Below are 56,702 nucleotides of genomic sequence, written 5' to 3'. Positions count from 1 at the left end.
GACGGCGAAGCCGAGCCCGGCGATCGCCGCCAGACGCGCCGCATTGGGGCTGTCGACCTCGACACGGCCCTTGACCGTCACGGAGACACGCTCGCCTTCGATCAGAAACGGCCAATTGGTGCGGTAGGCGACATTCGAATCGATGATGCAGGGCTTGTTCGCCAGATCGTGCGGTCGATCCGGCTTGCCCCAGCGCTCCAGCACGTCCGGGCTGGCGACAATGGCGATGCGGAACGAGGCCAGCCGACGGGCGATCAGGCTTGAATCGGTCAGGGTCGAGATGCGGATCGCGACGTCGAAACCCTCATCGACCAGATCGACGAAGCGGTCTTCGAGATGGAGTTCGAGCGCGATTTCAGGCTCGCTGACGACGAATTCCATGATGGCGCGACCAAGCTCGCCATCGCCGAAGGTGCGCGGGGCGCTGACCTTCAGCCGGCCGCGCGGCGCGGCATGGGCATCGCCGACCGAAGATTGCAGGTCGTCGATCCGCTGCAAGATGTCAGAGGCGTCGCGGACATAGCCCTGGCCGACTTCGGTCAGGGACAGGGTCCGCGTCGTGCGGTTCAAAAGGCGCGCGCCGAGCTCGTCCTCCAGCTCGCGCACATATTTGGAAATGAGCGCCTTGGAGCGGCCCATTTTTCGCGCGGCAGCGGAGAAGCTGCCTGCCTCGACGACCTCGATGAAGGTCTTCATCCGGGTGAGCGTGTCCATGATCGTCAGCCGGCCATGATCTTGGCGGCCAGCTCGATCAGCGCGCGGTCGCGACCGGCAGGCGCAATCAGCGAGACGCCGAGCGGGCAACCATCGTGCTCGGCCAAGGGCAGGCTGATCTGCGGCAGGCCGGCGAGACCGGCGGTGCACAGCATGGAGAGCGCGCGGTTGCGGTAGGATTCAAGCTCTTCGCCACCCAGGCCGATGCGCGGCGCGACGCCGGGCGTTGTGGGGATGGCGAGCACGGTGTTGTCGCCGAGCAGGCCACGGACATGCGCCCGCACCTGGGCGCGACGGATGGCGGCGGCGTCATATTCCTCGCGGGTGACGTGGCTCGCCCATTCGAAGCGCTCGCGCACGCCGGGGCCGAAGCTCGGCTGGCGGCTCTCGATCCATTCGCCGTTCGCCTCCCAGGCTTCATAGGCCTGCATGGTGCGGAAGATCATGCGCCAGGCGGCGAGGCCATCGGGGGCGACGATGACGGCGCCGGCGGGCTGGAGATGCGCGGCGATACGGGGCGTTGCCGAGCGGACGGCGGCCTCTTCCAGTTCGCCCAGCAGCAGGGCGTGGATATCGTCGCCGACGAGGAACCGCGTCAGCGGGGTATCGGTCTCGTCCTCGCCGAGCAGCACGGCGCCGACGCGGGAAAAGGTGTCGATGTCGCGGGCGAACCAGCCGACCGTGTCAAAGCTCTCCGCCAACGGGGCGACGCGCGACATGTCGATGCGGTCCTGCGTCGGGCGCATGCCGATGAGACCGTTATAGGAAGCCGGCGCGCGTACGGATCCGCCGGTATCGCTGCCAAGCGCGAAATCGACCAGGCCGCCTGAAACGGCCGTTGCCGAGCCGGACGAAGACCCGCCCGGAATGCGGCCCGGGGCGCGGACATTGATCGGCGTGCCATAGTGGAAATTCTCGCCATTCATCGAATAGGCGAACTCGTCCGTATGAACCTTGCCCATGAAGCGAGCGCCGGCGTCGAGCAGGAGCTGCACGGCGGGCGCAGTCTCCGTCTTGTCGCCGCTTTCGGCGCGCTTCAGCGGATGGCCGACGCCGGTCGGGTAGCCCGCGACGTCATAAAGGTCCTTGATCGCCATGGTCAGGCCGGCGAGCGGCCCGGTAGGAGCCGAAGGCACTTCGACGGCGGGATAGTCGACGAAGGCATGGACCGGATCATTGGCGAGCAGCATGGGTTGTATCGATTTCCTGTGGGGTCATCGGGGCGACACCGGCGCGGCGTCGATGGCTGTTGAATTCATACCGCCTTCTTGGCTCTTTGCCAAAGAAGGCGGCGGCCGTTCGGCTCAGGCAGCGACCGCAGCCCCGTCTGAACGCGGATCGCTTGCGCCAAAAATCCGGCCGTCCTTGCGGCGGACGAGCGCGCCGGCATGGCCCATAGTGTCGGAATAGGTTTCGTCCAGCACCGACACCTCATGACCGGCCCGTTCGAGCGCGATCAGCAGATCCGGGTCGAAGCGGTTCTCGACGCGGAGATTGACGTGGTCGGAACCCCAGGTCTTGCCGAGCAGCCAGCGTGGCGCATCGATGGCCTCGCCAAGCTCCATGCCGAACAGCGCATGGCGCGTGAAGATCGCGCCCTGCGTCTGCGGCTGGCCCTCGCCGCCCATGGTGCCGTAGCTCATGATGCGGCCATCGTCGAAGCGCGCCAGCGCCGGGTTCAGCGTGTGGAACGGGCGGCGGCCGGGCTCCAGCGGATTGAGCGCGCGCGGATCGAGCGAGAAGCTGGCGCCGCGGTTCTGCCAGGTGATGCCGGTTGCCGGCAGCACGACGCCGGAGCCGAACTCCCAGAAGATCGACTGTATATAAGAGACGGAGAGCCCGCTTTCGTCGATGGCGCCAAGCCAGACGGTGTCGCCCTTTTTTGCCACCTGCGGCCAGGGAGCCGCGCGCTGCATGTCGATCGCGGCGACCTCGCGGGCGAGCACACGCGGCGACAGATGCATGGAGAGATCGCCGGCGAAAACCGGGTCGGTGACGTGCTTGTCGCGGATGAGGAAGGCGCGCTTGGTCGCCTCGATCAGGCCGTGGACATGCTCGAAGCTTTCGCCGCGCTTGACGCCGAGGCGTTCGAAAATCCCGAGGATCAACAGCGAGGCGACGCCCTGCGTCGGCGGCGGCGCATTATAGACGGTCACGTCCTGCAGCCGGACAGAGAGGGGAGCACGCAACCGCGCCTCGTGGGCCGCGAGATCCTCCCGCGTCACCGGGCACTGGAAGCGTTCCAGATCGCCAGCGATCTCGTTGGCGACGTCGCCCTTGTAGAAATCGGAGAATCCGGCGCGGCCGAGATGCTCCAGCGTGTCGGCGAGACGTTCCTGCCGGATGGTCGCGCCGATCTCGGGCGCCTTGCCGTCGATCAGGAACACATCCTTGAAGCCCGGCGCGGCGGCCAGGTCGCCCCGATGCTGTGCCGTAAGCCGGGCCTGCGAACGCGTCACCGAGATGCCGGACTTGGCATGCTCGACGGCATTGGCGACCAGCGTGTTGCGATCAAGCCGACCGCCAAGACTTTGCGACAATTCAAACGCGGTGTTCCAGCCGGAAATCGCGCCGGCGACGGTGAGCGCCGCATCGGGGCCGCGTGTCGGAACGGTGTCATAGCCCTTGGCGCGATAGGCCTTGATGGTCGCCAACGAGCCGGCGGCGCCGCAGGCTTCGAGATAGCGCGGCTCCTTGCCGGGCTCGCGGATCAGCCAGAAGCCGTCGCCGCCGATGCCGTTCATGTGCGGATAGACCACGGCGATGGTGGCGGCGGCGGCGATCACCGCCTCGATGGCGTTGCCGCCGGAGCGCAGGATCTCGGCGCCCGCTTCCGCGGCAGCCCTGTGGGGGGCCACAACCATGCCCTTTTCGCCGACGACCGTTTCGTTCACGCGCTGCTCTCCTGTTGCTCTTCCTGCATAGGCGAAAGCACCCGATGCCGGAAGCGCGAATCATGGGGGCCGGACCGGCCGTGTTAAGCTTGCTGTGTAGGCCGTTTTTGGCCCGAAAAGGGGCCTCGCAAGCCCCTGAGCCGACACAAAAATGTCGCGATTCCTTCATGTTCGGCCGCTGGGGGTGGTCGATGCGTGGATTTTGAGCTTTCGGTACAAAATCCGCTTGAATATTAACCGCGTTCAGCCTACCTACCTCCTTGCCCAATTATCGCACGTGCCTGTGGTTGCGTGCCGACCGGTGGGGCTTCGGACAAGAGGCCGAAGCGACGCCCAAGATCTTCCGTAAGGAGGGTCCCAGGAGTTCGGGAGAGATCCCGAGAAGGTCGGCAGCCGGAAAGCGAAACCGGTGAACTCCGTCTCCGCGGAGGACGCGACTTGAAGCAACGACGTAGCGGGCTTTTTTGGTCTCGGACGGCTCTCCATCGGCCGTTGTCACTGAAGAGGCACTACATCCTTGCCGGGCGTGCGGATCGGGTTCCCCCGTTCCAAGCGAAGGCAGCGCTCACGATAAACGCTCGTTTATCGCTGCGACTGCTACCCGCGAAAACAGCCGGCTAACCCCGGCAAAAACGGCTCGTCTTCAACGTTCCGATCGCGTCCATAGCGATTTGCGCGGCGATTTCGTTCCGGTTTCGTCTTCGCTCGTAACGCTTATTTGGCCTTGGCAGGCCAACGGGGAGATTCTCCATGACCGCTCGCATCATCGACTTCCTCAACACCCGACGTCCCGACGGCCCGTGCCTCGTTGTCGATCTTGATGTTATCCGGGAGAATTATCTCACCTTCGCGCATGCGTTGCCGGATACCCGCGTCTTCTACGCGGTGAAGGCAAACCCGGCTCCGGAAGTGCTGGCGCTGCTCGCCTCGCTCGGCTCGAATTTCGACTGCGCGTCGGTCGCCGAGATCGACATGGCGCTGGCCGCCGGCGCGACCCCGGACCGCATCTCCTTCGGCAACACGATCAAGAAAGAGCGCGACGTCGCCGCTGCCTTTGCTCGTGGCATCAACCTCTATGCGGTCGATTGCGAAGCCGAGGTCGACAAGGTCGCCCGTGCCGCTCCCGGCACCCGCGTGTTCTGCCGCATTCTCTGCGACGGCGCCGGCGCCGAATGGCCGCTTTCGCGCAAATTCGGCTGCGAGCCCCAGATGGCTGTCGGCGTGCTTGAGCATGCCCATCGTTCGGGCCTGCGCGCCTATGGCGTTTCGTTCCATGTCGGTTCGCAGCAGGCGAACACCGAAGCCTGGGACGGCGCGCTCGCCTCGGCCGCCGGCATCTTCCACACGCTCGCAGAGCGCGGCATCCAGCTGTCGATGGTCAATCTCGGCGGCGGCTTCCCGACCCGTTATCTCAAGGAGATTCCGGGCGTGGAGAACTATGCCTCGTCGATCGACCAGGCCCTGAAGCGCCATTTTGGCAATCAGATCCCCGAGACGATCATCGAGCCGGGTCGCGGCATGGTCGGCAATGCCGGCATCATCAAGACGGAAGTCGTGCTCATCTCGAAGAAGAGCGACGCGGCGGACGACCTGCGCTGGGTCTATCTCGACATCGGCAAGTTCGGCGGTCTCGCCGAGACGATGGACGAGTCGATCCGCTACCCGATCCGCACGGCGCATGATCACGACGAGAAGACGGCTTGCATCCTGGCCGGCCCGACCTGCGATTCGGCCGACGTTCTCTATGAGAAGACGCCGTATCACCTGCCGGTCTCGCTCTCGATCGGCGACGACGTGCTGATCGAAGGCACGGGCGCCTACACGACGACCTATTCGGCCGTTGCCTTCAACGGCTTCAAGCCGCTCGAATCCTTCGTGATCTGAAGGTCGCCATTTCATGACGCATATTGATGTGGAGGCGCCCGGCGAAGCCGGCGCCCGGGAAATGCTGCTTGACCGCGCGATGGGTCCGGATCGTCACCTGAAGACGTCCGAGCGCCTGCGCGAAAACCGCCTGCCGGCTTCCGGCCTGGCGCTGGTGGCGCGCGACGGTGACGAGATCATCGGCACCGTCCGCCTCTGGAACGTCTCGGCCGGCGGCCGCGACGCGCTGCTGCTCGGGCCGCTGGCGATTGCGCCGGAACGGCAGAGCGAAGGTCTCGGCGGCAAGCTGATGCGCGCCGCGCTGAACCGCGCCGCCATGTTCGGCCATGGCGCCGTGATCCTGGTCGGCGATGCCGATTACTATGCACGCTTCGGTTTTTCGGCCGCGGCAACGCAGAGCCTGATGATGCCGGGGCCGGTGGAGCGCAAGCGCTTCCTGGCGCTGGAACTCAAGGAAGGCGCGCTCGACGGCGCCGCCGGAAAGCTGGTCGCGACCGGCGACTGGTCGGTCCCGCCGCTCTCGACGCCGGACTTCCCCCGGACGGCAAATCCGTCCGGGCTCGACCTCGTCGACGCAACCCGCTAGGCTTAACGCTTCAAACAGGTCGTGGAATGGAAGGGATTCCCCCGTCCATCCACGACTTTTTGTTTGTCACGAAGGAAGGGTACGGTACCCCACTTGTTGATTTCGACTTTGAGGAGTGTCTCGCGATGACGAACTGGCCTGTTTATGGTCGCATCAATGGCCCTGTGGTCATTATCGGCTTCGGTTCGATCGGACGCGGATTTCTCCCGCTGCTGAAGCGCCATTTCGCCCTGGATAGACCCCAGATCACGATCATCGAGCCGAGCGACGAAAACGCTGGCCTGATGGCCACTTTTGGCGTCAAGCACGTGAAAGTGGCGCTGACGCGCGAGAACTACCGCGACGTCCTGACTCCGCTCCTGACGAGCGAAACCGGCCAGGGCTTCCTGGTCAACCTCTCCGTCGATACCTCGTCCCTCGATATCATGAAGCTCGCCCGCGAGATGGGCAGCCTCTACATCGATACCGTCATCGAGCCCTGGCCCGGCTTCTACTACGACCACAAGGCAGATCCCGCCTCGCGCTCCAATTATGCGCTGCGCGAAGAGCTTCTGGCCGAGAAGCGCGCCAACCCCGGCGGTCCGACTGCCGTTTCCTGTTCGGGCGCCAATCCGGGCATGGTGTCGTGGTTCGTCAAGCAGGCCCTGCTCGACATCGCCCGCGATCTCAACATCGAACATGACGAGCCGACGTCGCGGCGCGAATGGGCGGCGCTGATGCACGCAACGGGCGTCAAGGGCATCCATATCGCCGAGCGCGACACGCAGCGCGCCCGCGTTGCCAAGCAGCTCGACACCTTCGTCAACACCTGGTCGGTCGAGGGCTTCGTTTCCGAGGCGCTGCAGCCGGCCGAGCTTGGCTGGGGCACGCATGAGCGGTGGATTCCGGCCCACGCCCGCACCCACGATACGGGCAGCGGCGCGGCGATCTTCCTGCTCGGACCGGGCGCCGATACGCGCGTGCGTTCCTGGTGCCCGACGCCCGGCCCGCAGCTCGGTTTCCTCGTGACGCATAATGAGGCGATCTCGATCGCCGATCACTTCACGATGCGCGAGAACGGCGAAGTGATCTACCGGCCGACCTGCCACTACGCCTATCATCCGTCGAACGACGCCATGCTGTCGCTGCACGAGATGTTCGGCCGCGCCGGCAAGCGGCAGTCGAAGATCCACATCCTCAGCGAGGACGAGATTCTCGCCGGTCGCGACGAACTGGGCGTGCTGCTCTATGGCCACGCCAAGAACGCCTACTGGTATGGCTCGCGCCTGACCATCGACGAGGCGCGCGAGAACGCGCCTTACCAGAACGCTACCGGCATGCAGGTGACCTCGGCCGTCGTGGCCGGCATGTCCTGGGCGCTGGCCCATCCGGACCGCGGCATCGTCGAGGCAGACGAGATGGACTATCACCACTGCCTGAAGGTGCAGAAGCCCTATCTCGGCACCGTCGAGGGCATCTATACCGACTGGACGCCGCTCACCGATCGCCCGGGCTTCTTCCCGGAAGATATCGACGAGAGCGACCCCTGGCAGTTCCGCAACGTTCTGGTCCACAATCTGGGCTGATTTTCTGTCGGGTGCGCGGGATTAGCTGCTGCAGCGAGTCCCGCGCTCCACCGTCATCCCGGCGAAGGCCGGGATCCATACGTGCTGGAGCTTGTCCAGAAGGCTCGGCCAAGGCGTCGATAGCTAGCATCTATGTGCCCCGACCTTCGCCGGGGCGACGAGATCCGCGGCGCCAACGACCGCAGAACGATCAAGACCGGGCTTTGGCCCGGTCTTTTTTTATGCGCTTGCCAGGGGAAGGCGTGGCTCGGACGAAGGCACGCCTGCGAATTAGGCAGGGCCGGAAGAGCTCGGGCATGCGTCACGGTCATGCCTCGGCCGTTCTGGCGCCCCGCCGCCGCCCCAATCGGTACCAGAGTGCCGCAATCCAGCCATATCCCTTAATGCTGCACCGCAATATGACGGCAATATTAATGCTGCTCTGCGCTAAACGCATCGCTGGCATGAGATTTTACATAGTGCTCAATCGGGCAGCAGGAGCCTATATCAACGTCAACAAGAACGGCGACAGAGAAATCCGGCGCCGGTTCGACAGAAATCAGACCGAATTTAAAGGACATCCGAAAATGGCTATGAACCTCGTTGCTTCCTACAAGAATTGGCGCAAGTTCCGCGAGACCTACAACGAGCTCTCGCGTCTCAGCAGCCGCGAGCTTGCTGACCTCGGCATTCACCGCGGCGAAATCGAGCGCGTTGCCAAGCAGGCAGTTGGTTACTAATACCTTCGACACCTGATACGACTTCAAGAATATCGCAGGGATCATCCTCCCCCTCCCGACCCCTGCGATCGGCGCCGCGCTGACCTCCTCCCCGGCAACGCGCCACTTTAAAACGCCCGTCGACCTCCTCCCCGACGGGCGTTTCTCTTTAGACGCGATGCGGTTTTCCTCCCAAAACCATGCGTCAGACGCCGGCAGACGCGACCGTGTTTTGAGCCTCCCCCTTCGGCTCCCGGTCGCGCGCCGGCGTCATTTTTTTTGGGCCTTGCGCCCGATCCCAGATCCCTCGCCGCCGCAGCGGATTCCCGGCCTGCAACCGCTTGTTTAGAATGGTTTTGACTTACCTTCCGTAACGTCGTAACCGCGAGCAGGGGGCAATCGAACGGGATGAGTCGGCCCCTTTTCCGGAGGGGATTCGACATGCCAAGAATTAGCCAGATGTTCATCGGCACGGCCGTGATCTACGTGATCGTCGGCATGATCGGCGGCATCATCATGGGCGCCCAGCAGGACTTTACCCTTGCCCCCGCGCACGCCCATCTCAACCTGATCGGCTGGGTATCGCTGGCGCTGATGGGCTTTTACTACAACGCCAATCCCGCCAAGGCTGCCAGCCGGTTGGCGCTGATCCAGTTCTGGGTGTCGACGGTCGGCCTCTGGATCATGATCCCCGGCCTGGTGCTGACCTTGCGCGGCGCCCCTGCCGGCGAGCCGATCGTCATCCTCGGATCGCTGATCACGCTGATCGGCATGGTGCTGTTCGCGGCGTCGATCTTCCGCAAGGCACCCAGCCTGCGCTGAAGGGAGCAACACTCCGCCATCCCTTGGAGCTGCCCGCTCGCAAGTCGAAAAGCTCGACCGTCATCCTGAAGTGCCCGGCGCAGCCGGGCCTCGAAGGAGGGTCCAGGGAACGATTGGATCTGGCTGGCGAGGTCGGAATGCCCAGCTGGAGCCTCCTTCGAGGCTTCGCTGACGCGAAGCACCTCAGGATGATGGCGGAGGCGTTCCTTCAGGGAAAACTTTGGTGAGGCCATAAACCCTCACCCGCCGGCCTGCGGCCGTCGACCTCTCCCCTTAGGGAGAGGTGAGAACGCCAGTCTCGGAGCGAGCCTGCGGGCCTCAGCTGGCGAGGTCGATGACGCCGGCCTGGCCGCCCTCGGTGCCGAAGGCGAGGCGGATGCCCTTCTTGTCCCAGGCGAGCGCGCTGATCGGGCCGCCCTCGCCCGGCTTGCGCAGGATCGCCTCGTCGCTGTCGGCGAAGCGCACGGCGAGCACCATGCCGTCCTTGTAGCCGATCGCCACGACCTCTTCGGTCGGATGGCAGGCGACGAAGGTGACGATCTGGTCGCGCGTGCCGAGTTGCAGCGGCTGCTTGCCCATCGGGCCGTCCTTGAAGTGGAACGGCCACAGCACGGCCATTTCCGCGCCCGATGTCGCGAGGAAGCGGCCCTTGGCCGACCACGACATCGACTTCACCTTGCCCGGATAGCCCGACATCCGCATGTGGCCGCCCCCATCGGCGACGCGCCAGCCATGCAGCGAATTCTCCTGCATCGTCGTGATGACGTTCTTGCCATCGGGCGAGAAGGTCGCGCCGAGATGCGAGCCCTTCCATTCGAATTCGGTCGGCTTGGCGTCGGTGCCGATCCACCAGAGCGACACGCCATTGTAACGCGCGACGGCGAGGCGAAGCCCCTTCGGCGCGAAGGCGAGGCCGGCGGCGGTGCGCTCATGCTCCAGCACGCGCTCCTTGCCATTGGCGAAGCGCACGAAAACCTGGCGGCCGCTGGCATAGGCGATGACGCCATCCGGGCCGCAGGCGACCTGGTCGATCCACTTCTTTGGCTGCAGGGCGATTTCGTCGATCTTGCCACCGGCATCGATCGCGACAACGCGACCGTCATCGCCCGTGGTGATCAGCCGGTTGCCATCGAGCGTCCGGGCGGCGGCGAGCAGGCCGCCGGAATGGACGGCGTGCTTCTCGGCCGAAGCGCCATCGACCAGCGCGACATTGCCGTCGCCCAGGGCGAAGACGGGCTCAGGCCCCAGAAACTCGGCGGCGACGACAAAGGCGTCGAGAGGAAAGGACTGGATGGTGGGCAAGACAAGTTCTTCCAAGGGACGCTTTTATGGGCCGTCATCGTCGGCGAAACGTCATCCCCGCGAAAGCCGGGATGACGAGGCCGAATGGCGGCAGCGAGAGCCAAAGCTCAGGCGGCGATGACGCAGTCTTCAAACGCCTTGCGCAGCGCGGCTTCGTTCAGCTTGCGGCCGATGAAGACAAGGCGGCTTTCGCGCTTTTCACCCTCGGCCCAATCGCGCTGATGCGTGCCTTCGACGATCATGTGGACGCCCTGCAGCACATAGCGCTGCGGGTCCTTGTCCATCGCCAGGATGCCCTTCAGGCGCAGGATGTTCGGCCCCTCCGACTGGGTGATCTCCTGGATCCAGGGGAAGAACTTGTTCGGATCGAGAGTGCCGCCGCGCAGCGAAACGCTGAACACGGATTCGTCGTGGCGCGGATGGTGGTGATGATGGTCGTGGCCGTGATGATCATGACCGCAGTTCTCGTCATGGACGTGATCGTGGTCGTGATGATCGTGGCCGCAATTCTCGTCATGGACGTGATCATGGTCATGATCTTCGCCCTCGAGGAATTCCGGGTCGAGCGTCAGGATGCGCTCGAGATCGAAGGCGCCGCGATCCAGAACCTTGGAGAGGTCGATGGCGCAGCGCTCGGTCCGGTGGATCGTCGCATGCGGGTTGATCTCGCGGATGCGGCGCTCGACGGCGGCCAGCTTCTCAGCGTCGACGAGATCGGACTTGTTGAGCAGGATGACGTCGGCGAAGGCGATCTGCTCTTCAGCCTCGGGCGCGTCGTCGAGCCGGGTCAGGAGGTTCATCGCGTCGGCAACGGTGACGACGGCGTCGAGGCGCGACTTGGCGCGGACATCGTCATCCATGAAGAAGGTCTGCGCGACGGGGGCCGGATTGGCGAGGCCGGTGGTCTCGACCAGGATGCCGTCAAAGCCGCCGGGGCGCTTCATCAGGCCTTCGACGACGCGGATCAGGTCGCCGCGCACGGTGCAGCAGACGCAGCCATTGTTCATCTCGTAGATCTCTTCGTCGCTTTCGACGATGAGGTCGTTGTCGATGCCGATCTCGCCGAATTCATTGACGATGACCGCGTACTTCTTGCCGTGGTTTTCCGACAGGATGCGGTTCAGCAGCGTCGTCTTGCCGGCGCCGAGATAGCCGGTGAGCACGGTGACCGGGATCAGGGTTTCCGTCATGAAATGTCTCCGGCGCGGAACATCAGCCCGCGCAAAAGGGGGAATGGGTTGCCGCCTGATATAGGCGATGTCCGCGCCGATTGCGATGGGGAACGCGATGCTTCGGGCAAAGGAGGCCCGTCACCCTGCCCCCTCCCCCGCGTGCGGGAGAGGGGATTTCACAGAGCCGGATCACGCTGTAGCGAGAAGCCTACTTGCCCTTCCAGCCCGAGAACGGCGTCTCGGAGACGGGGCTGAGCGGCGGCTTGTTTTCGAGCCAGGCGGTCAAATTGTCGATGACGCGCTGGCCCATGGCGTCGCGCGTATACACCGATGCCGAGCCGACATGCGGCAGCAGGACGGCGTTTTCGAGCGCGATCAGTTCGGCGGGAACCTGCGGCTCCTTCTCGAACACGTCGAGACCGGCGGCCAGGATGCGCTTCTCCTTGAGCGCTTCGATCAGCGCCTGCTCGTCGACGACCGTGCCGCGACCGATATTGATCAGCACGCCACGGGGCCCGAGCGCGTCGAGAACGGCGCGGTTGATCGCCTTCTCGGTCGAAGCGCCGCCGGGCAGGACGCTCAGGAGCGTGTCGACATCCCCAGCCATCTCGGTCAGGTCGGCGTAGTACTTGTAGGAGACGTCCTCGGCCGGACGGCGGTTGTGATAGACGACCGGAACGCCGAATGCCTCCAGGCGGCGGGCGATGGCCTTGCCGATGCGCCCCAGGCCGACGATGCCGACCGTGCGGTCGCGCAGCGAGCCGCTGAGCGGGAAATTGCCGGCGGGCCACTTGCCGGCGCGCAGGTGGCGCTCGGAAGCGGAAAGCTCGCGAACCGTCATCAGCAGCAGGCCGAGCGCGGTGTCGGCGACTTCCTCGGTCAGCACGTCCGGGGTGTTGGTGACGATGATGCCCCGGGTCGAGGCGTGCTTGGCGTCGACGGCATCATAGCCGACACCGAACGAGGCAATAATCTCGAGCGCGGGCAGCTTGTCGATCAGCGCCGCATCGACAGCGCCGCCGACAGCAACGGCCTGGATGCGCGGAGCGACTTCGGCGAGCAGGGCTGCCGGATCCTTGGCGTCATAGAGGCGATGCACGGTGAACTTGGCGTCGAGTGCATCGTTGACGTTCTGTTGCATGCGGCCGGGCATGAGCAGTTCTGGCCGAGACATGGAAGCTCCTTGAGGCTGGCTGTGCGCGAACCCGGCTGACGTGTCGCCGGCGTCGGATCCGTGTGATCGATAACATGATTTCGGCGGTCGGTTTCGGCAAGTGCGAACCAACATTCCGATTGAGTGGCGTTCCGAGTGGCATCCACTTGGGACCGGCTGCTGGTTTGCCTTGTCCTGAACCGGTTCCGCACTCTAATCTGCGAATGAAATCAAATGCAAACACCCAGGGAGGGTTGCTGCCATGTCGAACCGCACCGTCGGCTTCATCGGGCTCGGATTTATGGGCGAAGGGATGGCGACCAACCTCCTGACCAAGGGGAATCCGCTGCTCGTGATGGCGAATCGTCGCCGCGAAGCCGTGGAGCGGCTGGTCGCCAAGGGCGCCAGCGAAGTGCAGACCCCGGCAGAAATGGCGCGCGGCGCCGACGTCATCTTCCTCTGCGTGACCGGCTCGCGCGATGTCGAGACGGTGATCGAGGGCAAGGACGGCATTCTGGCGGGTGCGCGAAAGGGGCTGATCGTCATCGATTGCTCGACCGCCGAGCCGACCTCGACGCTGCGTCTTTCGGGACGGATGGAAGCAGCGGGCGTGACGCTGGTCGATGCGCCGCTCGGCGGCACGCCGGCAGGCGCCGCGGCCGGCACGCTGCAGGCGCTTGTCGGCGCCAGCGACGAGGTGTTTGCCTCGGTGAAGCCGCTGATCGCCTGCTGGGCGGCGACGATCGTCCATGTCGGCCCGGTCGGCGCCGGCCACAAGATGAAGCTGATCAACAACTTCCTGTCGCTCGGCTATGCGGCCCTCTATTCCGAGGCGCTTGCCATCGGCCAGAAGTCCGGCATCACCCCCGACACCTTCCATTCGGTGATCAGCAAAGGCCGCATGCACTGCGGCTTCTACGATACCTTCATGAACTACGTGATCGACCGCAACGAGAACGCCCATCCCTTCACCATCTCCAACGCCTACAAGGACCTGCGCTATCTCGCCTCGATGGCGGATTCGGTTGGCGCGGTGAACACGCTGGGCGACGCGGTGAAGAACAATTTCGCCGCCATGGCCGCCTCCGGCCAAGGTGAGACGTTCGTGCCGATGCTGTCGGACTTCATCGCCGCGCAAAACGGCACCAAGCTGAAGGGCTAACTTTTCCTTCGGGAAAGCGTGGGCTGCCGGAAGGTAGCCCACCACCCCGGCCTGGATTGATGTGGTGGGCAGCCATTCGCCAACCTCTGCGCCCCCAGGCCCATCGACCTGCTCCGCCATCATCCTGAGGTGCTTCGCGCAAGCGAAGCCTCGAAGGAGGGGCCAGCGGAGCACCGGGGTTTGCGGACCAAGTCCGGCGAAATCCGCCGCGCGAACTAGATCAAGTGTTCACTGACCCTCCTTCGAGGCCCGGCTTCGCCGGGCGCCTCAGGATGAGGGTCGAGCTTTTGGAATCAACTCTCTCTCCAGATGAGGTGAAGGGGCTCCCGAGCTCTTTGCCTAATCGACGAAACTTCGCGAGCGTTCTGGGCGTAGAATGGTCAGGCCCGGAAAAAGGGCGGCCGTTTCGACCGCATGCCGGGCCGGTGGAGGCCGGCCATGTCTGCGATTTCGGAAGAAGGCGTCCCAACGCGACGCCTGATCTATCGCCACCGGCTGGTGGTGCGGATCACGCACTGGATCAATGTGCTGTGCATCACCGTTCTGCTGATGAGCGGAATGCAGATCTTCAACGCCCACCCTGCCCTCTATCTCGGCCAGCGCTCGCATTTCGATAGCCCCGTGCTGGCCATGGGCCAGGCGCCGGAAAGTGACGAAAAGCCGGTCGGCGTCACGACCATCCTCGGCCATGGCTTCACCACCACCGGCGTCCTCGGCGTCTCGCGCGAAAATGGCGAGTTGGTCGAGCGCGGTTTTCCAAGCTGGGCGACGCTGCCGAGCTATCAGGATCTCGCCACCGGCCGGCGCTGGCATTTCTTCTTCGCCTGGCTGTTCGTCGCCAACGGTCTCGTCTATCTCGCCTACAGCCTGACCTCCGGCCATCTGCGCGAACTGGTGCCGAGCCGGGACCAGCTGCGCCATATCGGCGGGTCGATCTGGGAGCATATGCGGCTCCATTTCCCTAAAGGCGATGAGGCGCGGCATTACAACGTGCTGCAGAAGCTCGCCTATTTCGGCATCGTCATCATCGTGCTGCCGCTGCTGGTGCTGGCCGGGCTGACCATGTCGCCCGGCATCGACGCCGCGTTTCCGTGGCTTGTCGATCTCTTCGGCGGCCGCCAGACGGCGCGCACCATCCATTTCATCTGCGCGACGCTGGTGGTGCTGTTCATTCTCGTCCACCTCGTGATGGTGCTGGTCTCCGGCGTCTTCAACAATCTGCGCTCGATGATCACCGGCAACTACGCCATCGAGCCGAAGGAGAAGCCCGATGCGCGATAAACAGGGTTTTGACCGCCGTGGCTTTCTCAAGCGGGTTTTCGTGCTCGGTGGCACGCTGCTGCTTGCCGGTTGCGACCAGCTTTCGAGCTCCGACTGGTTTCGCCGCATGCTGTTCCGGGCCGAGACCCTGACCCGCACGACGCAACGCGCCATCCTCGGCCCCAATGACATGGCGCGCGAATATACCGAGGCGGACATCTCGCCCGACTTCAAGCCGAACGGCAGCATCGATCCTCAGGACGAGGACTATCTCGCGCTCTCGGCCGACAGCTTCAAGAATTGGAAGCTGAAAGTGGGTGGGCTGGTCGAGCGGCCGATGGAGTGGTCGCTGGCCGATCTGCGCGCCCTGCCCTCGCGCACCCAGATCACCCGGCACGATTGCGTCGAGGGCTGGAGCTGCATCGGCAAATGGAAGGGCGTGCCGCTGAAGACGCTGCTCGACCAGGTCGGGCTGAAGCCGGAGGCGCGCTACATCGTGTTCTATTGCGCCGACACGCTAGACCAGACGCTGGCCGGCGGCGCCAAATACTATGAGAGCCTCGGCCTGCCGGATGCCGAACATGCGCAGACCATCCTCGCCTATGAGATGAACGGCCAGACCTTGCCGGTCGCCCATGGCGCGCCGCTGCGCCTGCGGGTCGAACGTCAGCTCGGCTACAAGATGGCGAAATACGTCATGCGCATCGAGGCGGTCGCCGATTACGCCGATATCGACGGCGGCAAGGGCGGCTTCTGGGAAGACCGCGGCTACGAATGGTATGCAGGCATTTGAGACGACCCGGCCTTTCGCGTGGATCTCCACTTTTGGACAAGGGCGGCGCGTCATGGGTAGAGCCGGCCCCTCACCTCTCCCTGAGGGAGAGGTCGGAGCGAAGCTCCGGGTGAGGGTTTAGGAAACCATCCGGTGAGGCCGTAAACCCTCACCCGCCGCCCTTCGGCCGCCGACCTCTCCCTCAGGGAGAGGTGAGGAAAGCGCTGTGCTTCAAATCAGATGGATCTGGATGTGACTCCTACTTCCGCAAACCCTTGGCCGGCAGGATCAGCTTGGCGGCGATGTTGACGACGACGGTGCCGACCACCGTGAAGACAGTCAGGCACAGGAACGCGCCAAACAGACCCAGCCTGTCGCCGAGGAAGCCCAGCGCCAGGACCGGGATGGCGTTGGCGAGATAGCCGGTGATGTAGAAGGTCGAGACCCACGTCGCGCGCCGGTCCGGCGGGGCGATGCGGTTGACGACGCCGGCCGCGCCGACAAAGGCCGCGCCATAGCCGATGCCGCTGCCGATTGTGCCGAGGACGAACAGCAGTGGCGAGGCGGCCCAGATCGAATAGGCGCAGGCAAGAATCGCCAGCGATATCAGCGTTGTGCCGATCACCATCGCCCTGTTCGAATCCAGCCGCTGGCTGGCCAGCTGGCTGATGCCGGCGACGAGCTGGAAGACGGCGACGATGACGCCGGAAGCGGCCTGGCTGTCGACCTTCAGCAACTCATGCACGAAGGTGACGCCAAGGCCGGCGAAGGTCGACCCGACCGCCCAGGCGATGATCAGCGCACCGGCTGCGACCGCGAAGGCGGTGTAGCGGCCGGTAGGCAGGATGATCGCGGCGGTGAGCGTCCGGGGCGTGTCGATGGCGCGGGCGGCAGGCTGCCAGGTGGCGGTGGCGAGGCCGACGATCGCAATCACCGCCAGCGCGGCAATCAGGATGAAGGGCAGTTGCAACGGCCACGCGTCGAAATGGAGCGCGGCGGAGGAAATCATCGGCCCGAGCGCGCAGCCGCCGGTGAAGACGGCCGTCGCCAGCACGGCGTTGGCGCGGGCATCGGCCTTCGGGTCGAGCTCGATCAGGGCGGCGTTGGCGATGCCGGTCAGGCCGCCGGTGCCGATGCCGGCCAGCAGGCGGCCGATCAGCAGCGTCGCGAGGCTGCCGGCCGAGGCGAAGATCAGCGCGCCGGCGATCACCACGCCAAGCGACAGGATGATCAGCAACCGGCGATCGCGCAGCTTGTCGGAAAGGCGGCCGAGAACGACCAGCGCGAACAGCGTGCCGAAGGCGTAGATCGCGAAGATGAAGGCGACGGTGAACGCATCGAGCGACCACATCATCCGGTAGCTCGTATAGAGCGGCGATGCGGCGGTGCTGTTCAGCAGCGCGACCATGATGGCGAGGGCGACGAAAAAGCGCGCCTGGCGATTGGCAGGAAGGGCCATGGGGTATCCGGGGGAAGGCACGTTCGGGAGCCGCCCGGCGAAATCCGCATTCGGGCGATGCAACTCGATCTCTTAAAGCATTTCACCAGCGCGGGCAGCGGCATTTCTGCCGCGCCGGCTTGCGATCGCGATATCAGCCGTCCAGCACGTCCACCGGCTGCTGGCGCTCCGGCTCCCTGACCCGCTCGCGATAGAGCAGATAGAGCCCGCTGGCGATGATGATGCTGGCGCCGACCAGCGTGCGCGGCTCCGGCACATCGTCGAAGACGAGATAGCCGAGCAGGATCATCCAGATCAGGCCGGTATACATGAAGGGCGCCAGCACCGGCACGGCGGTCTGCCGATGGGCCTGGACCAGACACCAGTGGCCGGTGAAGGCGAGCGCGCCGGTCAGGAACATGCAGAGCCCGATCAGCCATGTCGGCGGCACGGCCATCGCCGGCACGGAGATCGGCGCAAGCACCAGCATCGGGATCAGCGCCGAATAGAGCACCAGGCCGGCGCTGCTGTCCGTGCGGGTCAACAGGCGGGTCGAGAGGATGTAGAACGCGTTCGAGCAGGCTGCCGCCACGGACAGGAAGATCGCCGGCTTCAGCGTGCCGAAGCCGGGCATGGTGATGATGAGCACGCCGGCGAAGCCGACGAGGATCGCGGCCCAGCGGCGCGGGCCGGCCCATTCGCCCAGCAACGGCCCGGCGAGGGCGGCCGTGATGAACGGCGCCGAGAAGCCGATCGACATCGTCTGGTCGAGCTGCAACTGATGGATGGCGAGGAAGTTGAAGATCGTCGACCCGGCCAGGAACATGCCGCGCATGAATTGCAGCACCGGCCGTCGGGTCTTGTAGAGCGCGATCGCGCGCCAGGGCTGGAACACCAGCACGGCCAGCACGACCTGCACGAGGAAACGGACCCAGACGACTTCCATCACCGGTACGAACTGGCCCGCATATTTCGCGCAGGCATCGGTGCCGGCGAAGAGAAGCATGGCGAGGGAATACAAGGCGATGCCGCGCAGGCGCAGCGCAGCCTCCGCGTCGGCGGGCGGCAACGGGGAAGACATCCGAACTCCGGAAACTCGGGCGGGGAGAAGGCCCGAAGAGGGGCAAGCGCTATCGACGATCAGGTCTTGCCCGGCAAGCCCTGCCAATCAATCAGCAAGTCTTACCCAATCAATCAGATAGCGCCGCCCGGCTCAAGCCACGGGTTCGGCCTTCTCGGGCACATTTTCGGCCGCGGGGGCGTTCGAGGCGGTTTCGGCGTCGGTTTCCGGCTCGTCGACGACGTCATCCTCGCCATCTTCGGCGATGGCGGACAGGTTTCGCTCGATCTGGCGCAGGATCTTGCGCAGACGCTTGACGTCCTTGTCGTCGAGACCGGCGAGCGCTTCCTTCTCGAGACGCTTCCAGCCCTTGTCGATGGCGAGGATGGTGTCTCGACCCTGCTGGGTCAGGTAGACATGCGCCTGGCGCCCGTCGCCCATCGAAGCCTTGCGCTCGACATAGCCCTGGGCTGCGAGGCGGCTCACCATCTTGGTGACGGTGGGCGGCTGGACGGCGAGGGATTGCGCCAACTGGCTCATCGAGAGACCATCCTGCTCGGACAGCGTCTTCAGCACGCTATCCTGGCCGGGATGGAGCCCGATCCGCGTCAAATGGCTGCCGGAGCGCCCGCGAGCGGCACGCGCTGTCTGGGCGAGGCGGAAAGTGATCGTTTTGCGATGGTTGAAGGCCATGATGCTTTGCATACCGGCTTTACATGTCGGGTTGATGACACGGCAAACGAAACCCGCCGAATTCAGCGTTGCAGACGCAGCCCGACGGTGGCCGTCGTCGTCGGATAACTCCCGCCCGGCTGGGCGCTTTGATAGTATTCCTGCGACAACCGACCGACAACCCACGCGGACCGGTTGATCTTCCATGTCACGCCGAAGCCGGCTTCATAAGTCGTGTCGGCGACGTCGATGCCTTGATAGGGCTGGTACTGCCAGCCGAGGTCCGCTTCGAGCGTCACATTGCGCCGCAAAGCGTGCTCGGCCTTGAGGCCGACATCATAGACGATCGAGCCTGCCGAGTTCGGATCGGTGGTCGGCTCGACATAGGTTGCCGCGCGCAGGGTGAATTTGGTCAACTCGGTCGGCGCCCAGAGCACGTTGGCGTCGATGGTCAGCGCGTTGAGCGGCTGGAATGCGGTGTCGTCGTAGCGCTCGTGATGCCAGCCGATGGCAAGTTCGCCTGACAGCACCGGATCGGCCGAATAGGCGATGCCGCCGCGCAGCGTCACACCCTGGCTGGCGCGATTGAAGCCGTTTGAATCGATCTTCTGGCGAAAGCTGCGATCCGATATCTCGGCCTCGACGAAAGGCGTCAGAACCGGCGTCACCTGATAGCCGATGCGGGCTGCCCCGCTCACCCATGTGTTGTCGCGGTCGCCCTGGGGAATGGTGACGTCGCCCGCCTTGCCATCCTCATATTCGGTAGAAACGACGTTGCTGCGAAGCTGCAGCACCGCGCGGCCCAGCGTGCCATCCAGTGTCGCGCCGGCGGCGTAGGTGTTGACGCCCGGCGGGTTTTCGACGCCCGTCGGATAATCGAGGCTGGAAAGCGACTGCGTCTCGTAGTCATAGCCGGCGCGCAGGCGCAGGGCCCAGTCGCGCGGCAGGTCGATGCGGGCGTTCGCCTCGGCCTGGACGGTCGGCTTCTCCGCTACCGAGCCGTCGGTGTAGAAATCGTTGCTGCTGCGAAAGCGGAAGTTGAGCTCATGCCGGCTCCATTCCGATTTGAGGGTCACGTCCGGCAGCACCGACAGCACTCCGGACGGCCCGCCGGTCGAGGCGCCGGCGGCGTTGCTGGTATAGCCGCCGCGCAGTTCGATCGAAGGCAGCAGGATGAAGCCGCCAAGGCGAATGCCGAGCGGATCATAGGCCGAGGCGTCGAGGGCGCCGGCGGTGCGGTTGCGCGGCCGGGCGGGTTCGTCCTCCTCGGCGATGATGGGCGCGACGCGTTCGGAACGCACGGCGCGGCCGGTCGTCGGCAGTTCGTTGCTGCCCGTGCCGGGCGTTTCGGTTGGAAGCGTCAGATCGACCGATGCCAGGCTGTCGCTGCCGCGCAGGCTGCCGAAGGCGTCGGCATCCTCGAGCAGGTCGAGCGGAATGGCGCTATCCTGAGCCCGGACGGCCGTTGTCGAAGCGAGCGTAAGAAGCGCCGCCGACAGGAAGAGCCGGACTGGAAAATGCATTGCCGCCTGCCATGGCCTTTCAAATTCAGATCGCGCCGGTGAACTCCCGACAATCATGGTTTCTCAATCGTAAAGGCCCTTGGTTAAGAGAAGGTTTCGGAACCCGGCCGGGCCTCCTCCTTTTCAGGCGCTTTCGGCTTTCCCGTTTTCAGGCGGCGCGTCGTGACGGGGCGTGCTAAAAGCCCCCCGATCAACAGATTGCGGAGTGGATAATGGCGGTTACGGATGAGGCGAGCGTGGATCTGGCCAGCCAGTCGGTAGCCTCGGCGATACGGACGCTGGAAAGCGAACGCGCCGGACTGGATGCCCTTGCCGCCGCCTTCGCCGGCCCCCTCGCCGCGCCCTTTGCCGAAGTCGTGGACATGATCCGCGCCCATGGCGGCCGCGTCGTCGTCACCGGCGTCGGCAAGAGCGGCCATGTCGGCGTCAAGATCGCCGCGACGCTCGCGTCCACCGGCACCCCCGCCTTTTTCGTGCATGCCGCCGAAGCGAGCCATGGCGATCTCGGCATGGTCGGCCGGGACGACATCATCCTGGCGCTGTCCTGGTCGGGCGAGACGGCGGAACTGCGCGCCGTCGTCGAATATGCCAGCCGCTTCCGCACCCCGCTGATCGCCGTCACCTCCAGCGCCGAAAGCACGCTTGGTCGGCAGGCGAGCCACGTCCTGCTCCTGCCACGCGCGGAAGAGGCCTGTCCGCATGGACTGGCGCCGACGACCTCGGCCGTGATGCAACTGGCGCTGGGCGATGCACTCGCCATCGCGCTGCTGGAGACGCGCGGCTTCACGGCGCAGGATTTCCGGATGTTCCATCCCGGCGGCAAGCTGGGCGCCAGCCTGCATTTCGTCCGCGACGTCATGCACAAGGGCGCGTCGATGCCGGTAGCTGCCTCCGGCGCACCGATGACCGAGGCGATCGTCACGATGACGGCGAAGGGACTCGGTTGCCTTGGCGTGGTCGATGGCGAGGGCGCGCTGATCGGCATGATCACCGATGGCGATCTTCGCCGTCATATCGGGCCGGAGCTGCTGTCGCGCACGGTCGACGAGGTGATGACCCACTCGCCCAAGACCATCCAGCCGGACATGCTCGTCGGCGCGGCGATCGATCGGCTGAACGGCGCCAAGATCACGGTTCTCTTCGTCGTCGAGGGCCGCAAGCCTGTCGGCGTGCTGCACATGCACGACCTGCTGCGCATCGGCGTCGTCTAGAGCAAGATCAATCTGCTTTGGAGCATCCTTCTTCACCTCTCCCTGAGGGAGAGGTCGACGGCCGCAGGCGCGGGTGAGGGTTTACGGCCTCACCGGATGGTTCCCTAAACCCTCACCCGGCTCTTCGAGCCGACCTCTCCCTGAGGGAGAGGTGAAAAGTCGGAATCGACCCAGTGGGTCTTACTCTAGATTCAACCGCTCCCTCTCCCGCGTGCGGGAGAGGGTTGGGGTGAGGGTCTTCTGCCCCACCCAACAAACCACCAGAATTACAGCGAGAAGCCGCCGTCCGACAGGTAAACCTGACCCGTCGTGTAGCGGGATTCATCCGAAGCCAGGTAGATCGCCAGCGAGGCGATTTCCTCGGCCGTGCCGAGACGGCCCATCGGCTGGCGGTCGATGAACTGTTGGCGGATCTCTTCCACCGTCTTGCCCTGCTTCTCCGCCTGCTCCTCGATGCGGCCATCAAGCGACGGCGACTGGATCGTCCCCGGCGCGATCGAATTCGCACGGATACCCTGGCGGATATAATCGGCGGCGACCGCCTTGGTCAGGCCGACGACGGCGGCCTTCGACGCGCCATAGGCATAGCGGTTCGGAATACCGCGCACCGAGCTGGCGCCGGAGGAAATGTTGATGATCGAGCCGTCGCTCTTTGCCAGCATGCCCGGCAGGAAGGCGCGGATCGTGCGGTGCATCGCCTTGGCGTTGATGTCGAAGGAGAGATCCCAGTCCTCGTCCGACGTCGTCCCGACGGTGCCGTGATGCACGAAGCCGGCGCAGTTGAAGAGAATGTCGACCGGCCCGACCTGGCTTGCGAGAGCATCGACCGCCGCCGTCGAGCGCACGTCGAGCGCATGTGTCTCGGCAACGCCGCCAGCCTTCAGATTGGCCATCAGCTCCGGCTTCAGATCCGTGGCGATGACATAAGCGCCCTCGGCCGCGAAGGCGAGCGCGGTGGCGTGGCCGATGCCGGCTCCTGCCGCCGTGAGAAAGGCGCGCTTGCCCGTAAGACGTCCCGTCATGAAATTCCTCCCGTTACTTATCTGTCAGCTGATCGTCTTGACCATGTGGATGAGGACGCGATCGGCGAGCACCTCCCGCTCTTCGACTGCGTATCCGTGTCGCTCATACCAGGCGATGTTCCGAATGAGCTTTTCGCCCGTATAGAGCCGAAGCGTCGAGCGGTTCAACTGCCGGGCGCGCACCTCGGCGAAATCCAGCAGCCGGGTACCGACGCCCTGCCCCTGCGCCACCGGCGAGGCGGCGACGCTCCAGATCAACAGATCCTTCGGCCGCTTTTCCAGGACCAGCAGCCCCCTCGGCGCGGCGGCACCATCGAGCAACCAGAATTCATGGCTGGCCAACAGGCTCGCATAATCGGCCAGAAGCGGCAGTGGCTCGACGCCGAGTTGCTCGCGGTTGCGCGCATACGCGGCCTGCTGCAACGCTTCGATGACGGCGCGATCGTCCGGGCCACCGCGACGCGGCGGCGGTTGGCTCACGACGCCATCTCCACCGAACCGTCGAGGCGCGACTTCTGCTTGCCCTGGGCGTCGAAATTGGCCGGATCGAGCCAGGCTTCAAATGCCGCTTTCACGCGCGGCCAGTCGCTATCGAGCATGGCGAACCAGGCCGTGTCGCGATTGCGGCCCTTGATGATCATGTGCTGGCGAAAAATGCCCTCGAAGTGAAAGCCATAGCGCTGCGCGGCGCGACGCGACGGCGCGTTGAGGTCGTTGCACTTCCACTCGTAGCGCCGATAGCCGAGATCCTCGAAGGCGTGGCGGGCCATCAGATACATCGCCTCGGTCGCGCCGATCGTGCGCTGCATCAACGGCGTATAGAGGATGTTGCCGACCTCGATGGCGCGATCCTGCGGCGCGATCCGCAGATAAGTGGCATGGCCGACCGCGCGGCCGCTGTTCTTGTCGAGAATGGCGAAGAGAAGCGGATCTTCCTTCTTCGCGGCTTCCGCGTAATAGGCCGAAAAAGTCTCGAAATCGGCAAAAGGCCCGTTCCCCATATAGGCCCAGAGCCCGTCATTCTCCGCTCCGCTCGACGCGTCGAAAATCTCCCGGCCATGGGCTGCGAGATCGAACGGCACGATCCGGACATGGCGTCCCTCGAGGGACACGCGCTGGGGTCGCGGCGCCGGGGTCGGATCGACAAGCGCGCCGACGGGATAGGCTTCAGGCGACGTCATGATTGGGAGCCTCTGGCAAAGGGGGCGAAGACGCGGTTCAGTTCGGCGCCCGGCTCGGCATGGGCGAGCTCGGTCAGCGTACCGGCGCCAGCCACCTCGCGCGCCAGGCGCAGGAAACCGCCATAGGCGGCGCGGGCGAGCGCGGTGGCGAGCGAGATGCGGCGCACGCCCCGGGCTGCGATCTCGGCGATCGGCTGGGCCGGATCGAGCGCGATGACGTTGATCGGCTTGCCGCCCGCGGCCGCCAGCACGGCGGCGGTGGCGGCGGCATCGAGCTTGCCCGGCACGAACAGCACATCGGCGCCCGCCTCGGCAAAGGCGGCGATGCGACGGCAGGCTTCGTTCAGCGCATCGGGGTGACCCACCAGCAGCGCCTCGCTGCGCGCCGTCAGCAGCACGTCCTGCCGCGACGCGTCGATGGCGGCACGCGCGGCTCGGATGCGGTCGACGGCATGGTCGAACGCATAGAGGGAACGATCGGACGCCATGTCCTCGACGGAGAGGCCGGCGACCCCTGTATCGACGCAGAGGCTGACATTGGTGGCGACGCCTTCCGCGTCATCGGCAAAGGCGTTGGCGAAATCGGCGTTCACGGGAAGTTCGGTGGCCTCGACGATATCGGCGACATGCGCCAGCATCGCGTCGCGCGACACGGCGCCGTCCGGCAGGCCACGGCTGAAGGCGAAGCCGCCCGAGGTAGTCGCCAGGGCCTTGAAATCCAACCCCGCCAGAAGCCGCGCGCTGCCGACGTCCCAGGGATTGGGGATGACGAAGCTGCCGGCTTGATGCAGTTGGCGAAACGCAGCGCGCCGTTCGGATAGCGATGTCATGTCAGCCCTCATCCTCGACGATAGCGATCTTAGCGATCAGGCACGCGATGTCGACGGGATGCGGTTCAGTTCGCGGGCGACGGCGGCTCTATTCCGCGTCGCGCGAGTTCTTCGAGCACGAGACGGGGAATCGGCCGGCAACCGCAATGGACGGTGTGGGCAAGATGCCACTCGACGCGCTGGTCCAGCGTCGGATTGGCCGGCATCGGATGGGCGTCATGCCAGGCACGGTTGAGCTTGCTCATTGTCGCTCCCTCGTCAGAAACGCGCCTCGACTTCCCACTCATCACCAAGCTCGGCGCGGATGGCGGCGGCGATGGCGTGGCCCTCGGCGCGCCAGACGATTTCAGCCTCGGGCGTCGGAAACTGCGACGATTTCGGATCGACGGGGTCGAGGATGGCGTCGAACGTGTCGCTCCAGGCCTCGATCCGGTCGAGCAGATCGTCGGAAAGCTCCAGATCGTCGGGCTCGATCGAAATGGCCGGCTTGTTGTCCGGCACGAGCCAGAAATGCTCGCCAATGCCTTCCAGGGCAATCCTGAGATGGGGCAAGGAAACCTCCGTTGAATGGGAAAGGGGGTATTTACGGCAATATCCCGCGCGATGGAATCGCGTCCATCACCTGTTGAAGCGAAGCCCCGCGCGAAACGGAGCCTTCGAGATCGATCAACCGCCTCCACCATCATCCTGAGGTGCTTCGCGGAAGCGAAGCCTCGGGAGGATCCGGCAAGGCGCTCTGGTTCGCAGGCGCCCCCGTGGAGTTCCCTGCACCCTCCTTCGCGGTCCGGCTTCGCCGGGCACCTCAGGATGAGGATCGAGTTTCGGAGGTACCATCCGGAAGGCTTCAACGACCGACCAACCGCCTCCGCCATCATCCTGGGGTGCTTCGCGGAAGCGAAGCCTCGAAGGAAGATCCAGCGAGGCGCTCTGGTTCGCAGGCCTCGTGGAGTTCCCTGGACCCTCCTTCGAGGCCCGACTTCGCCGGGCGCCTCAGGATGAGGATCGAGTTTCGGAGGTACCATCCGGAAGGCTTCAACGACCGACCAACCGCCTCCGCCATCATCCTGAGGTGCTTCGCGGGAGCGAAGCCTCGAAGGAGGACCCAGCGAGGCTCTCTGGTTCGCAGGCCCCCGTGGAGTTCCCTGGCCCCTCCTTCCAGGCCCGGCTGTGCCGGGCGCCTCAGGATGATGGTCGAGTTTCGGAGGCACGGCCCGCAAGGCTTCAACGTCCGATCAACCGCCTCCGCCATCATCCTGAGGTGCTTCGCGGAAGCGAAGCCTCGAAGGAGGATCCAGCGAGACGCTCTGGCGCCCGCCCGGATACGACATGACCGGCCGCGAGGCCGGTCATGAGCAGAGGGGAAAACTCCCGGAAAGCCGAAGCCTTCCGGGCGAAGTCCTTAGTGGTTGTCGCGCGGGATACCGTAGGTCTGGTGGACCTTCTGGTACTTGACCGCGGGCTTCAGGACCATGCCGTCGGCCAGCTGGTCGGTCATGGCGCGCTGGATTTCCTGCCAAGGCGTCTGGCTCGGCGGGATCGGGAAGCCGCCGGTCGCGTTGAGCTCGGTGCGACGCTTGGCCAGATCCTCATCCGAGATCAGGATGTTGGCCGAGCCCTTGTTCAGGTCGACGCGGACACGATCGTTCATCTTCAGCAGCGCGAGACCGCCGCCAGCGGCGGCTTCCGGCGATGCGTTGAGGATCGACGGCGAACCCGACGTGCCCGACTGGCGACCATCGCCGATGCAGGGCAGCGAGAGGATGCCGCGCTTGATGAGCGCTGCCGGCGGCTGCATGTTCACGACTTCGGCCGCACCCGGATAGCCGATCGGGCCGGTGCCGCGGATGAACAGGATGCAGTTCTCGTCGATCTCGAGCGACGGATCGTCGAGGCGGTCGTGGTAGTCCTCGGGACCCTCGAACACGATCGCGCGACCTTCGAAGGCTTCCGGATCGCTGGGGTTCGACAGGTAGCGATCGCGGAATTCCTTCGAGATCACGCTGGTCTTCATGATGGCGCTGTCGAACAGGTTGCCGCGCAGCACGATGAAGCCGGCGTCCTGCACCAGCGCCGTATCGAAGGTGCGGATGACGTCCGGCAGCTCGATCTCGGCCTTGCGGCAGTTGTCGCCCATCGTCTTGCCGTTGACGGTCATCGCATTCTCATGGATGAGGCCGTGCTTCATCAGCTCGGAGACGACGGCGGGGACGCCGCCGGCATGCTGGAAGTCTTCGCCGAGATACTTGCCGGCCGGCTGCAGGTTGACCAGCAGCGGCACCTTGTGGCCGACGGTCTGCCAATCATCGACCGAGACCTCGACGCCGATGTGGCGGGCGATGGCGTTGATGTGGATCGGCGCATTGGTCGAGCCGCCGATCGCCGAATTGACGACGATGGCGTTCTCGATCGCTTCGCGGGTGATGATGTCGGAAGGCTTCAGGTCTTCCCAAACCATCTCGACGGCGCGCTTGCCGGTCTCGTAGGCGATCTGCTGGCGCTCGCGATAGGGCGCGGGAATGGCTGCCGAACCGGGCAGCTGCATGCCGAGAGCCTCGGCCAGCGAGTTCATCGTCGAAGCCGTGCCCATCGTGTTGCAATAGCCGGTCGACGGCGCGGACGAGGCGACGATCTCCATGAACTCTTCATAGTCGATCTCGCCGGCGGCCAGGCGCTCGCGCTGCTTCCAGACGACGGTGCCGGAGCCGGTGCGCTCGCCCTTGTACCAGCCGTTCAGCATCGGGCCGACCGACAGCGCGATCGCCGGGATGTTGACAGTGGCGGCGGCCATCAGGCAGGCCGGCGTGGTCTTGTCGCAGCCGATCGTCAGCACGACGCCGTCGAGCGGGTAGCCGTAGAGCAGCTCGACCAGGCCGAGATAGGCCAGGTTGCGGTCGAGTGCCGCACCCGGGCGCTTGCCGGTTTCCTGGATCGGGTGAACCGGGAATTCCATGACGAGGCCGCCGGCTTCCCGCACGCCTTCGCGAACGCGCTCGGCCAGCACCAGGTGGTGACGGTTGCACGGCGACAGGTCGGAACCGGTCTGGGCGATGCCGATGATCGGCTTGCCCGACTGCAGTTCCTTGCGCGTCAGGCCATAGTTCAGATAGCGCTCCATGTAGAGCGCTGTCATTCCGGGATTGCCCGGATTATCGAACCAGGACTGCGAACGAAGCTTGAGCGGCGTGTTGGACGACATGATAAGAGGGCTCCCGGAAAATCGGATTTGATTTTGGCCTGAGGATGCGCTGAAACATCATACGAAATCAAGGATCGTCTGATCCCGGCGCGCAACAAAATCAGCCGCCGCAAGGACATACCCAGGGAGGCTACATATGTTCCAGACAGTCGCCAACTTCGACCGCATCGGCGAAGAGAACGCATTCGCGGTGCTCGCCCGCGCCACCGATCTCGCCCGTCAGGGGCGCGACATCATTAATCTCGGCATCGGCCAGCCGGATTTCAAAACCCCGGAGCACATCGTCGAGGCGGCCGTGAAGGCGCTGCGCGACGGCGAGCACGGCTATACGCCCGCGACCGGCATCCTGCCGCTGCGCGAAGCCGTCGCCGCCGATGTCTCGAAGCGCACCGGCGCGCCGATCTCGCCCGACAATGTCGTGGTGGTTCCGGGCGGCAAGGTGACGATGTTCGCGGCGATCCTGATGTTCGGTGAACCTGGCGCCGACATCCTCTATCCCGATCCCGGCTTCCCGATCTATCGCTCGATGATCGAGTTCACCGGCGCCAATCCGATCGCCGTGCCGATCCGCGAGGAAAACGCCTTCGCCTTCTCGGCCGAGGAAACGCTGGCGCTGATCACGCCGCAGACCCGCCTGATCATCCTGAATTCACCCGCCAACCCGACCGGCGGCGTCACGCCCAAGGCCGAGATCGACAAGCTCGTCGCCGGCCTCGCCAAGTGGCCCAATGTCGCGATCCTGTCGGACGAGATCTACGGACAGATGATCTATGACGGGCTGGAGCACACGTCGCTGCTGTCCTATCCGGAGATCCGCGACCGCGTCATCCTGCTCGACGGCTGGTCGAAGACCTATGCCATGACCGGCTGGCGCATGGGCTATTCGGTCTGGCCGACGGCGCTGGTCGACAAGGTGCGCAAGCTGGCGGTCAATTGCTGGTCCTGCGTCAACGCCCCGGCGCAGTTCGCCGGCCTCGCAGCCCTCACCGGCCCGCAGGATGCGGTGCATGCCATGGTCGCCGAATTCGACCGTCGCCGCGCCGTCGTTGTCGAGGAGATGAACAAGCTGTCGGGCATCACCTGCGCGACGCCGAAGGGCGCGTTCTACGCGTTCCCGAACATCAAGGCGACGGGCTGGAAGGCCAAGCCGCTGGCCTCGGCGCTGCTGGAGCAGGCCGGCGTCGCGACGATCGGCGGCCCGGATTTCGGCATTTATGGCGAAGGCTACATTCGCCTGTCCTACGCCAACTCGACGGAAAACATCCGCAAGGCGATCGCCCGCATCGACGAGTTTTTGCAGGCCAACATCAAGGCGGCCTAAGGGCGAGAGGAACCTCTCTTCACCTCTCCCTGAGGGAGAGGTCGGAGCGAAGCTCCGGGTGAGGGTTTAGGGAACCATCGGGGTATCGCATCGCGGTGCCAGACTAGGTGAGGCAGTAAACCCTCACCCGCCGCACTGCGTGCGTCGACCTCTCCCTCGGGGAGAGGTGAAGCAAGCGCCGCCATCATCACGGCCTCTCCCGCATTCGCATGCGGGAGAGGGATTCGCTGAGGGTCTACTGACCGGCGGCAGCGATAGCCTGCTCGATCGACGACTTTAGTTCGGCATCAAGGCCGAGACGGGCGGCGAGCATGTCGAGATAGGCGCGCTCGGCCGGATGGTCGGGATCGATCGCCAGCAGCGAGGCGGCATAAAGCTGGATCGCGTGCTCAGGCCCGGTTGCCGAATCCACCACCTTGTTGAGGTCGAGCGGGCCGTTCAGCTCGCGGTCGAGATAATCGCGCTCCTCGGCCGACAGGCCGCCTTCGCTGAGCTTGCCCAAGATCTTCTGGCGCTCGGTCGCGTCAACCGTACCGTCCGCCTTGGCGGCCGCGATCATCGCCGTGACGATCGAAAGCGCGACAGCATCCTGGCCGCCCGGCGCATTGGCCGGATGGAAGGCGGAATCCGCCGGGGGAAGCGCTGCCGGCGTGCCAACCGGAGCCGACGAGGCGACCGGCTCGTCCGGATTGTTGACCTTGTACTGTTGGTAGGCCTTGTAGGCGAGCGTGCCGATGGCGGCGAGACCGCCCAGCGTCAGCGCATCGGCCTTGAGCTTGGGGCCGTTGCCGCCGAACAGCACAGCGGCGAGACCGCCGGCGCCCGCCATCGAAAGACCGGGATTCTGCTTGGCGTATTCCGTCACCTTGCCGACGACGTCGCCGATGCCGCCACCGCCGGATTTGCCGGCGGAAGCGGCCGAGCCGCCGCCATTGCCACCCAGCATGCCGCCAAGGAGATCGCCAAGGCCACCGCCGCCGCCGGCCGCGCCACCGGCGCCACCGCGTGCGCCGCCCAGGATGTTGCCCAGCACGTCGCCGAGACCGCCGGCACCAGCGCCCGAGGCCGGCTGGCCGCCGCCGCTGCCGAGCGAACCGCTCATCCGGCTGAGATCACCGAGGCCGCCCTGTCCCTGGCCGCCGCGTGCCCCGGTTGCTGCACCGAGTAGCTGGTCGAGAATGCTCTTGCCGTCGATCATCTCACTCATCCCTGTTTTAAAAACCATATGAAACGCAGTGGGGAAGTAGTGAGCACCCGTTGCCGCGACAAGGCAAGATGCCTGTCCCGTTCAACAAAAACATTTGGCCAGGATGATATCGCAATGAAAAGGCCGCCCCTGCCTTATGCAGAAGCGGCCCAAAACCTGTCGTCTTGCCTGCCAAGGCCCGGCAATATTTGCCGGCAAAGACTATCCGGTCGCCTCCCGCTAATCGGAGAGGCGAACAAGCGAGTCTTGTTCAGGCGGCGCGAAGCTCGAACGCTTCACGCGCCAGGGTGGTGATCGCCGCCCAGTCGCCGGCAGCGATCGCGCTGGCCGGTGCCACCCATGATCCGCCAACGCACATGACGTTCGGCAGCGACAGGTAGCTCATGGCATTCTTCAGGCTGACGCCGCCGGTCGGGCAGAACAGCAAGCCCGGCAGCGGCGACGAAAGCGCCTTCAGATAGGGCGCACCGCCGGCCTGTTCAGCCGGGAAAAACTTCGCGGCGCCATAACCTTCCTCAAGAAGATACATCGCCTCGCCGGCCGTGGCGACGCCCGGCAGCAGCGGCACCGGCGAACCGGCGGCATGCGCGATCAGCCTCGGGCTCGCGCCGGGGCTGACGAGGAAGCTCGAACCGGCCGCGACGGCCTCGTCGAACTGCTTCGGATTGAGGATGGTGCCGGCGCCGACATTGGCGCCTTCGACTTCGGCCTTGATGGCGCGAATGCAGTCGAGGGCGGCGGGTGTGCGCAGCGTCACTTCGAGCGCCGTCAAACCACCGGCGACCAGCGCCCTGGCGAGCGGGACGGCGGTCTTGACGTCGTCGATGATGAGCACCGGGACAACCGGCGCAGCTTTCACGATGGGGAGAAGAGCGGTGAGGTTCTGGGTCATGATTTGCTTTTAGCCAATGGGTTGGCGGAGCGGAAGAGCGATCTCGATCGGACGCCGAAGAAAAGCGGGGCCGAGAGCCGCCATCTCCCCGACGGGGGATCTTAACTCGACCATCATCCTGAGGTGCCCGGCAAAGCCGGGCCTCGAAGGAGGGTCCAGCGAACGCCCCCTGATCGCGGGCGGATGCCGGACTTCCGGACTTGTCTGCATACCGGAGTGCCCGCTGGATCTTCCTTCGAGGCTTCGCTCGCGCGAAGCACCTCAGGATGATGGCGGAACGGGTCGATCGCCTGGAAGCCCCAGAGGTTTGGACGACCGCCGCCCGCCATCTGAAGCACCATTCCCCGATTTCGAATTGTGGCCAGGCACCTCAGGATGATGGTGGCGCTCTTGGAAATCCGGCCTGCGAGAATGTCTGTACCTCCCCAAAAAAAACATGCCCCCTGTCGAAATCGAGTTCATGCGTTCGTCGTGCTTCATTGGCGGCGGACAGGAAGCACCGCGCCCGCAATCAATTTTCGGGAGGTAGCATGACCAATTTCAATCGCTGGCTCATCGTCTTCGCGGGAGGGCTGATGGGATGCGTCGCCATCGGCGCGATGTTCTCGCTCGCCGTTTTCCTCGATCCGATGTCGCACGATACCGGATGGTCGCGGGCCGGCATTTCGAGCGCCATGACCCTCAACTTCCTCGTCATGGGCGTGGCCGGCATCGGCTGGGGCATGGCCAGCGACCGCTTCGGGCCACGCATCGTCGTACTGGCCGGCACCGTGCTGTTGGGGCTGGCGCTGGTTCTGGCGAGCCGGGCGACCTCGCTGCTCGCATTCCAGCTGACCTTTGGGATTCTCGTCGGCCTCGCCTCCAGCGCGTTCTTCGCTCCGGTCATCGCGACCGTTACGGGCTGGTTCCAGACGCACCGCAGCCTCGCCGTCTCGCTGGTTTCGGCCGGAATGGGCATGGCGCCGATGACGATCTCCCCCTTCGCGCGCTGGCTGATCACCGCCTATGACTGGCGCTTCGCCATGCTGGTCATCGGTATCGGCGCATGGCTGGTGCTGCTCCCGGCGACGCTGCTGCTGAGAAGCCCTCCCAAGACGGCGATGGCGATGTCCGTCGAGAATGCGGGCTCCACGGAAGCCGGGATGTCGATGCGGGACGTGATGCGTTCGCCACAGTTCTGGATTCTCGGATTGACCTTCTTTGCCTGCTGCGCGGCGCATTCCGGCCCGATCTTCCACATGGTCAGCTATGCCATCGTCTGCGGCGTCTCGCCGATGGCGGCCGTCAGCATCTACAGCGTCGAGGGTCTGGCGGGGCTTGGCGGGCGCGTGCTTTTCGGCGTCGCGGCGGACCGGCTCAGCGTAAAACCGGTGCTGGTGGCGGGCTTGCTGATCCAGGCCATCGTCATCGCCGCCTACAGCGCCATTGCCCAGCTGGAGCAATTCTATCTGCTGGCGCTGATCTTCGGCGCCGCCTATGGCGGCGTGATGCCGCTCTATGCCGTGCTAGCGCATGATTATTTCGGCCAGAAGAACCTCGGCGCGGTGTTGGGGGCAGCCACGATGCTGTCGAGCGTCGGCATGGCGCTCGGGCCGTGGATCGGCGGCTGGATCTTCGACACCTTCCAGAACTATGCTTGGCTGTTCATCGGTTCGTCGATCGTCGGCCTCGGCGCGGTCGCCATCGCCCTCACCTTCCCGCCCCTGCCAAGCCGGCAAGTGCAACCGGCGTAAAGCCCTCACCCCAACCCTCTCCCGCTCGCGGGAGAGGGAGCCGGCCTGCGCCTCTCCCCTGCGTGGGACGTTCATGCAGGGCACGGCCCAAAAGCCCTCGCCCGCGTGCGGGAGAGGGTTGGGTGAGGGCCTTTCTTTCGCTTAGAGGTCCGTACCAGCCTCCGGACAATCCAGTCCCTCGAGCTCCGTCAACCTCCTCCGCCATCATCCTGAGGTGCTTCGCGCCAGCGAAGCCTCGAAGGAGGCTCCAGGAGGCCCCTTCCTCCCTACGGCCGAATTCGACGAAACAGGGAATTCCCTGAACCCTCCTTCGAGGCCCGGCTTTGCCGGGCACCTCAGGATGATGATCGAGTTTTGGGAATTGGCGGGGTCTCGACCTTGTGGTCCGCAAGCTCACGACCGCACCCGCCCCGAAACGCCAGGGCGTTCCCAGATCACCCCAGCGATACGGGGATCGGCGATGAAGGCATCGCGCGGAAACTCAACCGCCTGGCGCGGGAACTCGCAGAGCGCCTGCACGCCGCTGGCGCTCAGGCGCATCCGCCAGGTCTGGCGTTCGACGGGCGTCGGGCGGGCAAAGGCGCGGCACATCAGGATCGCCAGATTGTTGCCACCCGCCGGATCGCGCACCGACGGGTAGCGGATCATATCGGCATCGGCCGCCCGCGCGGCATCGGCGAACGCCTGGCAGCCCTGATAGTCGGTGCGGTCGGTCCAGATCCCGGCGTCGTCCGCAAGTGGCGGCTCTGTCAGGTCGAGCAGGCGGCCGGTCGCGACCTCAGCGGAAAAGGCCGTGTATTCGGCCGCATCTCGCGGCCAGGGCGTGTCGGGAGACTCGGCGAAGAACAGCAGCCGGTAGAACGCCATCTCGGCGACCGCCGTCTTCGGATCCTCGGCCGCGTAGTAGACGCCGGGCGTCCGTCCGGCGCGGCGGAAGCGCGAGCCATAGGGGTAGAGCGCGCCATAGCGGAACGGCGTCGCCAGCAGGAAGTCGAGATGGCGGCAATCCGGCGGGATCGCCGGCTTGGCGTCCTCAATCAGCTCTTCCAGCAGCGCCTGCTCGGCCAGCGTATCGGTGAGCTTCAGCGTCGAGACCCGATGCTGCGCCTCGACCAGACGCCAGCACGGCCCGGAAAAGCCGCGGAACTCAGACGAGAGCGCGACGCGCGTCCAGATAGGCGATGACATCGACCAGCCCGCTCACGGTTTGCAGCTTCTCGATCGGCCGGCCGTCGAGGACGAGATTGGGATTGTCGAGCCAGGCCTTGGCGACCGCCCCATCGCCGCCGACGATCGCATCGAGCGAGCGGAACAAGCGCACGAACAGGACGGCGAGCTCGAACGGCTTGCTGCCCGGCTCAAGCCGGAACTCGTCGCGCCGCATTCGCGACACCGTCGCCTCGCTGACGCCAAGCGTGGCGGCGAGCACGCGCGCGGTCAGGCGCAGCTGGTCGGCAGCGCGGATGACCGCCTTGGTGATGACCGGTCCGGCCTCGGGCCGGGCGGCGGGTTGCAGTTTCAGCATCTGCCTATCCTTTCCATAGAAAATATAGGTCATATTTATTTCCAATGAAAGGGATGGTGTTTTCGACCGCGCGCGGAGCCGCCTGTGAAAATTGACCCGGCGCAGCACAGCCTCTATCGCATTCGGCAACCGGCAAAGCCGCCGTCCCCGCGATTCCGGAGCGTTTCCTTGTCCCTGACCGAAGAAAGCCTGTTCGCGGCCGTCGCCGTTTCTACCGTAACGCCCTCCCGAAGGGACCGTTCCGCTTCTTCGCGCTCGATGTCGAGACGGCCAACAACGATCGCGGCAGCATCTGCCAGATCGGTGTCGCCTGCGTGCGCCATGATCATTCGATCGAGACATGGGTGACCTTCGTCGATCCGGAGACAGACTTCTGGCTCTGGAGCGGCCTGCACGGGATCACGGCCGGCAAGGTGCGCGGGGCTCCGACCTTCATGGAGATTCTGCCCGTGCTGGAAACGGCGCTGAACGGCGCAATCATCTACCAGCACTCCGGCTTCGACCGCAGCGCCATTGCCGCCGCCTGCTCGAATGCGGGGTGCATCGCGCCAAGCTGGTCGTGGCGCAACAGCGTCCAGGTCGCCCGGATCGCCTGGCCCGAACTGAAGGGCAATGGCGGGCATGGGCTGGCCCACCTCAAGCTTCATCTCGGGCTGGAATTCCATCACCACGATGCCGGCGAAGACGCGCGCGCCGCCGCCGAGGTGGTGCTGCGCGCCGAGGGCATCACGCCGACCCACGTTCCGTACAGAGTCGCAACCTAGCAATGCCGGACGGGCCTGATTGACCCGGCGCGAGGCAGCCTCTATCGCATGCGGCAGCGCACAATCCGCAAGCAGGAGCGCCGACGTTCCATGATCGTTCTGGAAGCCGTCAGCCATGATTTCGATGGCCGGCCTGTCCTGGTCGAGATCGACCTCGCGCTGCCCGAGCGGCGCATCGGCATTGTCGGCGCCAATGGCTCCGGCAAGAGCACGTTTGCGCGCCTGCTGAACGGCCTCGTCCTGCCGAAGACCGGCCGCGTGCTGGTCGACGGCACCGATACGAGGAAGGACGTCAAGGCGATCCGCCGCAAGGTCGGCTTCGTGTTCCAGAACCCCGACCACCAGATCGTCATGCCGATCGTCGGCGAGGACCTGGCCTTCGGCCTCAAGGCGCGCAAGATCCCCAAGGGCGAGATCGACAGCCGCATCGACGCCGCCTTGGCCCGCTACAATCTCGGCCATCTGCGCGAACGGCCGGTCCATCTTCTTTCCGGCGGCGAGAAGCAGCTTGTGGCGCTCTCCGCCGTGCTGGTCACCGATCCCGAGATCGTCGTCTTCGACGAGCCGACCACCCTGCTCGACCTCCGCAACCGCAACCGCGTCGCCGAAGCCATCGAGGCGCTGCCGCATCCGACCCTCGTGGTCAGCCATGATCTCGATTTGATCGCCGGCTTCGAGCGCGTGCTGATGATCGAGGATGGCCGCGTCGCCGCCGATGGCCTGCCGGACGAGGTGCTGCCCTTCTATCGCGAGCGGATGCAATGACGATCGGGCTCTATCACCCCGGTCACTCGCCGCTGCACCGCGCCTCCGCCGGCGCCAAGGTTTTGGCGCTGGTCGCCATCTCGCTCGTGCTTTTCCTGGTTCCGTCGACGCTGGTCGTGTTCTTGAGCGTGCCGGTCGCCTTCGCGATCTATCTCTCTACCGGCGCACCGTTTCGGCAACTGATGGCGCAACTGCGCGGGCCGGCGATCCTGCTTGGCCTCATCTTCGTCTTCCACCTGCTGTTCGGCTCAATCGACGAAGGCATACTCGCGGTCGCCCGCTTCGCGACGCTGATCCTGCTCGCCAGCGCCGTGACGCTGTCGACGCCGATCTCGGAAATGGCGGAACTGGTCGAATGGCTCCTCCGGCCGTTACGGCCGCTTGGCGTCAATCCGGAGAAGGTTGGGCTCGCCATCGCGCTCGCCATTCGCTTCGTGCCGCTGATCGCGGAGGAATTCCGCCATATCCGCGAGGCGCAAGCGGCGCGCGGGCTCGCCGCCAATCCGCTGGCGCTGATCGTGCCGCTCGTCATCCGCACGCTGAAATCCGCCGATGAACTCGCCGACGCCATCGAGGCGCGCGGCTATGAGCGCTAAACTGACATCCAAATCGGGATAGGGGACCCATCCGATGACCAAGGACGTATCGACCCGCGACATCGTCTATATCGCGCTGTTCGCGGCCCTGATGGCGGCGATCAATCTGGTGCCGGCCATCCAGATCGGCTTCCTGCCGGTGCCGATCACCGCGCAGACGCTCGGCGTGATGCTGGCAGGCTCGCTGATCGGCGCCAAGCGCGGCGCCCTCGCCATCCTGCTCTTCGTGCTGCTGGTCGCGCTCGGCCTGCCGCTGCTCGCCGGCGGCCATGGCGGCCTCTCCGTCTTCTTCGGACCGACCGCTGGCTTCATCATCGCCTGGCCGATCGGCGCCTTCGTCACCGGCTGGCTGACCGAATTGAACTGGCGCCGGATGAACACGGTCTGGTTCTTCGTGTTCTCCGCCATTGGCGGCATCGGCATCGTCTACCTGATCGGCATCCCCTGGCTCGCCATGGTCGCCAAGCTGTCGCTCTGGGACGCGACCAAGGGTTCGATGATCTTCGTGCCGGGCGATCTGATCAAGGCGGCGGTCGCCGCCGTCATCGCCGAGACGGTGCGGCGCTCCTATCCGCTGATGCAGACGGCGCGCTAACGAAGCGCTACCGGATCGCTACCAGGATTGGCGCTGTTAACCGGCGCCGATCCCCCACAGCGCGGCGGTCAATTCGACCGAGCGCAGCCGCGCCGAATGCTCGTAAATGTCGGTGACGAGGATCAACTCGTCGGCGCCTGTCTCCTCGACCAGCGCCTCCAGGCCGGCACGGACCGTCTTCGGCGAGCCGACAATCGAACGAGCCAGCATGCCCATCGCCTGCGCCTTCTCCATCGGCGACCAATAGGTCTCGATATCGTCGATCGGCGGCTTGGAAAGCCCGCGCGCGCCCCGGAACATGTCGGTAAACGACATCTGCTGTGTCGTCGCCAGGCGGGTCGCCTCGGCGTCCGTGTCCGCCGTGATCACGTTGACGCCGACCATGGCATAGGGCCGGTCGAGCTGCTCCGACGGCTTGAAGCGACTGCGATAGATCTCCAGCGCCGGCAAAAGCAGATCCGGTGCGAAATGCGAGGCGAAGGCATAGGGAAGGCCGAGTTCCGCCGCCAGCATCGCGCCGAACTGGCTCGATCCAAGGATCCAGAGCGGCACTTCCGTGCCCGCAGCCGGAACAGCCACGATGCGCTGATCCGGTCCGGCCGGCGCCAGAAACGCCTGCAATTCCAATACGTCCTGCGGAAAATTGTCGGAATTGCCCGGCGGACGACGCAATGCCCGAACCGTTATCTGATCGGTGCCGGGCGCGCGGCCGAGGCCAAGATCGATGCGACCCGGAAACAGCCGCGCCAGCGTGCCGAACTGCTCGGCGATGATGTAGGGCGCGTGGTTCGGCAGCATGATGCCGCCCGCGCCGACCCGGATCGTGTTGGTGCCGGCCGCGATATGGGCCAGCACGATCGAGGTCGCGGCGCTGGCGATGCCGGCCATGTTGTGATGCTCGGCCACCCAGATGCGGTTATAGCCCCAGCCCTCGGCATGGCCGGCGAGATCGCGGGCATTGTCGAGCGCACCCCTCGCATCCGTCTCTTCCGTCACGCGCACGAGTTCGAGAATGGACAAGGGCGTCATGGCAATCCCCAATCATGCGGCAAAGGCCGGAAAAAACTTCGCCCGGCCGAGGTCGGCCGGGCGATAACATTCGTTATATCAGCACCTTAGCGCGCGACGCGAACGCCGATCGCAATCGGTTCGTCGAGCAGGCTGGTCTCCGAGACAAAGCCTTCCGGCTGGTCGTCGGTCGGGCGCAGGGTTTCGGCCAGCGTCTCGGCGCGGATCGTCTCGGCATGATCGACGAGCACTTCGCCGAGGCCGTTGGCGATCTTCACCTCGATATGGATGCGGTCCGAAACGTTGAGGCCGGCATCCTTGCGCGCCACCTGCACGAGGCGGATGAAATCGCGCGCAACACCTTCGCGCTCGAGCGCTTCGTCGACATGCGTATCGAGCACGACCACGCCGACGGCGCCGTCGAAGGCGACCGCGTCGAGGCCTTCATTGGCCTTGAAGCGCAGTTCGTATTCGCCCGGCTCGATCGTCTGGCCGGCCACCGCATAGCGACCGCCGCCAAGGTCTTCCCACTCGCCGGCGCGCGCCGCGTTCAGCACGTCCTTCAAACCCTTGCCGAGCCGCTTGCCGATCTTCGGATCGACGGCGAGCACGACCTGGCCGAACGCGGACGGATCGACCGCCAGCACGACTTCCTTGACGTTGACCTCGTCGGCGATGACGTCCTTCAGCAGCGCCAGCTTCTCGAAGCCCGGATGGGCGATCGTCAGCGTGCGGAGCGGCAAACGCGTGCGCAGGTTCTTGACGGTCCGGATCGAAGCCGCTGCCGAAGCAACCGTGCGGGCCAGATCCATGCGCTCGACCAGCGCCTTGTCATCGACCAGCGCCGAAGCGTCCGGCCAATCGGCCAGATGCACGCTCTCGCCATTCACCAGCGCGCGGTGGATGTGCTCGGTCAGGAACGGCAGGAACGGCGCCAGCGCACGCGTCATCGTGACGAGCACGGTGTAGAGCGTGTCATAAGCCGCCTGCTTGTCGGCGTCCTTGTCACCCTTCCAGAAGCGCTCACGCGACCGGCGGATGAACCAGTTGTTCAGCGCTTCGATGAAGGGCGGGAACGCGCCGGTAGCGCCGGCGAGATCGAGCTTCTCCATCGCCGCGTCGATGCCGCGGATCAGATCGCCGGTCTTGGCAAGGATATAGCGGTCGAGCTCGGCCTCGGCGGTCGTGACCATACGGCCCTTGATGCCATCGATATTGGCGTAGAGCGTGAAGAACGAGTAGGCGTTCCAGATCGGCAGCATGACCTGGCGCACGGTCTCGGCGATCGTGCGGCCGTCCTTCGGCATGGCGAGATCGCCGCCGGAAAGCAGCGGCGACGACACCAGATACCAACGCAGCGCGTCGGCGCCGAAGGTGTTGAACACCTCGATCGGGTCCGGATAGTTCTTCAGCCGCTTCGACAGCTTCTGCTTGTTCTCGTCGAGCACGACGCCATGGCAGATCACCGAGCGGAACGGCGCCTTGTCGAACAGGGCCGTCGACATGACCATCAGCGTGTAGAACCAGCCGCGCGTCTGCGCGACATATTCCACGATGAAATCGCCCGGGAAATGGCTCTCGAACCAGTCCTTGTTCTCGAACGGGTAATGCACCTGGGCGAACGGCATCGAGCCGGATTCAAACCAGCAATCCAGCACGTCCTCGACGCGCCGCATCACCGACTTGCCAGTCGGATCGTCAGGGTTCGGGCGGGTCAGGTCGTCGATATAGGGCCGGTGCAGATCATGCGGACGCACGCCAAAATCGCGCTCGATCTCGTCGATCGAACCATAGACGTCCATACGCGGATAATTCGGATCGTCCGACTTCCAGACCGGGATCGGCGAACCCCAGAAGCGGTTGCGGCCGATGTTCCAGTCGCGCGCATTCTCCAGCCACTTGCCGAAAAGGCCGTCCTTGATATGGCCGGGCACCCAGTCGATGCCCTGGTTCAACTCGACCATGCGATCCTTGAAGGCGGTGACCTTCACATACCAGGAGCGCAGCGCCTTGTAGATCAGCGGCTGGTCGGTGCGCCAGCAATGCGGATAGTTATGATCATAGGTCTCATGACGCAGCACGGCGCCCTGAGCCTTGAGGTCGCGGATGATGTCCTTGTTCGCCTCGAAGACGTTGACGCCCTTATAGGGCGGCGTCAGCTCGGTGAAATTGCCGGCGAAATCGACGGGGTCGACGACCGGGATGCCGTTCGACTGGCCAAGCGCCATGTCGTCCTCGCCGAAGGCGGGGGCGATGTGGACGACACCGGTGCCGTCGGTCATCTCGATGAAGGCAGCCGCATGCACGCGGAAGGCGCCCTCTTCGCGCTTGTCGGCGAAGAAGGGGAACAGCGGCTGATAGGTGCGGCCGACGAGGTCGGCGCCGGAGACGGTTCCGACCTCGGTGTAATCGGCCAGTTCGTGCGCGTAGTTCGCCACCAGCGGCGCGCCGAGGATGACGCGCTCATTGCCCTTCTGGAGCACGGCGTAGTCGGCGTCGGCCTTGATCGCCAGCGCCATGTTGGACGGCAAGGTCCAGGGCGTCGTCGTCCAGGCAAGCAGACGCGTCGGCACCGTCTCGCCGGCGACCGGATCGAGCAGGAAGCCGACCGTCAGCGCCGGGTCCTGGCGCATGCGGTAGGAGTTGTCGAGGCGGGTCTCGAAGTTCGACAGCGGTGTCTGCGCGGCCCAGCTATAGGGCACGACACGGTAGCCTTCATAGATCAGGCCCTTGTCGTGCAGCTGCTTGAACGCCCACATGGTGCTCTCCATGAAGGAGAGATCCATCGTCTTGTAATCGTTCTTGAAATCGACCCAGCGCGCCGAACGGGTGACGTAATATTCCCAGTCCGACGTGAACTGCTGCACCGAGGTGCGGCAATGCTCGTTGAAGCGCGCCATGCCGTATTTCAGGATCTCGATCCGTCCCGAGACACCGAGTTCCTTTTCCGACTGCAGCTCAGCCGGGAGGCCATGGCAATCCCAGCCGAAACGACGATCGACGACCTTGCCGCGCATCGTCTGATAGCGCGGCACCAGGTCTTTCACGAAGCCGGTGACGAGATGGCCGTAATGCGGCAGGCCATTGGCGAAGGGCGGGCCGTCATAGAAGACGAATTCCGGCGCGCCGGCATCGCGGCGCTGCGCGATCGACTTCTCGAAGATCTCGTTCTCCTTCCACCAGGCGCCGATCGCTTCCTCAATCTTGGGGAACGACGGCGACGGCTCGGCGGCGGGATAGACGGTCTTCGGCTCGGTCATGGCGGATGTCTTTACTTTGGCGGAACTGACAAAATTCCTGGAAGGAAATTGGCGCCTTCGATAGCGCCTTTGCGGCAAGCGCGCCACCCCTGGGGGATAGCGCTGATATGGGAGGCGATTGGCGAGGTTGTAAGGGGCCGGTATGGCCGGTCTTCCGGAAGGCAAGGAAGCCCCTCACCCCACCCTCTCCCGCAAGCGGGTGACGGCTATTCCGCCGATATTGGTCTCGACGTCTGCATCAGGCTGGCGTCCCCTCTCCCGCTTGCGGGAGAGGGCTAGGTGAGGGTCTCTCGATCTAACCGACCTTCGGAGAGATCCGGTTGACATGGCCCATCTTGCGGCCCGGCCGGCTTTCGGCCTTGCCGTAGAGATGCAGCCTCGCGCCGGGCTCGGCGGCGAGCGCCGCCCAGTCGTCCGCCTCGGCACCGATCAGGTTGGTCATCACCGCGTTCGAATGACGCTCGGTCGAGCCGAGCGGCCAGCCGGCAATCGCGCGGATATGGTTCTCGAACTGCGAGACGATGCAGCCATCCTGCGTCCAGTGACCCGAATTGTGCACGCGGGGCGCGATCTCGTTGACGATCAGCCGCTCAGCGCCGTTCTCCTCGACGACGAACATCTCGACCGCCAACAGACCGACATAATCGAGCGCGCTTGCCACCCTGGCCGCGATCTCACGGGCGGCATCGGAGGTCGCCGCCGAAAGCTGCGCGGGCACGGTTGAGGTTGCAAGGATATGATTGCGATGAACGTTCTCGACGATGTCGTAAACGGCGGTCTCGCCATTTCGGCCGCGCACGACCAGCGCCGAGACCTCACGGGCGAAGGTGACAAAACCTTCCAGGACCGCCGGTCGGCCGGCGATTGCCTCCCAGGCTGTCGAGGCGTCTTCACCGGCACGGATCGCCACCTGGCCCTTGCCATCATAGCCGAAACGGCGGGTCTTCAGGATCGACGGCCGGCCAAGAGTCTCAAGCGCCGCTTCCAGCGAGGCCACGTCGTCGACCTGCGCGAAGGGCGCGACCGGAATGCCGAGGCTCTGCATCAATTCCTTTTCGGAAAGACGATCCTGCGACACGGCGAGCGCATGCGGGTTCGGCAGCACGTCGACCTGCTCGCCGAGGAAGGCGGCGGTGTCCGCCGGCACATTCTCGAACTCATAGGTGACGACGTCGACCGAGCCTGCAAAGGCGGCGAGCGCCGACTGGTTCTCATAGGCCGCCGTGGTCCGCGCCGCGACGACATCGAACGCCGGGCTTTCGCCATCGGGACAATAGACGTGGCAGCGGAAGCCGAGCTCCGCGGCGGCCGTTGCCAGCATCCGGCCCAACTGTCCCCCACCGAGAATGCCGATGGTCGAACCGGGCGGCAGCATTTTGCTAGACGTCATCAGAGGGGCTTTCCGCAACCCGCGCCGTCTGGGCGGCGCGCCAGGCATCGAGACGATCCGCCAGCGCGGCATCGTTGAGGGCGAGGATGGCGACCGCCAGAAGCGCCGCGTTGATCGCGCCGGCCTTGCCGATCGCCAGCGTGCCGACGGGAATGCCGCCCGGCATCTGGACGATGGAGAGCAGGCTGTCCTGCCCCGAAAGCGCCTTGGATTCGACCGGCACGCCAAGAACCGGCAGCGACGTCATCGCCGCGCACATGCCGGGAAGATGCGCTGCGCCACCGGCGCCGGCAATCACCACCTTGAAGCCACTGTCGCGAGCGGTCTTCGAGAATTCGACCAGCCGGTCGGGGGTGCGATGCGCCGAGATGATCCGGTCGTCATGCGCGACACCAAGCGCATCCAGCGTCTCGGCGGCGTGCCGCATCGTCTGCCAATCGGATTGGCTGCCCATGATGATGGCGATTGGCGCCGTAGTCTCTGCCAAGCTCTCGTCTCCGACATTGCGGGAAGGCGCGGATTATAGAGAGGGATGTCCTCGCCGCAAGGCGCGGAAACAGCCTTACCCGCCGTTAACCAGAATTGAACCAAGCGCGGGCAAAATCACGCCATGTCCAGCGCACCCATCCTCAAGCCGCAACACCTTGGCGTCACCGGAGCCGATCCGAGGGCAATCGCGCGTCGCCGCGAAACAGAGGATGGCGGTCTTTCGCCGGACCTGCCGGTCGAGCAGCGTTCGCTGGTGATGCGGCTTTCGGAAGAGGTGGCGGCCCTGCGCCGGGCGCTCGATGCCAGCCAACATCGCATCGCGGCCCTCGAAGTCGAAGCCGCCGAAGACCCGATCTCCGGGCTGTTCAACCGTCGCGCCTTCTTGCGGGAAGTCGAGCGGGCGATTGCCTTCCAGACGCGCTATCCGATGACCTGCGGCATCGCGCTGATCGACATCGACGGCATGGACGCCATTCGGGATACGCAGGGGCAGAGTGGCCTGAATCGGGCGTTGCGCAGCATTGGCGAGACGCTTCGCGCTGGAATCCGTTCCTGCGACTTCACGGCGCGAACCGGCAACGAGCAATTCGCCGTAGCTTTGTGGAATTCGACCCCAGCCGACTGCAGTCACCGCGTCCTCGGACTGCAACGCGCCATCGCCGGGCTGGATCTTCCGTCCGCGCCCAAGGGCGGCCTTGGAACACGCTCGTCGGTCGTGATGATCGAACCCGGCACAATTGCCGAGCAAGTGATCACCACTGCCGACACATTGTTGCTCGAAGGCGTCGCCTGCGGTCAGGCGATGATGTCCGGCAAGAGCTGATCCTCCAGCGCGACAATACGATCCTTCAGCGCCAGCTTGCGCTTTTTCAGCCGCTGGATCCGTAAGGGATCAATCTTTCCGGTTTCCGACATGACGGAGATGGCAGCGTCCAGATCGCTGTGCTCTTGCCGCAATCGCGCCAGTTCAAACCGGATTTCCCGCTCTTCTTCCTCGGTCATACGCCCCAACCTTGCCGAGTTCCGCCCGGCCCCTGAAGGCGCCGAAGACGCGACGATACATGCTCGGCCCGGCGGGCGCGAGAACTCTATCTCACCTTCCCCCCTTGAACCGGGCGTCCGCAAGGCACAGATCAAAACTGAGCCGGGTTACAGGACGATCGCCTTTGGATGACCGTTCTGTGACAGAAGTCGGTTCACAGCAACCCCCGTCTATGGCACGATCCGCGTGCCGTCATCGATCAACGAAGGGAGGCAGTATTAATGTCCATCGAATCGCATCTTGCCGAGCTGGAGCGCCGCCACGAGGCTCTCTCCAAGCAAATAGACCAGGCCACGAATAGTCCCAGTGCCGATACTCTCGAACTGGTGGCCCTGAAAAGACGCAAGCTGCAGCTCAAGGACGAGATCGCCCGACTGAAAGTCGAAAACACCATTCACTGATTGATGAGGAAATAGTCAGGCGAAGCGCCGCGTCATCGCGGCGCTTTTGCTTTGTGGGCGCCCTACTCCGCGGCGACCATGCCGGGAGCGGCCTTCGACGCACCATCCTGCGTGTCGGCTGCCGGGCGCGACCGGGGCGCCGACGGGCGCGTCCAGTCGAGATACCAGGCGAGCGCGAACAAGAGGCTCAGCCCGACGCCGATCAGCACCGTGTCGAGCAGCATGCCGAACGGCGTAAAGGTTGGATCGTTCGGCAGGCCGAAGACGCTCTCCCGGATGATGTGGCCGGTGACGCTAAGGATCGTGCCGGTCCAGAACACCGGAAGCGTGTGGCGACCCAGCCGGACGATCCAGTTTCCCTCGTCGAGCCAACGCTTCAGCAGGGCCGGCAACGGGCTGTAGAGCACGACATATGCCATGGCCAGGACATGCAGCAGGCGGAAGAAGCCGACCCAGCTCTTGTTGAAGCCGGAAATCCAGACCCACTCCGGCAGCGTCGGGAAATAATCCCACAGATGCGCGAAGACCAATGCCGCCGCGGCCAGCAGATAGGCGACGGCCAGCCCATAGAGCGGCCGCGATACCGGGATCCGGTCGCCCCGGCGCAAAAGGATGCCGCCGACAAAGCCGATCACGAACAGCACCTGCCATGTGAACGGGTTGAAATACCAGCCCCCCTCGCCCGGAAAGCTGGGCAACGTGATGCGCCAGGCATTCGCGATCGCCCAGAGCGCCAGGCTGGCGGCGAGCACCAGCGAGAGTCGGACGCGAGCCAGCAGCATGATGATCGGCAACATCGCCATCATGACCATGTACATCGGCAGGATGTTGAAATTGCCGGTCTGGTAGCTGAGCATTCCCATGCCCGCCAGGGCGCGGACGGGCTGCTCGACGATCCAGTGCCGTTCGTCCGGAAGCATCAGGCCAGGCTGATCGAGCCAGAGCGAGGCGCCGGCATAAATGGCGAAACCGCAGGCGATCGAGGCCAGGTGCGCGACATAGAGCGTGCCGATGCGCTTGCCGATCCGCCCGACCGATTGCCCCGCCTGACCGGATATGAAGCGCGGATAATAAGCGAGAGCCGCCGAGATTCCGGCGAGCAGCACAAAGATCTCGGCCGCGTCCGACAAGCCGAAATTGCGGTGGGTGAAATTCGAATAGAGATTTCCGGGGATGTGATTGACGAAAATCGAGATGAGCGCGAGCCCTCGGAAAAAGTCGATCCGATAATCACGCGCCATGGAAGTAGACAAGGTTCGATGCACCCGAGACCCCAGCTTATGTGAACTGCAAAATTCCGGGCCGGCCTAGCCAGCGAACAAGGCAAGCATGCGGCGGCGCCAGCCGCTCATCAATGTGCGAGAACCGACAAAGCGCCGTCCCAGGTCAATTTTAGGCCGATGATCAGGACGAACAAATAAGAGAGGCCGTAGAATACGGTCTGGTCGATCACTCGGACAAGCCAGATGCCGGCGATCGTCGTCAGCGCGGCGAACGGAAACAGCACAGCCGCCGTTTCCAGGTTGGCGGCGTCGAACTGCCCCAGGAAAAAGTAAGGGACCAGTTTCACGGCGTTGGTTACGGCAAAAAAGATCACCGACGTTCCGACGAAGACCTGTTTGTCGAGCCGTAGCGGCAGGGCATACATCTGGAACGGAGGTGCGCCAGCGTGGCTCACAAAGGACGTAAAGCCGGCCAGGAGCCCCCAGAACGAGCCCTTCGCGCCGTTCGGCGCAGCGGGCTTCGCGCGCAGTCGGTCGCCGAACCAGTAGTTTACGGCAAACACGATCGAGATGACGCCAACGAGCAGGCGGACGAAATCCTCCTTCACATAGGCGGCCGTGAGCCATCCGACCGTTATGCCAAGGATCGAGGCTGGCAGCATGACGGCGAGTGTCGGCCGGTCGAAAATGCGCCGGTAGAAGACGAGGCTGATCCCGTCCATGACCAGCAGGATCGGCAGCATGATGCCGGCCGCCTGGACGGGTGAAATCACCAGGGCGAGTATGGGAACTGCCAGCATGCCCATGGCCCCGCCAAAGCCGCCCTTGGACAAGCCCGCGACGGCCACGGCCGGGATCGCGGCGGCGTAGAATGCGAATTCTGTGAACATGGACGGCCGATGGATGGGGAGCAAGGCGGGTTGAAACGATTTAGCCTGCTCAGCTGACGAAATCCAGCCTATCTGCGGTTCGGCAACCTCGCGCCACAACAGACTCACATTGCGTAATATGAGGGAGCTTATTATAGATAGATGCATGAATACTCCGCCCTCAGAAAAGCATCTCGGATTCCTGGTCAACGACGTCGCTCGGCTGGTCCGTCGTGCGTTCGATCACCGGGGGCAGACTTGCGGCCTGACGCGGGCGCAGTGGCAGGTCTTAGCGTATCTCTTTCACAATCAGGGATCGAACCAGGCCTCGGTCGCCGAAGCGCTGGACGTCGAGCCGATCACGCTTTCCCGCCATATCGACCGGCTGGAAGCGATGGGCTATGTCGCGCGCGTTCCCGATCCGGCCGACCGCCGGGCCCGTCGCCTGCATCTGACGGAAAGCGTGAGCCCTCTCCTGGACCAGATGAAGGTCATCGGCAATCAGGTGATCGACACGGCGCTTGAGGGAATTTCGCCGGACGAAGCCGAGGTGCTGATCCGCTTGCTCAGCAAGATGCGCTGCAACATGGCAAGCCGGGGCGTTGACGCGATTGTCATCGACCCGATCTGCGATGGCGAACGCCCCAATCCGGCTACCAAGGATCTGGCAGCCAAGGATCCGGCAGCCAAGAAGCTGACAACGAAGAACTTCGCTACGAAGATCCCTCAGAAAGCCTAGATATGACTGCCGAGGCAGACGCGCGCGAAACGCCGGGGTCCAACAAGGACACGTCCCGCATCCCGCAACTAGCCGTCATTGAAAGCGCGCCGGCCAAGAAACGCGGTAGCTCACGCGTTATCCTGATGCTGGCTTTGCCGATCATCCTGGCGGTGGGCGGCGGCTATCTCTGGCTTACCGGCGGACGCTACGCCTCGACCGACAACGCCTATCTCGAACAGAATCGCGTGACCATCACGGCCGACCAGCCGGGCCGGATCGTCGAAGTGGCTGTCCACGAGAACGACCATGTCAAGAAGGGCGACCTGCTCTTCCGCATCGATTCCGAACCCTACAAGCTGGCGCTCCGCCAAGCAGACGCGGCTGTCGCCGTCGCCAGGCTGCAGGTCGAGCAGTTGCGTTCAAGCTACCAGCAGGCGCTCGCCGAACAGACGTCGAGCCAGGATACCCTGGCCTATCAACAAAAGGCCTTCCAGCGGCAGAAGGATCTTCTGGCGCGTGGCGTAGCCTCGAACGCCGATTTTGACACCGCCCAGAACACCCTGCGCACCGCCGAGCAAACCCTCGCCCAATCGCGGGAGCGAGTGGCCGGCGCATTGACCGCGCTCGTCGGCAATCCCGACATCAAGACCGATGAACATCCGACAGTGATGCAGGCGACCGCTGCGCAGGAGACAGCGGCGCTGGCTCTGAAGGAAACGTCTGTTTTCGCCCCCAGCGACGGTGTCGTGTCGCAGACGGATCGCCTCCGCGTCGGTCAGTATGTGACCAATCCGTCGATGGCGCCGATGGGGCTGTTGAGCCTCGTCGAGACGGCCACGACCTATGTCGAAGCGAATTTCAAGGAAACCGACCTGACGCACATGAAGGTGGGGCAGACGGCGACCGTAACCTTCGACACCTATCCCGGCCGCCCGTTCACGGCGCGCGTTGAATCGATCAACGCCGGCACCGGCTCCGCCTTCTCCCTGCTGCCGGCGCAGAACGCCACCGGCAACTGGGTCAAGGTCGTGCAGCGCGTGCCGGTCCGACTGCGCCTTGAGGGCGCCGTCGACTTCTCGACGCTTCGCACGGGCCTCAGCGCCTCGGTGGAAGTCGATACCGAATACAAGCGGACGTTGCCTGGCTTCGGCCACGCCATCGCCGCCGACGCCAGTGCTCCAGCGGGAACCCCGGCGACCAACTAAGACGCCGGGACCCGGAAAGTCGCCAGAATGAGCGCGTCCACTTCGCCGCCAACGGTCCACAATCGTGGCTTGATCACCGTGTCGATCATGCTCGCCACGATCATGCAGGTTCTCGACACGACGATCGCCAATGTCGCCCTGCCCTCGATGCAGGGCTCGCTCGGCGCGGCGCAGGACACCATTACCTGGGTCCTGACCTCCTACATCGTCGCCGCCGCCATCGCGACGCCGATCACCGGCTGGCTGGCCGACCAGATCGGCATCAAGCGCCTGTTCATGACCTGCGTGGCCGGCTTCACCCTCGCCTCGATGCTGTGCGGCCTGTCCGGCAGTCTGACGCAGATGGTCGGCTTCCGGATCCTGCAGGGCCTGTTTGGCGCGGCGCTTGTACCGCTGTCACAATCCGTACTCTTGAATATCAATCCAAAGGAGAAGCACGGCCAGGCGATGGCGATGTGGGGCGCCGGTATCATGGTGGGCCCGATCATCGGACCGACCCTCGGCGGCTGGCTGACCGACGCCTTTAACTGGCGCTGGGTGTTCTTCATCAACCTGCCCGTCGGCATCATCGCCTTTCTCGGCATCGGCGCTTTCATGCCGGAGGGACCGCTGCGTATTCGCAAGTTCGATTTCTTCGGCTTCGCGTTCCTGAGCCTCGGCATCGGCGCCTTGCAGATGATGCTCGACCGTGGCGAGCAGCTCGACTGGTTCGCCTCGCCCGAGATCCTGATCGAGGTGGCGCTGATGGCGATCGGCTTCTGGGTCTTCACCATTCACATGGCGACGGCCAAGAATACCTTCATCGACCCGCACATTTTCAAAGACCGCAACTTCGTCACCGGCCTGATCTTCATCTTCATCATCGGCATCATCCTGCTGGCAACGATGGCGCTGTTGCCGCCCATGCTGCAGAACCTCTACGGCTACCCCGTCGTCACCACCGGCATGATCCTGGCGCCGCGCGGCGTTGGCACCATGATAGCGATGATCGTCGTCGGCCGATTGATGGGCAAGGTCGACCCGCGTATCTTGATCCTTGTCGGGCTCGGGGCGACGACATGGTCGCTCTATGAGATGACGACCTGGGCGCAGGTCATGGATTCCTGGCCGTTCATGCTGACCGGCGTCGTTCAGGGTTTCGGCCTCGGCTTCGTCTTTGTACCGCTGTCGACGATCGCCTTTGCGACCTTGCCGCCACACTGGCGGACGGATGCGGCCAGCCTGTTCAGCCTCGTCCGCAATCTGGGTTCGTCGATTGGCGTGTCGCTGGTCGCGACGCTGCTTGCGCAAAACACCCAGGTGAACCACGAAGTCCTGGCCGGCCACGTGACGCCGTTCAATCCGGCGCTGCCGGCCGACGCAGCGGCGGGAAATCTCGAGGCCCTGGCACAGTTGAACGCGGTCATCACCCGCGACGCGACCTTTATCGCCTATATCGACGATTTCAAGCTGATGATGTTCATCACGCTGGCGACGATCCCGCTGCTCGCCTTCATGCGCTACAAACCGCAAAAGGGCCCGGCGGAGCACGTCGCCCTCGACTGAGGAAGGAGCGCGCCGGCACGGCAGCAATATTGCCGGCAAGTGCCTCAGCCGCCGATGACCCAGCCGGTGCCGGCCGCCATTAGCACGACCGACCAGGCCGGTATCCGCGCGAACACGAGCAGCGCATAGCAGAGGACCGCGAAGGCGAGATCGCGCCCGCCATGGATTGCGGTGGTGAATACCGGATCGTAGAGCGCCGCCGCCAGCAGCCCCACAACCGCCGCGTTAACGCCGACGAGAGCGCGGCGAACTGCCTCGACCCGCTGCAACTGCCGCCAGAATGGCAGGACGCCGACGACCAACAGGAAGGCCGGCGCAAACAAGGCAAGCACCGCAAGCGCTCCGCCGATCATCGGCGTCGGCACGGCAGCCGCGACGCCCAGATAGGCCGACAGGCTGAACAGGGGACCCGGCATCGCCTGCGCAGCGCCATAGCCGGCGACGAAAGCCTGCTGCGAAACCAGCCCCGACGCCACCACGGAATCCTCCAGCAACGGCAGCACGACATGTCCGCCGCCGAAGACGAGCGCGCCGGCGCGGTACAGCCCGCTTGCCAGAGAGACGCTTTCTGAATGCGTCGCGGCAGCAAGGATTGGCAGGCCAATGAGCAGCACGACGAACAGCGCGAGCGCCACGACGCCCACGCGTCTCGATAGATCCTCGCCGGACGCGAAATCGGCGGAACGAGCGGGCGGCCGGGCGAACTGATATCCAACGAGGCCGCCGCCCAGCAGGATTGCAATCTGAGCGAGGCTTCCAGGCAAGAGTAGCGCTAATGCCATAGCCGCAAGCGCTATGCTGCCCAGCAGCCGCCCCGTGGCGAGGGACAGCGCCATGCCGCGCACCGCCTCCGCGACGACCGCGACGGCGACGATGGCGAGCCCCGACAAGACGCCGGCATCCATCAGTCCACCGGTGGAACTGAGCCCGAGCGCGAGAAGCGCCATGATGACGGCCGAAGGCAGCGTAAACCCGACGAACGCCGCGAGCGCGCCAGCAAGACCGGCCTTTTCCAGCCCGATGGCCATGCCGACCTGGCTTGAGGCCGGTCCCGGAAGAAACTGGCAAAGCGCCACCAGATCGGCAAAGGATGCCTCGTCGACCCACTTCAAGCGATCGACAAAGCGATGGCGAAAATAGCCGATATGCGCCACGGGGCCGCCAAACGACGTCAGGCCGAGGCGCAGGAATTCGCGGAAGACACGCCCGGCCGGTACGGCGCTGTCGGCTGGTGGAGCGCCAATCGGGCGCGTGGTTGGCAACGGTTCATTCATGGCGATAGCCTGTACCGCCTTTCATGACAGCCTCAAGAAAACGGCGCCCGCAGGCGCCGCTCTCCAAGATTATTGTGACCGGCCCTAATGGGCCGGCGCGGGTGCTGTTGTCCCCGAGACGGCCGGCGCCTCATCGTCATCCTCGCGCTTGGCATGAGCGCTGGACAGGTAGGTGTAGAACATCGGCACAACGAACAGCGTGAACACCGTTCCAATCGACATGCCGGTCGCAATGACAAGTCCCATCGAGAAACGGGCCTTGGCGCCGGCGCCTTCCGCGAACAGCAGCGGCACCACGCCAAAGACCATGGCGGCCGTCGTCATCAGGATCGGGCGGAGACGCACGCGCGCCGCCTCGACGATCGCATCATGTCGGTTGAGACCGCGCTCTTCACGCTGCTGGTTGGCGAACTCCACCATCAGAATGCCGTGCTTCGTGATCAATCCGACAAGCGTAATCAGGCCCACCTGCGAATAGATGTTCAGCGACGCCAAGCCCAGATTGAGCGGGATGAGTGCGCCGAAGATCGAAAGCGGCACCGACATCATGATGATCAGCGGATCGCGGAAGCTCTCGAACTGCGCCGCCAGCACCAGATAGATGACGACGATGGCGAGGCCGAAGACGATCAGCAGCGAATTGCCCGTCTCGAGTTCCGTGCGCGACTGACCGGCATATTCAATGAAATAGCCCGGTGGCAGCGACGCGCTGGCAATCTTCTGAAGTTCTGCGAGGCCGTCGCCCGATGTCACCGTCGGTCTCGGCAGAGCGGCCAGCGTCGCAGAATTCAGCTGGTTGAACTGCTCGATAGCCGGCGCGGACCCTTCCGTATTGATCGAGACAACCGCCGACAACGGCACCATGTCACCCGCCTGCGACCGAACGAAGAAGGTCTGGAGGCTTTCCGGATTGAGCCGGTACTTCTCCGGAACCTGGGTGATGATGTCGTAGGCGCGGGCCTCCCGATCGAACTTCGAGATGCCGTTTTCGCCGACCAGCAAGGTCAGCGTGTTGCCGATCTCGGCGACCGAGATGCCCAGGGCGGCAGCGCGATTGCGGTCGATGACCACGTTCACCTTCGGCGTATCGAAGGAGAGCGAGTTCTGCACCACGATGAACTTGCCCGACGCCATGGCGCGGTTCTTGATCTCCTCGGCCACCGCATAGACGCGGTCTGCCGGTTCCGTCGACTGCACGACGAACTGGATCGGCAGCCCGCCGCCCGTTCCCGGCAGCGACGGCACGGCAAACACGAAGGCCTGCACGCCGGCAACCTTGTCGAGACGGCCCTGCACCTCCGCCTGAACCTCGGCCTGCGAGCGCGTACGCTCCGCCCAGGGCTTCAGTACCAGGCCGGAGAAGGCCGAATTGGCCGAGCCTGAGCCGGCAATCGAGAACAACGCCTGTCGTTCCGGAATGTCGGCGGTCTTTTCGGCGATTTCGTCGACATAGAGCTGCGTGTAGTCGATCGTCGCGTATTGCGGCGCCGTGATCAGCGAGAACATCGCGCCTTCGTCTTCCTCCGGCGCCAGTTCGGTAGCCGTATTGAGGAAGAGGAACACCATGGTGCCAAGGATAGCCGCCACCATCAGCAACGTGATGGAGCGGACCTTGAGCGAGCCCACGAGCCGCCGCGCATACCAGTTGCTGAAACGCTCGAAGACGCTGTCGATGAAATGCTGAATGCGCCCGCCACCCGGCTTCAGAATGCGGGCGGACATCATGGGCGAAACCGTCAAAGCCACAAAGCCCGACAGGATCACCGCACCGGCGAGCGTCAGCGAGAACTCGCGGAACAGCGCGCCCGTGACACCCTGTGTAAAGGCCATCGGCGCATACACAGCCGCCAGCGTGATCGTCATCGTGATGACCGCGCCGGTGATCTCCTGCATGCCGACGATCGCGGCACGCATCGGTTTCAGCCCCTCCTCGATGTGACGATGGATGTTCTCCACCACCACGATCGCGTCATCGACGACGAGGCCGATGGCCAACACCATCGCGAGCAGGGTCAGCGTGTTGAGCGAATAGCCAAGCGCCCACAGAATGAAACACACGCCGATCAGCGAAAGCGGGATCGTGACAATCGGAATGATGACCGAGCGGAACGAACCCAGGAACAGGAAGATCACGACCACAACGATGGCCGATGCCTCCAGAATCGTCCGGATAACCTCCTCGATCGAGGCACTGATCGCCTCCGTCGAGTCATAGACCAGCTCGATATGCATCCCTTCGGGAAGCGAGTTGGCAATCAACGGCAGCTCTTTGCGAACACCGGCAGCAACGTCCAGCGGGTTGGCGGACGGGGTCTGGAAAATGCCGAGGAACACGCCTTCCTTGCCGTTGAACCGGACTTCGCTGTCGGTCGAGGCGGCCGCAAGCTCGATGGTTGCGACGTCGCGCAGACGAACGATATCGGCTCCGTTCGCCCGTATCGGCAGCGAACCGAACGTTTCCGGGTCCTGCAGTGTCGTCTTCGCCTCGATCGAATAGGCGTAGAACTCGTTCTTCGTCTTGCCGGGAGCCGACAGGAAGTTCGATCCCTTAATCGCTGTCAGCACCTCGGTCGCGGTAATGTTGCGCGAGGCGAGCGCGACCGGATCGATCCAGACGCGCATGGCGAATTCCTGCGCGCCGAGGATCTCGGCATTGGCGACACCGTCGACCGTCGCGAAGCGCGGCTGGATCACGCGGATCAGATAGTCGGTCAGTTGCTGTGCGTTCATCGTCTCGCTGCGGGCAGCGAGATACATGAGCGCGAACTGGAAACCGGTGCCCTTCTGGATCACCGGATCCTCGGCCTCGTCCGGCAACTGGCCGCGCACCTGCTGGACCTTGGCGATGACTTCGGTCAGTGCCTTGTCCGGGTTGGTGTTCAGTCGCATGAAGACGGAGACCGTCGACACGCCGAGCGAGCTCTTCGAAGTGACGTAGTCAACGCCTTCGGCGGAGGATACCGACTTCGCGATCGCGGAGGTAATGAACCCCTGGATCACGTCGGCGCTGGCGCCCGGATAGACGGTCGTGACGGTCACCACCGTCTCGTCCACCTTGGGATACTGGCGGATCGACATCGACAGGATGCCCTGCGCACCCAGCAGCAGCATCAGCAGGCTGACGACCGTCGCAAGGACAGGCCGCCGGATAAAGAGTTCGGAGAAGCTCATGACTTGGAAGCCTCCGGATTCACGGTGGCACCCTTGATCGGCTGGACGGAATTGTCGATGGCGACAGAGCTACCGCTCGAAAGCTTGTTCTGTCCGGCAGTGACGATGTTCATTCCCGGCTCGACCCCCTCGACGATCTCGATCAGATCGCCCGAGCGGCGGCCGACCTTGACGAATATCTGCTTCGCAATGAGGTCCGGCGCGGCATCCCCTGCCTTGCTGTCAGCCGGTTGAGGAGCCTTGGCATCCGCCGCCTTTGCCGCAGCCGGATCGGCCGGAGCTGGCTGAACGGCATAGACATAGGCACCGTAAAGGCTGATCGTCACCGCCGTCTGCGGAAGCGCGACGACATTGTCTTCGACAGGCAGATCCACGCGAACCCGGATGAACTGGCCAGGGCGCAACGTCTCGTTCGGATTGTCCAGCAGAGCCTGAACGGTAACCAGCCGCGACGCCGCGTCGATCTTCGGGTCGATGCCGGTGATCTTGCCCGTGAAGTTCAGATCGTCTTCCTTGAGTCCAAAGCGAACCGGCTGCCCAATCTTGAGAGAGGCAAGCTCCTGCTCGGGAACGCTGAAGTTGACCTTCATCTGCTCAAGATTCTGCAGCGTCGCAACGATCGTTGCCGGCTGCACGTACTGGCCAACATCGATCTTCGGAATGCCGATGGTGCCGGAGAACGGGGCCTTGATGGCCTTCTGGTCGAGGGTGGCTTCGAGCTGCGTAAGGGCGCCCTTGGCCTTGTCGAGGTTGTTCTGCGCATCCTGCAGCGAAGCAACCGTGCTGACATTGCGCTGCAACAGCGCCTGGGCGCGGCTCAGCGCGTCCTGGCTTACGGCGACGGCAGTATTGGCGCTGACCAGACCCGCGCGCTCGACGGCGTCATCGATCTGGACGAGCAACTGTCCCTGCTCGACCTTGTCGTTAGCCTTGAACAGAATCTTCTCGACGATACCGCCGACCTGCACAGAAACGTCAACGCCCTCGGCGGCGACCGCGGTTCCCACGGCCTCGACGCCGGGCGTCCACTGCTGAGGCTCGACCGTGATCGCCGAAATGGTGACGACGGGCGCCTTCATGCCGGCGAAGAACTGCTCAATCATCTTGTCGCGGAAAAAATTGAACCAAATCAAGCCGCCGCAGATCGCCACGACGACGACGAGCAGGATCGTTGCAAGGATAAACCGCTTCATGATTGGCAATCCAGTGAGCGCCAGGCCCGTGGGAGACGGGCGACGCATGGCAAAAAACAAAGATCGCGGAAACGCCCCACGCGGGTTTGCTTCCTCGATGATCAGGGGAAATTAGTGTACCTAGATTACAGAACTGTCAACGCGCGCACGCCGTTACGTCATCGTTCATGCCAAGCTCGTGCCAAGTCAGCAACACAAGTCGTTTGATCTCGCGCCTCGGCAACGTCGACAGAGTTCGACGGTAAGGGCAACTACGCGCCCCACTATCACTCTTTCTCCCCCTCTCCCTTTGGGAGAGGGTTGGGTGAGGGCCTTGCTTGCTGCGACTGCGTCTTGTGCTGCGGCTGTCGAGTTCGGCGCCGACATTGGCTCCGCAGAGTCCCCCGCCTCCCCCTC

51 protein-coding genes (1 of these 51 running past the window's edge) are annotated in these 56,702 nt (G+C 64.5%); 20 read left to right on the top strand and 31 right to left on the bottom strand.

The features are described from left to right. The 3 genes from OSH12_RS17120 to OSH12_RS17110 all read right to left on the bottom strand — a co-directional run. A protein-coding gene (locus tag OSH12_RS17120) for a LysR family transcriptional regulator (RefSeq protein ID WP_266344812.1) crosses the window boundary here: on the bottom strand, positions 1–714 show its 5' portion. The gene continues 195 nt to the left of window position 1, outside the view; only the first 714 of its 909 coding nucleotides appear in the window; it begins with the start codon at positions 712–714; its stop codon lies beyond the left edge, outside the window. 5 nt (positions 715–719) lie between these two features. Further along, complete coding sequence (locus OSH12_RS17115; RefSeq protein ID WP_266344811.1) at positions 720–1,904, bottom strand: amidase; 1,185 nt, start codon at positions 1,902–1,904, stop codon at positions 720–722. A 114-nt stretch (positions 1,905–2,018) separates the two neighbouring features. Beyond that, a complete protein-coding gene (locus OSH12_RS17110; RefSeq protein ID WP_380222910.1) occupies positions 2,019–3,608 on the bottom strand; it encodes a gamma-glutamyltransferase family protein in 1,590 nt (529 codons plus the stop codon). Between the two features lie 750 nt (positions 3,609–4,358). Between OSH12_RS17110 and OSH12_RS17105 the strand changes: the two genes are divergently transcribed. The 5 genes from OSH12_RS17105 (at position 4,359) to OSH12_RS17085 (ending at position 9,163) form a co-directional block, all read left to right on the top strand. Continuing rightward, complete coding sequence (locus OSH12_RS17105) at positions 4,359–5,492, top strand: type III PLP-dependent enzyme (RefSeq protein WP_266344810.1); 1,134 nt, start codon at positions 4,359–4,361, stop codon at positions 5,490–5,492. A 13-nt stretch (positions 5,493–5,505) separates the two neighbouring features. After that, the gene (locus OSH12_RS17100) at positions 5,506–6,078 is read left to right on the top strand and encodes a GNAT family N-acetyltransferase (RefSeq protein ID WP_266344809.1); all 573 of its coding nucleotides are present in this window, start codon (positions 5,506–5,508) and stop codon (positions 6,076–6,078) included. Between the two features lie 125 nt (positions 6,079–6,203). Further along, positions 6,204–7,643: a homospermidine synthase gene (locus tag OSH12_RS17095; RefSeq protein ID WP_266344808.1), complete on the top strand. Its 1,440-nt coding sequence runs from the start codon at positions 6,204–6,206 to the stop codon at positions 7,641–7,643. Between the two features lie 572 nt (positions 7,644–8,215). Then, positions 8,216–8,362, top strand: a complete 147-nt coding sequence (locus tag OSH12_RS17090) for a DUF1127 domain-containing protein (protein WP_266345039.1) — start codon at positions 8,216–8,218, stop codon at positions 8,360–8,362. A gap of 420 nt (positions 8,363–8,782) precedes the next feature. Beyond that, entirely contained in the window at positions 8,783–9,163 is a 381-nt protein-coding gene (locus OSH12_RS17085) for a hypothetical protein (RefSeq protein ID WP_266344807.1), read from the top strand. A 318-nt stretch (positions 9,164–9,481) separates the two neighbouring features. On the opposite strand, the gene OSH12_RS17080 is transcribed toward OSH12_RS17085, so the two are convergent. The 3 genes from OSH12_RS17080 to OSH12_RS17070 form a co-directional block, all read right to left on the bottom strand. Next, positions 9,482–10,465 (bottom strand): WD40 repeat domain-containing protein, encoded by a 984-nt coding sequence (locus tag OSH12_RS17080; RefSeq protein WP_266344806.1) that lies wholly within the window; start codon positions 10,463–10,465, stop codon positions 9,482–9,484. 107 nt (positions 10,466–10,572) lie between these two features. Continuing rightward, on the bottom strand, positions 10,573–11,655 hold the full coding sequence (locus OSH12_RS17075; protein ID WP_266344805.1) for a CobW family GTP-binding protein: 1,083 nt from the start codon (positions 11,653–11,655) through the stop codon (positions 10,573–10,575). Between the two features lie 190 nt (positions 11,656–11,845). Beyond that, positions 11,846–12,811: a 2-hydroxyacid dehydrogenase gene (locus tag OSH12_RS17070; protein WP_266344804.1), complete on the bottom strand. Its 966-nt coding sequence runs from the start codon at positions 12,809–12,811 to the stop codon at positions 11,846–11,848. A gap of 241 nt (positions 12,812–13,052) precedes the next feature. Between OSH12_RS17070 and OSH12_RS17065 the strand changes: the two genes are divergently transcribed. The 3 genes from OSH12_RS17065 to OSH12_RS17055 all read left to right on the top strand — a co-directional run bounded on the left by OSH12_RS17065 (position 13,053) and on the right by OSH12_RS17055 (position 16,005). Continuing rightward, on the top strand, positions 13,053–13,952 hold the full coding sequence (locus OSH12_RS17065; RefSeq protein WP_266344803.1) for an NAD(P)-dependent oxidoreductase: 900 nt from the start codon (positions 13,053–13,055) through the stop codon (positions 13,950–13,952). A gap of 438 nt (positions 13,953–14,390) precedes the next feature. Continuing rightward, the gene (locus OSH12_RS17060; RefSeq protein ID WP_266344802.1) at positions 14,391–15,233 is read left to right on the top strand and encodes a cytochrome b/b6 domain-containing protein; all 843 of its coding nucleotides are present in this window, start codon (positions 14,391–14,393) and stop codon (positions 15,231–15,233) included. Then, positions 15,223–16,005 carry a molybdopterin-binding protein gene (locus tag OSH12_RS17055; RefSeq protein WP_266344801.1) on the top strand — a complete coding sequence of 261 codons (783 nt, stop codon included), beginning with the start codon at positions 15,223–15,225 and terminating at the stop codon, positions 16,003–16,005. The genes OSH12_RS17060 and OSH12_RS17055 overlap by 11 nt, the downstream gene beginning before the upstream one ends. A gap of 238 nt (positions 16,006–16,243) precedes the next feature. Here OSH12_RS17055 and OSH12_RS17050 read toward each other — a convergent pair whose 3' ends face one another. The 4 genes from OSH12_RS17050 to OSH12_RS17035 form a co-directional block, all read right to left on the bottom strand. Beyond that, on the bottom strand, positions 16,244–17,443 hold the full coding sequence (locus tag OSH12_RS17050; RefSeq protein WP_266344800.1) for an MFS transporter: 1,200 nt from the start codon (positions 17,441–17,443) through the stop codon (positions 16,244–16,246). A 133-nt stretch (positions 17,444–17,576) separates the two neighbouring features. Then, a complete protein-coding gene (locus OSH12_RS17045; protein ID WP_266344799.1) occupies positions 17,577–18,503 on the bottom strand; it encodes a DMT family transporter in 927 nt (308 codons plus the stop codon). 132 nt (positions 18,504–18,635) lie between these two features. Further along, a complete protein-coding gene (locus OSH12_RS17040; protein WP_266344798.1) occupies positions 18,636–19,175 on the bottom strand; it encodes a MarR family winged helix-turn-helix transcriptional regulator in 540 nt (179 codons plus the stop codon). 62 nt (positions 19,176–19,237) lie between these two features. Next, positions 19,238–20,677: an outer membrane beta-barrel protein gene (locus OSH12_RS17035; RefSeq protein WP_266344797.1), complete on the bottom strand. Its 1,440-nt coding sequence runs from the start codon at positions 20,675–20,677 to the stop codon at positions 19,238–19,240. 212 nt (positions 20,678–20,889) lie between these two features. Here OSH12_RS17035 and OSH12_RS17030 point away from each other — a divergent pair, with 212 nt between their 5' ends. Then, positions 20,890–21,888 carry a KpsF/GutQ family sugar-phosphate isomerase gene (locus tag OSH12_RS17030; protein WP_266344796.1) on the top strand — a complete coding sequence of 333 codons (999 nt, stop codon included), beginning with the start codon at positions 20,890–20,892 and terminating at the stop codon, positions 21,886–21,888. A 266-nt stretch (positions 21,889–22,154) separates the two neighbouring features. Here the strand turns inward: OSH12_RS17030 and OSH12_RS17025 are convergent, their stop codons facing one another. The 7 genes from OSH12_RS17025 to OSH12_RS16995 all read right to left on the bottom strand — a co-directional run bounded on the left by OSH12_RS17025 (position 22,155) and on the right by OSH12_RS16995 (position 28,117). Beyond that, positions 22,155–22,910 carry an SDR family oxidoreductase gene (locus tag OSH12_RS17025; RefSeq protein ID WP_266344795.1) on the bottom strand — a complete coding sequence of 252 codons (756 nt, stop codon included), beginning with the start codon at positions 22,908–22,910 and terminating at the stop codon, positions 22,155–22,157. A gap of 24 nt (positions 22,911–22,934) precedes the next feature. Beyond that, complete coding sequence (locus OSH12_RS17020) at positions 22,935–23,390, bottom strand: GNAT family N-acetyltransferase (protein WP_266344794.1); 456 nt, start codon at positions 23,388–23,390, stop codon at positions 22,935–22,937. Further along, positions 23,387–24,091, bottom strand: coding sequence for a GNAT family N-acetyltransferase (locus OSH12_RS17015; protein WP_266344793.1), 705 nt, complete (start codon positions 24,089–24,091; stop codon positions 23,387–23,389). Before OSH12_RS17015 ends, OSH12_RS17020 begins: the two co-directional genes overlap by 4 nt. Beyond that, positions 24,088–24,921: an isocitrate lyase/PEP mutase family protein gene (locus OSH12_RS17010; protein WP_266344792.1), complete on the bottom strand. Its 834-nt coding sequence runs from the start codon at positions 24,919–24,921 to the stop codon at positions 24,088–24,090. The genes OSH12_RS17015 and OSH12_RS17010 overlap by 4 nt, the downstream gene beginning before the upstream one ends. Before the next feature lie 65 nt (positions 24,922–24,986). Continuing rightward, complete coding sequence (locus tag OSH12_RS17005; RefSeq protein ID WP_266344791.1) at positions 24,987–25,166, bottom strand: hypothetical protein; 180 nt, start codon at positions 25,164–25,166, stop codon at positions 24,987–24,989. 13 nt (positions 25,167–25,179) lie between these two features. Then, complete coding sequence (locus OSH12_RS17000; protein WP_266344790.1) at positions 25,180–25,473, bottom strand: hypothetical protein; 294 nt, start codon at positions 25,471–25,473, stop codon at positions 25,180–25,182. Positions 25,474–26,320: 847 nt separating this feature from the next. Then, positions 26,321–28,117, bottom strand: a complete 1,797-nt coding sequence (locus tag OSH12_RS16995; protein ID WP_266344789.1) for an IlvD/Edd family dehydratase — start codon at positions 28,115–28,117, stop codon at positions 26,321–26,323. Positions 28,118–28,253: 136 nt separating this feature from the next. Between OSH12_RS16995 and OSH12_RS16990 the strand changes: the two genes are divergently transcribed. Next, positions 28,254–29,438 (top strand): pyridoxal phosphate-dependent aminotransferase, encoded by a 1,185-nt coding sequence (locus OSH12_RS16990; protein WP_266344788.1) that lies wholly within the window; start codon positions 28,254–28,256, stop codon positions 29,436–29,438. 235 nt (positions 29,439–29,673) lie between these two features. Here the strand turns inward: OSH12_RS16990 and OSH12_RS16985 are convergent, their stop codons facing one another. Together OSH12_RS16985 and OSH12_RS16980 are read right to left on the bottom strand one after the other, a co-directional pair. Beyond that, a complete protein-coding gene (locus OSH12_RS16985; protein WP_266344787.1) occupies positions 29,674–30,645 on the bottom strand; it encodes a tellurite resistance TerB family protein in 972 nt (323 codons plus the stop codon). A gap of 250 nt (positions 30,646–30,895) precedes the next feature. Then, on the bottom strand, positions 30,896–31,537 hold the full coding sequence (locus OSH12_RS16980) for a 2-dehydro-3-deoxy-phosphogluconate aldolase (RefSeq protein WP_266344786.1): 642 nt from the start codon (positions 31,535–31,537) through the stop codon (positions 30,896–30,898). A 530-nt stretch (positions 31,538–32,067) separates the two neighbouring features. On the opposite strand from OSH12_RS16980, the gene OSH12_RS16975 reads away from it, so the two are divergent. Continuing rightward, positions 32,068–33,270, top strand: a complete 1,203-nt coding sequence (locus OSH12_RS16975) for an MFS transporter (protein ID WP_266344785.1) — start codon at positions 32,068–32,070, stop codon at positions 33,268–33,270. Positions 33,271–33,663: 393 nt separating this feature from the next. Here the strand turns inward: OSH12_RS16975 and OSH12_RS16970 are convergent, their stop codons facing one another. Continuing rightward, positions 33,664–34,458, bottom strand: coding sequence for an RES family NAD+ phosphorylase (locus OSH12_RS16970; RefSeq protein WP_266344784.1), 795 nt, complete (start codon positions 34,456–34,458; stop codon positions 33,664–33,666). After that, positions 34,418–34,795 (bottom strand): MbcA/ParS/Xre antitoxin family protein, encoded by a 378-nt coding sequence (locus tag OSH12_RS16965; RefSeq protein WP_266344783.1) that lies wholly within the window; start codon positions 34,793–34,795, stop codon positions 34,418–34,420. The genes OSH12_RS16970 and OSH12_RS16965 overlap by 41 nt, the downstream gene beginning before the upstream one ends. 152 nt (positions 34,796–34,947) lie before the next feature. Here OSH12_RS16965 and OSH12_RS16960 point away from each other — a divergent pair, with 152 nt between their 5' ends. The 4 genes from OSH12_RS16960 to OSH12_RS16945 all read left to right on the top strand — a co-directional run bounded on the left by OSH12_RS16960 (position 34,948) and on the right by OSH12_RS16945 (position 37,515). Then, the gene (locus OSH12_RS16960) at positions 34,948–35,559 is read left to right on the top strand and encodes an exonuclease domain-containing protein (RefSeq protein WP_266345038.1); all 612 of its coding nucleotides are present in this window, start codon (positions 34,948–34,950) and stop codon (positions 35,557–35,559) included. Positions 35,560–35,649: 90 nt separating this feature from the next. Further along, positions 35,650–36,324: an energy-coupling factor ABC transporter ATP-binding protein gene (locus OSH12_RS16955; RefSeq protein ID WP_266344782.1), complete on the top strand. Its 675-nt coding sequence runs from the start codon at positions 35,650–35,652 to the stop codon at positions 36,322–36,324. Continuing rightward, positions 36,321–36,920: an energy-coupling factor transporter transmembrane component T family protein gene (locus OSH12_RS16950; RefSeq protein ID WP_266344781.1), complete on the top strand. Its 600-nt coding sequence runs from the start codon at positions 36,321–36,323 to the stop codon at positions 36,918–36,920. The genes OSH12_RS16955 and OSH12_RS16950 overlap by 4 nt, the downstream gene beginning before the upstream one ends. 34 nt (positions 36,921–36,954) lie before the next feature. After that, positions 36,955–37,515, top strand: coding sequence for a biotin transporter BioY (locus OSH12_RS16945; protein WP_266344780.1), 561 nt, complete (start codon positions 36,955–36,957; stop codon positions 37,513–37,515). 36 nt (positions 37,516–37,551) lie between these two features. Here OSH12_RS16945 and OSH12_RS16940 read toward each other — a convergent pair whose 3' ends face one another. The 4 genes from OSH12_RS16940 to purE form a co-directional block, all read right to left on the bottom strand. Further along, the gene (locus tag OSH12_RS16940; RefSeq protein WP_266344779.1) at positions 37,552–38,544 is read right to left on the bottom strand and encodes an LLM class flavin-dependent oxidoreductase; all 993 of its coding nucleotides are present in this window, start codon (positions 38,542–38,544) and stop codon (positions 37,552–37,554) included. Between the two features lie 86 nt (positions 38,545–38,630). Then, complete coding sequence (ileS, locus tag OSH12_RS16935) at positions 38,631–41,783, bottom strand: isoleucine--tRNA ligase (protein WP_266344778.1); 3,153 nt, start codon at positions 41,781–41,783, stop codon at positions 38,631–38,633. Positions 41,784–42,078: 295 nt separating this feature from the next. Next, positions 42,079–43,173 carry a 5-(carboxyamino)imidazole ribonucleotide synthase gene (locus OSH12_RS16930; protein ID WP_266344777.1) on the bottom strand — a complete coding sequence of 365 codons (1,095 nt, stop codon included), beginning with the start codon at positions 43,171–43,173 and terminating at the stop codon, positions 42,079–42,081. Then, a complete protein-coding gene (purE, locus tag OSH12_RS16925; RefSeq protein WP_380223022.1) occupies positions 43,163–43,627 on the bottom strand; it encodes a 5-(carboxyamino)imidazole ribonucleotide mutase in 465 nt (154 codons plus the stop codon). The genes OSH12_RS16930 and purE overlap by 11 nt, the downstream gene beginning before the upstream one ends. Before the next feature lie 156 nt (positions 43,628–43,783). On the opposite strand from purE, the gene OSH12_RS16920 reads away from it, so the two are divergent. Then, positions 43,784–44,485: a GGDEF domain-containing protein gene (locus OSH12_RS16920; RefSeq protein WP_266344775.1), complete on the top strand. Its 702-nt coding sequence runs from the start codon at positions 43,784–43,786 to the stop codon at positions 44,483–44,485. On the opposite strand, the gene OSH12_RS16915 is transcribed toward OSH12_RS16920, so the two are convergent. Continuing rightward, positions 44,458–44,664 (bottom strand): YdcH family protein, encoded by a 207-nt coding sequence (locus OSH12_RS16915; protein WP_266330330.1) that lies wholly within the window; start codon positions 44,662–44,664, stop codon positions 44,458–44,460. The two genes, OSH12_RS16920 and OSH12_RS16915, sit on opposite strands and share 28 nt — an antisense overlap. A 261-nt stretch (positions 44,665–44,925) precedes the next feature. On the opposite strand from OSH12_RS16915, the gene OSH12_RS16910 reads away from it, so the two are divergent. Further along, entirely contained in the window at positions 44,926–45,105 is a 180-nt protein-coding gene (locus OSH12_RS16910; RefSeq protein WP_266344774.1) for a YdcH family protein, read from the top strand. A gap of 62 nt (positions 45,106–45,167) precedes the next feature. On the opposite strand, the gene OSH12_RS16905 is transcribed toward OSH12_RS16910, so the two are convergent. Beyond that, positions 45,168–46,358 (bottom strand): OpgC family protein, encoded by a 1,191-nt coding sequence (locus OSH12_RS16905; protein WP_266344773.1) that lies wholly within the window; start codon positions 46,356–46,358, stop codon positions 45,168–45,170. 98 nt (positions 46,359–46,456) lie between these two features. Further along, positions 46,457–47,218 (bottom strand): sulfite exporter TauE/SafE family protein, encoded by a 762-nt coding sequence (locus tag OSH12_RS16900; protein WP_266344772.1) that lies wholly within the window; start codon positions 47,216–47,218, stop codon positions 46,457–46,459. 145 nt (positions 47,219–47,363) lie between these two features. On the opposite strand from OSH12_RS16900, the gene OSH12_RS16895 reads away from it, so the two are divergent. The 3 genes from OSH12_RS16895 to OSH12_RS16885 are packed head-to-tail and all read left to right on the top strand — an operon-like array spanning position 47,364 to position 50,668. Continuing rightward, entirely contained in the window at positions 47,364–47,936 is a 573-nt protein-coding gene (locus OSH12_RS16895) for a MarR family winged helix-turn-helix transcriptional regulator (protein ID WP_266344771.1), read from the top strand. A gap of 2 nt (positions 47,937–47,938) precedes the next feature. Continuing rightward, complete coding sequence (locus OSH12_RS16890) at positions 47,939–49,123, top strand: HlyD family secretion protein (RefSeq protein WP_266344770.1); 1,185 nt, start codon at positions 47,939–47,941, stop codon at positions 49,121–49,123. A gap of 27 nt (positions 49,124–49,150) precedes the next feature. After that, on the top strand, positions 49,151–50,668 hold the full coding sequence (locus OSH12_RS16885) for a DHA2 family efflux MFS transporter permease subunit (RefSeq protein ID WP_266344769.1): 1,518 nt from the start codon (positions 49,151–49,153) through the stop codon (positions 50,666–50,668). A 44-nt stretch (positions 50,669–50,712) separates the two neighbouring features. On the opposite strand, the gene chrA is transcribed toward OSH12_RS16885, so the two are convergent. The 3 genes from chrA to OSH12_RS16870 all read right to left on the bottom strand — a co-directional run bounded on the left by chrA (position 50,713) and on the right by OSH12_RS16870 (position 56,309). Then, positions 50,713–51,942: a chromate efflux transporter gene (gene chrA / locus OSH12_RS16880; protein ID WP_266344768.1), complete on the bottom strand. Its 1,230-nt coding sequence runs from the start codon at positions 51,940–51,942 to the stop codon at positions 50,713–50,715. Between the two features lie 84 nt (positions 51,943–52,026). Next, positions 52,027–55,113 (bottom strand): efflux RND transporter permease subunit, encoded by a 3,087-nt coding sequence (locus tag OSH12_RS16875; protein WP_266344767.1) that lies wholly within the window; start codon positions 55,111–55,113, stop codon positions 52,027–52,029. Continuing rightward, the gene (locus OSH12_RS16870; protein ID WP_266345037.1) at positions 55,110–56,309 is read right to left on the bottom strand and encodes an efflux RND transporter periplasmic adaptor subunit; all 1,200 of its coding nucleotides are present in this window, start codon (positions 56,307–56,309) and stop codon (positions 55,110–55,112) included. The genes OSH12_RS16875 and OSH12_RS16870 overlap by 4 nt, the downstream gene beginning before the upstream one ends. Positions 56,310–56,702 lie beyond the last annotated feature (393 nt).

It is taken from the genome of Kaistia terrae (assembly GCF_026344005.1).
In the GTDB taxonomy this organism is placed as follows: domain Bacteria; phylum Pseudomonadota; class Alphaproteobacteria; order Rhizobiales; family Kaistiaceae; genus Kaistia; species Kaistia terrae.
Note: the sequence above shows the minus strand (reverse complement) of the source record. Positions and strands in the feature narration are given on the sequence as shown.

Bases quoted from the DNA above. Each gene is read 5' to 3' on its own strand.
- OSH12_RS17115 (WP_266344811.1), bottom strand. From the start codon at position 1,904: ATGCTGCTCGCCAATGATCCGGTCCATGCCTTCGTCGACTATCCCGCC.
- OSH12_RS17105 (WP_266344810.1), top strand. From the start codon at position 4,359: ATGACCGCTCGCATCATCGACTTCCTCAACACCCGACGTCCCGACGGC.
- OSH12_RS17100 (WP_266344809.1), top strand. From the start codon at position 5,506: ATGACGCATATTGATGTGGAGGCGCCCGGCGAAGCCGGCGCCCGGGAA.
- OSH12_RS17095 (WP_266344808.1), top strand. From the start codon at position 6,204: ATGACGAACTGGCCTGTTTATGGTCGCATCAATGGCCCTGTGGTCATT.
- OSH12_RS17090 (WP_266345039.1), top strand. From the start codon at position 8,216: ATGAACCTCGTTGCTTCCTACAAGAATTGGCGCAAGTTCCGCGAGACC.
- OSH12_RS17085 (WP_266344807.1), top strand. From the start codon at position 8,783: ATGCCAAGAATTAGCCAGATGTTCATCGGCACGGCCGTGATCTACGTG.
- OSH12_RS17075 (WP_266344805.1), bottom strand. From the start codon at position 11,655: ATGACGGAAACCCTGATCCCGGTCACCGTGCTCACCGGCTATCTCGGC.
- OSH12_RS17070 (WP_266344804.1), bottom strand. From the start codon at position 12,811: ATGTCTCGGCCAGAACTGCTCATGCCCGGCCGCATGCAACAGAACGTC.
- OSH12_RS17065 (WP_266344803.1), top strand. From the start codon at position 13,053: ATGTCGAACCGCACCGTCGGCTTCATCGGGCTCGGATTTATGGGCGAA.
- OSH12_RS17060 (WP_266344802.1), top strand. From the start codon at position 14,391: ATGTCTGCGATTTCGGAAGAAGGCGTCCCAACGCGACGCCTGATCTAT.
- OSH12_RS17055 (WP_266344801.1), top strand. From the start codon at position 15,223: ATGCGCGATAAACAGGGTTTTGACCGCCGTGGCTTTCTCAAGCGGGTT.
- OSH12_RS17050 (WP_266344800.1), bottom strand. From the start codon at position 17,443: ATGGCCCTTCCTGCCAATCGCCAGGCGCGCTTTTTCGTCGCCCTCGCC.
- OSH12_RS17045 (WP_266344799.1), bottom strand. From the start codon at position 18,503: ATGTCTTCCCCGTTGCCGCCCGCCGACGCGGAGGCTGCGCTGCGCCTG.
- OSH12_RS17040 (WP_266344798.1), bottom strand. From the start codon at position 19,175: ATGGCCTTCAACCATCGCAAAACGATCACTTTCCGCCTCGCCCAGACA.
- OSH12_RS17035 (WP_266344797.1), bottom strand. From the start codon at position 20,677: ATGCATTTTCCAGTCCGGCTCTTCCTGTCGGCGGCGCTTCTTACGCTC.
- OSH12_RS17030 (WP_266344796.1), top strand. From the start codon at position 20,890: ATGGCGGTTACGGATGAGGCGAGCGTGGATCTGGCCAGCCAGTCGGTA.
- OSH12_RS17025 (WP_266344795.1), bottom strand. From the start codon at position 22,910: ATGACGGGACGTCTTACGGGCAAGCGCGCCTTTCTCACGGCGGCAGGA.
- OSH12_RS17015 (WP_266344793.1), bottom strand. From the start codon at position 24,091: ATGACGTCGCCTGAAGCCTATCCCGTCGGCGCGCTTGTCGATCCGACC.
- OSH12_RS17010 (WP_266344792.1), bottom strand. From the start codon at position 24,921: ATGACATCGCTATCCGAACGGCGCGCTGCGTTTCGCCAACTGCATCAA.
- OSH12_RS17005 (WP_266344791.1), bottom strand. From the start codon at position 25,166: ATGAGCAAGCTCAACCGTGCCTGGCATGACGCCCATCCGATGCCGGCC.
- OSH12_RS16995 (WP_266344789.1), bottom strand. From the start codon at position 28,117: ATGTCGTCCAACACGCCGCTCAAGCTTCGTTCGCAGTCCTGGTTCGAT.
- OSH12_RS16990 (WP_266344788.1), top strand. From the start codon at position 28,254: ATGTTCCAGACAGTCGCCAACTTCGACCGCATCGGCGAAGAGAACGCA.
- OSH12_RS16985 (WP_266344787.1), bottom strand. From the start codon at position 30,645: ATGAGTGAGATGATCGACGGCAAGAGCATTCTCGACCAGCTACTCGGT.
- OSH12_RS16980 (WP_266344786.1), bottom strand. From the start codon at position 31,537: ATGACCCAGAACCTCACCGCTCTTCTCCCCATCGTGAAAGCTGCGCCG.
- OSH12_RS16975 (WP_266344785.1), top strand. From the start codon at position 32,068: ATGACCAATTTCAATCGCTGGCTCATCGTCTTCGCGGGAGGGCTGATG.
- OSH12_RS16970 (WP_266344784.1), bottom strand. From the start codon at position 34,458: ATGTCATCGCCTATCTGGACGCGCGTCGCGCTCTCGTCTGAGTTCCGC.
- OSH12_RS16965 (WP_266344783.1), bottom strand. From the start codon at position 34,795: ATGCTGAAACTGCAACCCGCCGCCCGGCCCGAGGCCGGACCGGTCATC.
- OSH12_RS16955 (WP_266344782.1), top strand. From the start codon at position 35,650: ATGATCGTTCTGGAAGCCGTCAGCCATGATTTCGATGGCCGGCCTGTC.
- OSH12_RS16950 (WP_266344781.1), top strand. From the start codon at position 36,321: ATGACGATCGGGCTCTATCACCCCGGTCACTCGCCGCTGCACCGCGCC.
- OSH12_RS16945 (WP_266344780.1), top strand. From the start codon at position 36,955: ATGACCAAGGACGTATCGACCCGCGACATCGTCTATATCGCGCTGTTC.
- OSH12_RS16940 (WP_266344779.1), bottom strand. From the start codon at position 38,544: ATGACGCCCTTGTCCATTCTCGAACTCGTGCGCGTGACGGAAGAGACG.
- ileS (WP_266344778.1), bottom strand. From the start codon at position 41,783: ATGACCGAGCCGAAGACCGTCTATCCCGCCGCCGAGCCGTCGCCGTCG.
- OSH12_RS16930 (WP_266344777.1), bottom strand. From the start codon at position 43,173: ATGACGTCTAGCAAAATGCTGCCGCCCGGTTCGACCATCGGCATTCTC.
- purE (WP_380223022.1), bottom strand. From the start codon at position 43,627: ATGGGCAGCCAATCCGATTGGCAGACGATGCGGCACGCCGCCGAGACG.
- OSH12_RS16920 (WP_266344775.1), top strand. From the start codon at position 43,784: ATGTCCAGCGCACCCATCCTCAAGCCGCAACACCTTGGCGTCACCGGA.
- OSH12_RS16915 (WP_266330330.1), bottom strand. From the start codon at position 44,664: ATGACCGAGGAAGAAGAGCGGGAAATCCGGTTTGAACTGGCGCGATTG.
- OSH12_RS16910 (WP_266344774.1), top strand. From the start codon at position 44,926: ATGTCCATCGAATCGCATCTTGCCGAGCTGGAGCGCCGCCACGAGGCT.
- OSH12_RS16900 (WP_266344772.1), bottom strand. From the start codon at position 47,218: ATGTTCACAGAATTCGCATTCTACGCCGCCGCGATCCCGGCCGTGGCC.
- OSH12_RS16895 (WP_266344771.1), top strand. From the start codon at position 47,364: ATGAATACTCCGCCCTCAGAAAAGCATCTCGGATTCCTGGTCAACGAC.
- OSH12_RS16890 (WP_266344770.1), top strand. From the start codon at position 47,939: ATGACTGCCGAGGCAGACGCGCGCGAAACGCCGGGGTCCAACAAGGAC.
- OSH12_RS16885 (WP_266344769.1), top strand. From the start codon at position 49,151: ATGAGCGCGTCCACTTCGCCGCCAACGGTCCACAATCGTGGCTTGATC.
- chrA (WP_266344768.1), bottom strand. From the start codon at position 51,942: ATGAATGAACCGTTGCCAACCACGCGCCCGATTGGCGCTCCACCAGCC.
- OSH12_RS16875 (WP_266344767.1), bottom strand. From the start codon at position 55,113: ATGAGCTTCTCCGAACTCTTTATCCGGCGGCCTGTCCTTGCGACGGTC.